The following is a 57,671-nucleotide window of genomic DNA, read 5'->3' as shown; positions in this document are numbered from 1 at the left end:
TAATTCCTAATCTATAGCGCTTTTTCGCCCTAATTTGTTTATCAAAATCAAATGAAGTTAATTTAATTGCATTGGGAATAATAATATAATCCTTATTACGAATTGTTTTCTTTGTAAACATCCATTTCGCTGCTTCCATTGAAACAGCAATCTTTTTTTCCAAAAAACGATTAATTAAATGCTTTCCAAAAATGTGCAAATATTCAAGCACCTTAAGCACTATTTTATTTCCGTTAGTTGCAAAATACGTATTATGTGAATTTAACACAATATGTTTTGCTCCAAAAAAGTGAGCAAATAAAACTGGCCAGAAGTTCCACATGGCTGTTTCATGAAAATGAATCACGTCATAATTTTTAGCGTTCTCTTTAAAAAATAAAAAGCTTTGAAAGAAATTTTTCAATGGATGTTTATTCACTGCCGATACTTTAAAAAATCCCCAGTTTTTTCCCCGTACGATTTTTTTACATTCATCGGAGCCAGATATGGCAAGTACATCAATATGCATTTCTGATCTATTGATTTGACCAATTACATTAAAAATATACTTTGTCATTCCGCTAGCTTTAAGAAAGTCACCAACCTCTAAAACTTGCATAGTAGCCTCCTAGATTTTAATATTACCACGGCTGCTACTATCCCTATCGGCATGTTTGTTTGTATACTGATCAACTCTCTTCTTCCTTAAGAAATATGCTATCAAGCAAATTAAATAAGTAAGAACGGCACCAATAATAGCACCATTTTTTATATCTTGACTATATGGAGCTTGTGTGACCGTCGTATTTAATTTTGTTGCTTTTGACAATTGTCGTACAACCAAACGCTTATCATTTTTTGCATACTTAATTTTATAGGCTTGAATTATAGAATTAACAGTGAGTACTGCTTTCTCAGAACTCGGAGATGTCATACTTACAGCCAAGATAGTGCTTGAGGGTTTAGTCAAAACAACAGCATGCTTTTGAATTGTTTTTGCGGGAACGCTGACATTGTATTGCTTTTGCATCAACTGATTAGCCTTCTCATATGTCCCAAAATCAGCAATTTCGCTTTGTACAGTGCCAATTCTATTCACATCTGTGTTATAACGATCCAGATTACTCTCTGTAATTCCTTTTTTTCGAGTAACCTCTACCGTCGACGAAGCAGTATATTGGGGTACAAAAGTCGACTTAGCGACAAAGAATCCAACAACCCCACCAATTATCGCAAACAACACTATCCATATTAATCGTTTCCATAATACTGTTACAAAAGGTAAAAAAGAATAATTTGATTTCATTTTATAACCATCCTATATTTTTTTAATTTGACCAAATGAAAGACGTCCAAGCCAAGTTTTATTTAAAATAATGTATCCAACTAAACAAGTTACTAACGCAATAATACTGATTATAATAGATAAGCCGAAAGTATTGCTTACCTTCAAAAACTTAATAGCTACTATTCGTGAACCTGCGATTGGAATTAAATGCATTACATAAATTGCCATTGAACATCTCCCTAAATAAGAAACTGCATTATTCAACCACCGACTTTTCACTATGAATTGTGATAAATAAATTGCAAACAAGATTCCCACGGATATCGTAAAAATTTTAAAATATGAACCAAATAGATAGTTGTCAAAGCTCAAGACTTTGACGTAAATAATATTAACAAATATAAATATTAGTATACTACAAAAGAATTTTACTTTACTAACAAGTAAAAATCTTTTCAAACTCTTTCTCTGCAATATTGCAGTTCCAACCATAAAAAATAAAAAATCTAGAGAAAAAGCATCGAAAATCCAAAAATGATAAATAAACGGTCTTAGAAAAAACAAAACAATCGCCAAAGAGAACAAACCAGATTTTCCGATTATTCGAATACCAAAGTAATAAATCACAAAGCTAAAAAATAAAACGTAAAGAAACCAATATTCAGAAAAGGGGGCAATTGGCGACCATAAAACATTTCTAAACCCTAGCCCTGAATTAGTAAAACGTTTACTTATTGCCATAACTGTCCCAGTTATAAATGTCCAAATGAAATATGGGATTACAAGGGTTAGAGCCTTTTGCTTAAAGGCTAAATGCCATTCTCTCTGAACCCATTTTGAAGCAAACAGTCCAGATAGGAAAAAGAAGAGAGGCATATGGAACCCATAGATAACATTATAAGTATCATATAAAGCTCTGGATATTTGTACACCGCTTGAATTCATTATGCCACCTATAGCGTGACCATAAATCACCAAAAGTATTCCCAAACCCTTAGCAACATCAACCCAATCAATTCTCTCATTCACGATTTAACTCCTTGTACCCTCTAAACTTTCGAAACAGAAATTTTCCGCCTTTCTTCAACCAATTTTGTTTCTCCATAAAAAGGCAATTTACTTCAGTATAAGAATAATTATGATTTAGAATCCAAACATCTAATAATAATTCGCTAACAAACCCCAATACTCGCGCTTCATATGCATCATATTTGCTAGTATCAATGACTTTATCTAACCTATTTAATACATCAAACATCCACTCACAATATTCATTGAAACACGATCTTTTCATAACAAAAATATTGAACATATGTGCTGACGTCCTTTGCATTACTTCATCAAATGCGTCTAAATAATTTGGATAGAACTTTTTAATTATTTCTCGGCATTTATCTAAGGGTTCTCGGTGATGAGCATGTACATAATGAGAGTAATTACTCTCAATATAATATTTCCTTTTTTTCGGTAAAATAATGTCAAATTTATTTAAAAGTTCTTCTGTTTCCTCATAATTTAATATATCCGAAAAGTTTTTTCTATGGTTAAGGCTTAAAAGTCGTCGATAATGAACTAAACCAATTGCATCAGCATCCAAATTTTTCCATGCCCAATAAATTGCCGTTAATTCATTATAGGAACTATTCTTTGAAGAAATATTTTCTCCATCATCATCTCTTTGATACGACAGCTTTAATTCCGGGTGCATGATACTTCCAACTTGCACAGGTAAATAGAGTTTTTTATCTTTTGGCATAGGCGCCTTTTTATGACTTGCTACTAGAATTTTTACCTTCAATTTTTTCTCCCCATGATCTATTAATTTCCTTTGATTCTACCAATAATCATCTTTTCTGCTTGAACCACTAAGATAGGCTGTATCAATAATAAACAACTTAAATAAATTAATCCACCCACCCCAATTTGAATCAATAAGCTCATAATTCCCATCTGCATTTTACTATTTAAATAGTAAACCACCACAAACATTACAAGACCCGAAGAAAAATATTTCCAAAAATCAGTAAAGAGGGACTTAAGTATCAATTGATTACGAACACATACTAATTGATATATTGTGACTGTTAATTCAGCAGCTAGCGTCGCTACTGGCGCCCCAATAACCCCGAACAACTCAATTAAGGGAATATTTAAAATAATGTTTACAATAGCTCCACAAACAATCGATTTAGTATAAGAGGGCACTTGTTTAGTCGGCATCATATATTGCTGGCCAATTACATTACTCCAACCAATAATAACAACAACTGGGGCCTCAATTATTAGTAATGTGCCAGAAACCATAAATTTAGAACCGAAATACAAAGGAGCCAATGTTTTTGCAATGCTAGCTATTCCAAAAGCTAGCGGTATAGCTATTAAATTGACAAATTGAAATGATTTATATAAGTATTTTTTTATTTTTTCAATCTTGTTTTGAACAAATAGATTTGCCATATGAGGTAACATTACTACACCGGTAGCTGTTACCACAGCCAAAACTGTCTTAATTAATTTATCTGCATAATCAAAATATGCAACGGAACTAACCGAGTCCAAATTACCAAGCATAGTTTTATTAACTTGCTGGTAAACTAAGTTTGCAGCTTGTGGGATAAATAACATTAAAGCTGGTAAGTAATGACGCCAAATCTTTAATTCTGTCAGCTTTACTTTGACAATATTTGCTTTTAAATACGGCCACAAGGTAAAGTTACCAAACAATTGAGAAGCCGCTAATATAAATATATAGAGTCCTAAATCGCTTTTATTTTTTATGAAAATAAAAATTAAAACCAGTGTACCTAATTTTACTAAAGTATTTCGAAAAACCGTTTTTTTAAAATCCTCAATACCCATAAAGAACCATGAAATATCAAAAGCTCCCGCTAACAATTGCAAAGACTGAAATATCATAAATAATCGGTACCGATGATCAATTAAGAGAAAAATACCAAAGAAAAAGAACACTGAAAATACATTTATAATTTGTAAGATTTCTATTTCCCAGAAAGTCTTTGACCGATCATACAACTCATCTCGATGATAAGCAATTTGTTGATTCCCATAAATCGTTATCCCAATAGTTCCAAGCAACACAAAATACGTAATTATAGAGTTTGTATAGGAATAAATTCCCACTCCACTTGGGCCTAAAACCCGAGCAACATACGGTACAGTAATTAACGGTGTTAATAAAATAAGAATTTGATAACTTGCATTGTATAAGTAATTGCGTATAAGTTTCATATTTATACTTAAATCCCTTTCTATAAAATGTCTAAGGCTCTCATAAGGGATTTTCCTGAATTTTCTAAAGTCAGTTTATCAGTAATTTCTACACCTTTTTTCGCTATCTTAATTCGTAAATGCTTGTCTGACAAAAGCATATCAATATGATTAAATAATGAGACTGGATCACTGACCGGAGAAATCAATGCCGACTTCCCATTAATTCCAAAATCATTAACTCCACCATTATCAGTCGAACACAGAGCCGCACCACAAGCCATAGCTTCTGTCGCGGTTAATCCCCAACCTTCTGAAAGACTTGGAAACAAATATATAGCTGACTCATTGTATATTTCATTTAATTGACGACGACTAGGATTTCGGTAATATGTAGCACCCACCGGTAAATCCTTAGGTTTTTCAAAAACCCCAAAAATTTCAATCTTCAAATCTGGATATTTTTCTTTTGCTAATTTCAATGCCTTAAATCCATCCGATGATCCCTTGACTTCATGTTCACTATAAAGCATTGATATAACTTGATTTCTTGGCTCTATCTTTTTTGTTACATAGAAATTTTTATGTTCCACAAAATTTGGCACTAAATACGCTTTTTCACCAAATCCAGTTGCTATATCTTTCAGCCAGGTCGCAATTACAATCTTTTTCAAAGGTAGTTTCCAGGTTTTGTCTACCCGCTTTTTCCCACCCCAAATTTCATAGTGTTGAATAAAGTAGTATTTAATTCCACATTTCTCTGGAAGCTTGTCCACAAATTCTGCAGTCTCCCATGCAGTCGCAATAACGCGATCTGCTTTGGGAATATCGTTAACTCTAATTTTTCCCTTGTTGATAACTTGAACTCGTCCGTCCAATTTAAACCAAGGTTTTATAATATTTAGACGCAACAAATTTTGCTTCAACTTGTATTTTGAAAAATCAATCAATTTTGGCGATGGTTGAGTTGGCAAAAACATTGCGTGTATTATTTGAACATCTTGCCCGTGGGCAACCAAATAATTTGCATACTCATAGACAATTTTAAATCCTCCAACTGGAAATCTTGAAAATCCTGGTAAAATAAAAGTGATTTTCATGTTTAATCCTCAACCTCGTATTTCTCCAAAATTTTATGATTAATCAATAAATCATAATTTGTGTTTTCCCATTTTTTTACATTAACATTAATTTTATAAGATAATTTAAAAAAAATCGTATTGCTCTCTAATATAGATTTAGTTTTCTTATCGGGAAACTTTGCAAATAGACAATTAACTAATTCTTCCTTGTTAGTATTGCTAATAGGAATATTATCAATGTCTTTTTTTATCTTAGATGACTTCTCCATGGCAAGCTCAATCGTATAATCAACCAACAAATAATCAATCAAACTCTTTTCACGACAATTATATTCGATTAAAACAGTTTTCATATAATTAAATAAGGGGTGATTAGCCACACCACCAAGCACATAAGTGGTCCATCTTAGATGTGCAACACTAATATAAAATAGAGCATCTTCTTTATTTGGATTGTTTTTAATTGTAAAGATATTTTTCCTAAAAATATCTTCTGGGATATCTTTCTTCACGAAAACTGTTGCATCTAACCATAACCCACCATAAGTAGATAACAAGGTAGCTCGGATTATATCACTGTACTGGGCAATCGAAATAGATCCCTCTTTAACCTTATTCTTCAAAAGTTCCGGAAAATGTGTATAAGTTTCAATATTATCTTTTGTTATCAGTATTACTTTATGCCCATTCGAATGCTTTTTTACACTTGAATAAGTTGCACGAACTAAATCTGGCATCTGCTTTTCACCTTGGTACCAAAATACCCAAATATTTGGAGATGACGTTTGAATACTAATTGAATCATCTACTTGAACTTCTCCATAATTTCTTTTTAGAAATTCGAGAACAATTTCATCTTTTCTTAAATATGCTTTAGGAGGCATTGTATACCAAGTATATCTTGACAATGTTTCCTTAAAATGAAGTATTGCTAACTCCAACGAAAAGTTTTTCGCATCATTATAAAACTTTTTTACAATTTTAAAAATCTTTTTCAATTTAAAATCCTCACACATTTGATAAACACAATATTTGAACTTTTCTACCGCAGATACCCAAATAAAAATCTTTTTTCCCGATTAAAGAGTAAATGAACCTATAAATCTAAAAAAGATTTGTCGACCGGACAAATCTTTTCTCAGTTTACTTAAAAAGTAATTAGTTCAGCAGGTATACAAATCAAACTAACTATAGCCAATATCACAAACAACTGTAACTAATGCAATATCTATTATTTAATCTTTAGTAAGCCTCATTTGGTTTAATCATAATCCAAACGGTTCTAATTAGAATCCCTAAATCAAATAAAAAATTCGATTTCTGAATATATTCAATATCTAATTCAACCATCTCGTGAAACCCAACACTATTTCGTTCAGTAACTTGCCATAATCCAGTACATCCTGGAACTACCATCAATCTTTGCATATCATAATCACTATACTCTTTAACTTCTCTAGCCAGAGGCGGACGTGGTCCAACTAACGCCATATCTCCCTTAACTACATTTACAAGTTGAGGTAATTCATCAATGCTATATTTACGAATAACTTTACCAACTTTTGTGACTCTTGGATCATTCTTCATCTTGAACATGGCACCATCAACTTCATTTAAATCGGCTATTTTAGCTACCTTTTTATCTGCATTCATAACCATAGATCTAAACTTATACATCTTAAATGGTTTCCCATTTTTTCCAATTCGTTGCTGTACATAAATAACTTTACCGCCATCTTCATTTTTTATTAAAATGGCAACAACAATAAATAGCGGGCTAAGAAGAATTATCCCCAACATACTTATCAACCTATCAAAAATATTTTTAACAACCCGATATAATATTCTTGAATCTATTTTATCTTGATTCAGAGTCACGTTGCTATCCCTACTTTGTGTAGATTCATATTTAATCTCACACTGTTGTCTATTCTGGCGATTTTGACTACCAACTTCCATTTCAATGAATCTTCCCTTCAGATTATCCATAATTTTCCCTAGAGCAATAAATCAGGCTTCATTACTAGCATCAAGTTATTTATATGCTCTCTACCTACCGGTATACTCCTTAGGCTTATTTCGATATGAACCATAGCACACTGTAATATAAAACTCTTCTCACCATGACAGTACAGAGGGATACCCCCGTTCCACAACTATTATTTATCACAGTCGCAAAAGCCTCGCCCTGGATAAAACGTACCTACCTCACTTAACAAATAGTTACAATCTGTTCAGTACTTGATATATAAATACCATATTTGCTTCACTTATGCAATTGAAAGTTAATATTCAAACAAATACCAACGCCCTTTAATAGCCAACCGAATTTAACCCTAGGCTGGTACGTAATTCATTGGAAATTCTAACTTTTTCTTTACTTGGCACAACTTCATAAGACTGTCCACCTTGCATCTCAGTTTTCCCTTGTGCATGATCTGAATTTGCATTCTTGCCAGCGGACCGATAATTTAATGCTAAGCCAAGCATATCACTACGCGTTAAATCCGTCTGCATCTCATCAGAAATAGAAACTAAAAAGCCATCATTTAAAACTGTTTTGTATGATATTGACTTTTTAAGTAAAGCAGAAAGTACTAAACGTTGACGTTCTTGGCGACCATAGTCACCTCTCGGGTCATCGTACCGCATTCTTGAGAATTTCAGAGCTTCACTACCGTTTAAATGGTATTTCTGACCCTTTTTAAACGTGGATCCTGAATAGTGAAACGATAGTGGAGAGATAACATCAACACCACCAACTTTATTGATAGCTTTTTTGAGACCACCCATATTAACCATAAGATAATAGTCAATTGGTACATTCAAATACTTCTGAACCGTTGAAATAGTCTCTTTTATGCCCCCATAAGTATATGCTGCATTAATCTTCGCTGGCGAGTACTTTGCATAACCTGGCAAATTCACCTTCATATCTCGTGGTAGACTAACCATAGTAGATTGGTTCGTCTTTGGATTTATAGTCATCACGATAATCGTATCAGTACGACCTTTATATGAACGTCCCGCAGCTCCTGTATCTGCACCAAGTAAAAGAATAGAAACAGGCTTTTTCTTTGATATTACTTGAGATGCATTACGTAATTTTGGAGCTCCGGATGGTTGATAAACCACTTTAGAAGTTTCTGAAAGTTTATGCCAAGCATATCCAACATACGCGCCTGCACCAACAACTATAATTGCAACTATTACAAGAATAAAATTGCGAACTCGATGATGACGAGGCCGCTGCTGTCTCTGATTATTTACTTGCTGTAAATCTTTATTGTCCTCACTCATTTTAACTTTTCTCCTAGTCTCAGTCTCATCTATAAAAGACGCTTCTTTAATAATAAGTATTCCTAAAGCCTACCTTGTTACATTTTCCACTTTATCACAACTGCGTCAAGTTTTTAAAAATAAATCAGTTATTAATTTAATACATTCTCTGTCTTAAATTGTTATGCTAATTATCGACAGCTTATATTCATATGATTTAAACTATAATTTCAATTTACTATTTGTTGACTTGCGTAAACACTTGCTCCAATCATACCAGCCCAAGGGCCAAGCTGAGCCGGCACAATATCGCAGACCTTTCGGGCAACCTTTAAGGCATGACCAACGATCACTGCTTTAGTTGGCCCTAACAGGCGTTCACCGGCTTCAGCCACGCCACCGCCGATGATGATCCGTTCGGGGTTAAACAGATTGATGGCTGAAGACAAGCCGTAGCCTAAGATCTCACCGGTCTCTTGCATAACCTTCTGAGCTAATTGGTCCTGCCGATCATAAGCATCCGAAACCATCTTCGCGGTGAGCTTGGTTTCATCGCCGTCAGTCCAATCCGTCATGATGCTAGTCTCACCAGCGGCTAAGTGCTCTTGCACGGTTTTAACCATTCCCCTGGCGGACACGTAGCGACCCAGGCAGCCAGAACTACCACAGGCGCATGGCCGTCCATGGCGGTACATATTCAAATGACCCAGCTCAACGGCACTGTTCGATTTACCGTACATCATCTGACCGTTAGAGATCATTGCGGCCCCCAGACCCGTACCTAACGTCACCATGAGGACGTCTTGTTTCCCCTTACCGGCGCCCATTTGCCACTCGCCGTAGAGATTGACCCGGACATCGTTATCCATATAAGTTGGAATATGAAACTCGGTTTCAAGCTGCTCAACCACTGGGACGTTTTCCCAGCTGGCAAAGTTGGGCGAAAAGATCGATAGTCCCTTCTTAATGTCCATCTGCCCTGGCACCCCGATGCCAATTGCTTTGATTTGCTCCGTAGGTATCTGTGCTTGAGCCAGTAGTCTTCTCACGCCAGTGATAAGGTTAGCCATTACCGTCTGACTATTTGTTTCCGATTCCGTTAACACTTTCATTTTTGTTTGAACAGATAACTTCTCATTTAGGAGTCCAATTTTGATATTGGTACCCCCTAGATCAATTCCAATGTACATTATTATTTCCACCTTCTTGTGAACGGCTTACAAAAAATAGAATTCTTCCAAGTAATGTTAACCCCGACAATAAAACAACTGCAAATTTTTACTATTAATAGTCATACATAGTACAATATATTTTAAAATAAAACATCAAAAAATGCTAAGTAACCACTGGAAAAGCATAATTAATTTAGACAAGTCCTTTGCTCCCTGTTTAATTCCAGAATCAATGCAAACACAGAGAACAAATTATTAGCAACTACTATAACTGCTTTAAAATAGATGGTATCCCAGCCAAGAGTATTAATAATTCGCACATCATATGAGCTACAGTAATCAAGCCAATTTTCCCCTGTTTGAACTCTTATTCTTTACAAAATATAGATAGTGATAAAATGCCAATTCTTATATCCTAATAGTAAATATTTTTATAGAAGGATCCCTATTCGTTATGTGTTTACGAATAATCCATTAATCTATTAGGAAGTCTAACAATTGGTACTGTCAGAAGAATTAAGCCCATTCATTTTAAAAATCTAAAAAGTGCTTTAACTAGTACTAGTTAATTCTCAAGAAAAAATTTAGTTATTAAGCTTAATCTTATGATATGTTTAAAAATGAAAAATTTATTTACGATAGTGGCCGAAATTGCTCTTTCAATATAGTATAATTATAACAATGGTTTTTAATTTATTGACAACGGGCTCTTAATAAGTGGTATTATCTTTGATTGAACACTATTTTAAACGCCTGTACCAAATTAATATAGGACATCAATACTAAACTTAAAAGATAATTTGGAGAGAAAAATATGATAAAACAAAGATTTTGTATCAAATGTGGAAAAATAATACCAACTGATTCTGTATTCTGCCCTTATTGTGGCACGAAGCAGCCAGAAGTTTCATCTAATCAGAAAATAATTAAGCCTACTGCTACAAACAAAAGAGCTGAGAAGCGCAATTCAAATGCACAATCAAATAAATTAAAAACTCCTCTTCATAAAAGAATTATATTTACTATTCTCCTATTTATAGTCGCTCTTGCTACTATCGGCGGTGGAGGTTATGTACTTCATCAACGTCAAGAAGCAGCGGATCAACAAGCTTTGCAAGCTAAAAACGACGATTTTAACATCTATGATTCAAAATTTAAAAATACAGCAAAAAGTTTAACGAAAGAATTAGTAATACTTGATAGCCAAACTAAAAGGGTTTGGTACGATGCTATTTATGCAGCTCCTGTGATAATCAATGGAAAATCATATGCTACCTATAGACAGGCCATTAATGCTCATTTTGACCAATGGAGAGCTAATGGGAAAATGAATAAAATTAACGCAAATAAAACTTCTTTGAAGAATAACTTCAAGCAGTTAAGTTCAAATGTAACATCGTCAAACCAAAAGCAATACACCAATGACACAAAGTTAAATGATGACCTTCAAAATTATTGGAAAATCGTAACCAGCCCCTCTGGTACGTACAAACATTATTCTGCAGAATCTAAGAAGGCTAAAAATAAGCTTAACTCCGATTTAACAAAGTAGTTCTCATTTCTTTGTTAAATCTAATATAATGCTTCTTCAACCAAATGATTAACGATCCTGTCTAATTTCTGGATACTAAGCTTCGCTTGTTTTTAAGAATAAGTTTACGCTAATTTTAAATAGCAATGACATTGATAATATCAAAATAATAGTAGAAAAGTAAAAAATTTAGGGTCATCGTCAAATCGTATTGAGGGTGCATCATAAGCGCAGTCACATTTTTGTGGCTGTGCTTTTTACTATTTCTGAATTAGTGAAATGCGGTTAAAGAAATTATTGAGATTACGAAAGCCATAATAGTTACGTTTTAATGTCTTAATTTTGCGATTAATACCTTCTAAGGGGCCATTGGAATTACGATAACAGCAGGCATTCAAGATAGCTTGGCGTTTTTTTTGAAGGTGTTCATGACCGTATCCATACTGGTTCGATTACGTTGATAATGGTCAATAAAGGTAGCTAACTGGCCTACGTTGCGCTGTTTAATCGCAGTTAAAATCGTTTGATAAGTCGCATAAACAGCAGCGAAGCGTGGAAAAGTTGATAAGATTGAATCGATAGCACTCTAGTTCGTCAAATATTCATTGATGCCACGTAAATAGACGGACTTAACATCATTGATCTGGTCTGATTCTGATGAAATAAACGCCAATAGAATTTCAATATTCGATGAAGACGCAAATGATTATCAAAGATGGTCTGAAAAGCTTGAATTCAGACCTGCTTAAGGGCTCGTCCCGCGAGTTGAATGATATGAAATCGATCAATAACAATCTCATCATTGGGAGAGATTCGCTTAATAAAATGATCATACTGAGCATTCAAATCAACAATACCCGTTGAACATATTGACGCCCAGTTAATTGATAAAGTAGTCCATGTTTTAATTGTTAACCTACACGGTAACTTGTCACCAAGTGATGGACAAGTGCAGCCACCAAATAAACGACATGCGATAGTTCACTGAACGAAACTAGTCAAAGTAAAGCTAAGTTGTTAACTCTTTCAGACGATAAGGACGCTAGACATGTTCATTAATAATACGAATCATATTGTCATTTAGCTACTTCAGTATCCGTTAATGAGTTTTCAGCTAGTCCCGTTACTGCTTGGTGAACTGCATAAATTAGTGTGGGTTTAAAAAGCAAGTTGGAACTTTGGCACTACAAGTAATGTCAAAGTTTTCATAGAGCTAACACTGTTTATGAAGCTTTAAACTGTATTTATCGTCATTAAACAGATGTCAATAGGGCCAATTTAAGGGATATAACTGCATTCAATAACTTCCGTAATGTGGGCATGTTGTTTAGTCACCGACTTTTTTCTCGAACATTAGGGCTTGTTTTTTTGAAGAGGTACTACATTGGTTATTCACCATTAACAGAATTTGTAGACCCAAAAATAAAAACCATTTTGCGCACTAGTGACTAGCTAAAAAAGGCTTCGCTGTGGACAACACCACAACAAAGCCAATTTATAATAAAAATTATATATCCAGATTTAAACTAATCAAACACTAGCCCATCTTAACAATAGACGTAATTAATTGGCAAAGTTTCCGAAACAATTCCATCCAATTATTTTTTATTAACGTGAGTTTCTTTACGCAGCTTGTCAGCTGTATCCAGAATGTACTGTCGTAACTCGTCCTTGATTTCAGGATGAGTCAAACCATATTCCACGTTGGTCTTCACGTAACCGAACTTATTACCAACATCAAACCGTTGGCCCTTAAATTCGTGGGCAAAAACCCGCTGCGTCTGGTTCAACTTATCAATGGCATCCGTTAACTGCACTTCGCCACCCTTGCCAGGCTTCTGCTTGTCCAAGACATCGAAAATTTCGGGTGTCAGCAGATAGCGGCCAATAATGGCGAGGTCACTTGGCGCATCATCAATAGCTGGCTTTTCAACAAAGCGATTGACGTTAAACAATTCCGAATCGACTTGGTCTTGCGGATCGATTACACCGTAAGCTGATACCTCATCGTGTGGAACCTTTTTGACAGCTAGGATTGAGGCATGGGTCTTCTCGTATTCGTCGATTAACTGCTTGGTCAATGGCACCTTGTCGTTCATCAAATCGTCACCCAGCATGACCACGAAGGGTTCCCCTGCGATAAATGACTTGGCGTAACGAATCGCATCACCTAAGCCATTCGGGTATGGCTGACGAATGTAATAAAGGTTCATTCCGGCTGCTGCCGTCGTTTCTTGAACCAGGTCAAGTAACTTGGTTTTACCTTTTTTCTTTAAGTTCTGTTCGAGCTCTGGAGCGGAATCAAAATGGTCTTCGATGGACCGCTTCCCCTTGCCTTCGATGATCAAGATATCTTCAATCCCACTTGCTTTAGCTTCTTCAACAATGAACTGAATCGTTGGTTTATCAACGATTGGCAACATTTCCTTTGCAAGCGCTTTAGTTGCTGGCAGGAAACGAGTCCCCAGGCCAGCCGCTGGAATCACGGCTTTACGTACTTTCATAGTATAAATCTCCTCTATTTCAACAGTATGATACTTATTTCGGTTATGTTTCATTTTACACTATGTAAGCCAAAATAGCGCTAAAATTTAGCAAATTCTCAGTATTATTCTATCAGATTGAGTGTGACTCAATACTCAATTAGTGATAGACTTCATCTAATTGCCGAAAGATCTCCCGCACCCACTGACTGTCACCGCCATTTTGATACTGCCGTTCCAACGTTGCGTAACGCAGTTTCGGAAATTCGTACCAGTCGTGGGCCTTTAGTTCCTGCAGCATTTCCGCCGAGCCCTTTGCCACCCCTTTGATAATCCGGTTGACGTGGTCTGGGCGCATGTAGCCCTGCCGCTTGGTGAAATTAAAAAAGGCGGTCAAGGTCGGCTTGATCAGATAGTAATCCTGTTTTTTGAACAGCATCCCCGGAAAAAGGTTCTGCAAGAGGCCGGCGACGTCGTTCATGCCGGTATTTTTGATTGTTTTACGCTGGCGGTTGTAAAGCGCATCCGCAAACAGCATGACGTACAGCTGCAGCTCACTGGCATCCGCCTGCTGCAGCAACGGTTCGCACTCCGGCGAGGCCACGAATGTTTCAAACCACTGGCTGACGTATTCACGCACGGAATTGCTGGTTGCCTGCTGCCACTCGGGTAACGAGTCCTCAGCACCGTATGGCAGCAAATACGCCGTCTTCACCGGCAGCATCAGCGTGGTCAGCTGATCATAGTCCATGTCGATCCGCTTGGACTTGGCTTCGTACACCAGGAAGGTCGTGATCGAATCATAGATTTGGGATGTTTGCAGCACGTCCATTTCTTCTTGATAGGCACTGCTCAAAAAGCGGTACAGTCCGCGGTGGACACTGCCTTCATTCCACTGGGCGAAAGGGATGCGGATTTGTTGGGCCATTAGCTTAAAGAACCCGCGAACCGCGATCTTGGAAATTTCCAAGTCAAAAAAGTCGGCCAGTTGATGCTTCTTCAAAAAGCCGACGCAGCTGCGCCATTCCCGTTTAAAATCATTTTCATACTTTACCATCTGCTCGCTCATCCGTTTCTCCATTCTATACTGTACATTTGTCCGATTTATTATAACAAATTCTTCCTGCCTTTATTCACCGCTAGCCCGCATTAGACGCAATTGTCATCAAAGCTTAATCCTGCGTCATGTCACCCTATCTGCCTTATAATGGAGGTAAAACATAGGGGATGAGTAAAATGCGTCGTAAGTTATTCGGGGACACCTTTTCAGCCACGGTGCAATACATGATGGCGACTCTCTTCGGGCCGATTCAAACCCGGTCGCATAGTTTAAAGCACAGTGTGACCATCGACGGTAAGCAGTACGCTTCTAAATACACCATCGACCAGATCCGCCAGCGCTACAACCTGCTTGAGGAAACCAAACGCATCAATCGTCAGCTGGTGTACGTAAACCGGGTCTGGCTATATGCCACTACCGCCCGCAGCGGGGTCTGGAACTACAAGAATCCTACTAGAAGCAGCCAGGTCACCCACAACGGCCGTTTCATCGTCTTTCGCACTTGGATGGGTGGCAGCACTAGTCGGCTGACCTACGTCAGTCTGGATACCGGGAAGAAGTATACGGCAAAGGTCGTTAACCTCAAATAAAAATGCTTACCAGTTCACTTTGACTGGTAAGCATTTTTGAGTTAATCACACTGTTCGCCGTTTGGCAGGCAGTCGCAAGCGACTTCTTCCGGTGCAGTTTTGGCCTTTTCATTTAAAGCGGCCTGCAGGTTTTGAATGTCCGTTTGCGTCAGGGTCACGTGTTCCACCAGATTCAGCAGCGTGGCACCTTTTTTCATGGCGCAGAGGTGGTCAAAGAGCTGTTCGGCTGAGCCGTTCATGGCTTCGGATTCACTGATGGTTGCAGTATAAAGGAAGCGCCGGTCCCGTTTTTCGGTCTTCAGCAGGCCCTTTTTCACTAACCGCCGCAGCAGCGTTTTGATGGTGGAGTCCGACCACGACCGCTTTTCCTGCAGCAGGTCGATCAGTTCCCGGGAATACAGCTGGCCCTTGGTCCAGACGATCCGCATGAGTTCCCACTCTGCTGGCGTGATCTCTTGAATTGAATCTTGTACCGATTCGCTCATTGGTATCCCTCCGTTTACAGTTGTACACGTTAAATTGAGTTTAGCATGTCCCCCAGTTAAGTCAATCAATTTATCTTATCATTCAACCCCATTATACAAGCATGCGGGACCCCGGTCTATACCTGAAGTCGCTTCAATTGTCATTGTCAATTAACCCCGTATAATAAGCATCAAAGTTGCCACGAGGCGACTGACTAAGGAGGATCAATCATGGTTAAAGTAGGGATTAATGGTTTTGGCCGGATCGGCCGTTTAGTATTACGCCGGGTGCTGGAGTTAAACGACCCGGATATTGAAGTCACTGCGATCAACGATTTGACGACGCCGTCCATGCTGGCATACCTGTTTAAGTATGATACCACCCACGGCACGGTGCCCTACGACGTCTCAGCCACCGATGACGCCCTGGTGATCGACGGCCGCACCTTCCGGGTATACGCGGAACGTGACGCCAAAAACATCCCCTGGGTGGCCGATAACGGCGTGGAACTGGTACTGGAATGCACCGGCTTTTACACGTCTCAGGAAAAGTCCCAGGCACACTTGGACGCCGGCGTGAAAAAGGTGCTGATCTCCGCTCCGGCTGGCCCGATCAAGACCATCGTCTACCACGTTAACGAAGACACCCTTAACGCGGACGATACCATCATCTCGGCCGGCTCCTGCACCACCAACGCGTTAGCACCCATGGCCTACGCGCTGAATAAGGAGTTCGGCCTGGAAGTCGGCACCATGACCGTCATCCACGCCTTCACCAGCTCACAAATGATCTTAGACGGACCTAAGGGCAGCAAGCTGCGTCCCAACCGGACCGCCTCCGCTAACACGATTCCGCACTCCACCGGCGCCGCGAAGGCTATCGGCCTGGTGATCCCCGAAATTGACGGTCATCTGCAGGGCCATGCCCAACGAGTAGCGGTCATCGACGGCTCCGTTTGCGAACTGGTTTCCGTTTTAGGCACCGAAAACGTCACCGCGGATCAAGTCAATAACGCCATCAAACCATATACCGAGGGTAATCCGTCCTTCGGCTGGAACGAAGACAGCATCGTCTCGTCTGACATTATCGGCGATACCCACGGCGGCGTCTTTGACCCCACCTTGACGGAAGTCACCACCAACGGCAACTACCAAGTGGTGAAGACGGCAACCTGGTTCGACAACGAATACGGCTTCGTTTCCAACATGGTCCGGACGGCGAAGGCGTTTGCTGAAGCTTAAAGGTTTAAATTAAAATAGGAACTCACTGGCACGGCTGCTTCGGTAGCCGTGTTTTCATTTGACCCCGTGGACGCTGGGCGTGTCGAAATTAGCTTCTGCTTTAGTGTTGGTCGTTTGAGTCACCAGGGCGTCCGGACTGCCGTAGTAACCAATGTACTTGGTGCCACTGACTGTTACCGGCTTAGCCATCAGGTTGCCCTCGCTTAGCTTCACGTTGCTGTGCTGCTTCACCTGCTTAACGGTACCGTTAGTGGCCGTGCCGTACTGCCACTTCTGCGCGGTCAGCTGAATAACTTCACTAGTGACTTGCTTACCGCTCTTATTCTTGCCGACTTTGGCGCTGACCGGGTAAGCTTGGGTGGCCGTGAAGTGCAGGTTCGCGGTGGATTTATTGAACTGATTATCCAGTTTTTGATCATGTCTAGCTTCCGAGTTAGCTTGCGCGATCCCCTTTTTATAGGTGTACTGCTTCGAGTTCTTTTGGTTAATTTTATCGGTTTTAAGATCACCGCGGTAGTTAGCCCTCTGACTAGTGAGTTCCCGGTTAAAGGCCCGTTCTTCGTTGTTTTCGGCCAGGGCGATCACTTGACCCGTGCTCTTATGGTTCAACTGGCTCAGCGAGATCCCCTTGACCTGATAATCGGTGACCTTGCCTTTTTGCTGGATCAGAATGTCGTTAACCTGACTATCAGCCTTTGGCGTGACTGTATTCAGCCGGTACCAGACCTGGCGCTTTGGGTTCTGAGCCACCGTGGCGAAGGCCACCTTGCTGGCTTTTGCGGCATCCGTGTCGCGGCCGCAACCGGCTAGACTGAGCAGCGTCACCCCGACCAGGCTGACAGCTGCTAATTTAAAAAGACGTACTTTCATCATTGATTCCCCCATATATAACCGTTTAACTTTACTTTAACGTTGCCCATTTCGGAATGCAATCCCCCGTGTTCTTGGTAACGGCAGTTTAAGACGGGCTAATTTACCAATATAACGGTTTCATCCAGATTGCTTCTTTCAATCGTCAAGCATTTCGTATAAGATAAATAAGTGGTTATGCTACTACTGAGAATGACTTATAGATACTTCATGCACCAAACACTATTGTATTGAAAGAAGGCTCTTCTGTGTCAAAACGGAACATCTTTATCGTCACCTGTGCGTTACTCCTGTCAAATACCATGAGTGGTCTCGATAACACCATTATCAACACTGCGTTACCCGCCATTATTTCCGACCTTCATGGGATCGAGCTGATGGGCTGGATCGTTGCCGTCTTCCTCTTGGGAACGGCGGTCAGCACGCCGCTTTGGAGTAAATTAGGCGAGCACATCGGCAACAAACAGGCTTATCAATTAGCCGCCATGTTTTTCGTGGTCGGTTCACTGCTTCAAGGACTTTCACCCAATATCGTTTTTCTGATCGTTTCGCGAACGATTGCCGGTATTGGTAACGGCGGGGTGGTTTCTCTGCCCTACATTATTTACGCCCACCTGTATGAGAACCCCCGGAAGCGAATGAAAGTCTTGGGATTCGTATCTGCCAGCTACTCCATGGCAACGATTGTCGGCCCCTTGGTCGGTGGCTACATCGTCGACGCCTTCAGCTGGCACTGGGTCTTCTTCTTAAACGTCCCAGTGGGCTTGATCTCCGCGATTCTAGTCCAGATCTACTACAAGTCCGACCCCAAGTACCGGGTGGACAGTGCCGTGGATTACGTGGGGGCCTGCCTGATGAGTGTGGGCTTGATCGCCCTATTAGCCGGTATTGAAATGATTGGCAGCGTTAATTCAATGATCGTCATCGCTGTGATTGGCTTTGCTGCCATCTGCTTAGGTGTCCTTTTCCACATTGAAGACCACGTAGAAGACCCGATCATTCCCCGGCGGTTATTCAAAAACCGGCCGCTGATGATCGACTTCGCGTTATTCATGATTATTTGGGCGGCTTTTCTGGGCTTCCTCATTTACAGCCCCATGTGGGCCCAAGCGCTGTTAGGGACGAGCGCCCTGATCGGTGGTGCTACGCAGATTCCCAGTTCCTTTACCGACATGGTCGGTTCGACTTCGGTTTCGCCTCTGCGTCAGTTCCTCAGACCGCAAAAAGTCGTCGCTTTGGGAATCTTAACGTTGATCATTGCCTTCCTATTAATGTGCGTAGCAGGCGTCAAAGCGCCTTACTGGCTGCTACTGATTGCCGGTGCCTTTGAAGGCTTCGGTAACGGTGCCTGCTTCAACGAACTGCAGGTCAAGGTCCAAGAAGACGCTGAGGCCCAAGACGTCCCCGTTGCCACTTCCTTTAGTTTCCTGGCCCGGATGCTCAGTCAAACCTTTATGGCATCGATCTTCGGCTTAATCATGAACAGTTCTCTCCGTCGTGGGGTGGCTGCTTCCGGCGGCCGCATCACCATGAAAATGATGAACAAGCTCAGCGACGCCCATAGCGTGGGTTCACTGCCCGCGCAGCTGATTCCGCAGATGCGGGTGATCCTGCATAACGGCCTGCACAACATTATGGTGGTGTCGTTAGTACTCATGCTGGTGGCTGGTGGGATCAATCTTTGGGCCCAGCAGTTAGAGAAAGTTAAGTACGCTAAGTTAGCTAAGAGTGGGTCTTAGGCAGCATGGCTGAAACGTGTTTCAGAAGGCATGCCCCTGCCATGTAAGATACAAAAACAGCAACCCGGTCAAAACCAACCGGATTGCTGTTTTTGTATCTTACACTCTGGGGCATAGACGCCTTCTTACACACTCTACCGACTTCTCTCAATCAACTCCCTCATCACCGTCTCCAAGGCCTTAGCAAACGGTGCCTCCGGACTCACGTGGCTGCGCTGAAAACGCTCCTGCCACCACTGATTGCGGATATCGACGATTTTGGGGACCACCTCTTTGCCCGCTGCCGTAATCCTGATCACGTTAGTGGTACGGTTATCCGTCGACTGGGTCTGCGACACGTAGCCCAGTTCGGACAGCCGCTTGATTTCTCGGGTAATCTGACCCTTATTGATCACCAAACGTTTAGCTAATTCGTTTTGGCTGTGTTCCCCCTGCTGTTCCAGCAAAAGTAATATGTAGGCGTTTGTCACGTTGAGGTTCAGTTTCTTATAGATCGGTTGCGTATCCCGTTGAAAAGCCCGGTGAATGATGGAAAAACTCTGAGCTAGATCTCCCGGAAAAGTTTGTAAAGTCAAAATCATCCCTCCTGATATGTCGTCGTTGTTTTTATTATACCGTTAGATAACACTGATTGAAAATTAAGTTTAAATGCAAATCAATTTCGTTGTACAACTAGGTAAAGGCGTTATACTCGAAGTGAAAACTTTGGGGGTAATCAAGATGAAAACACAAGAACGCTACTACCGTAACGTCATTTCCGCCGCTAAACAAATCACACGAATGGCAGTGGACGACGAAGCGGATGCTTATCAGCTCTATCAGGATTTAAAGGATGTGCGTGACTTATGCGACAAGCGCATGACCGAAATCAAGCAGAACGCCAAATAACTGCTGCACCCGTTTCGAACCCTTTCCAGGGATGAAAAGCGGGTGTTTTTCAGCTAAAAAAGTGCACAAAAAAACACCTTTTCCTCCACATGGAAAAGGTGTTTCAAACGCAATATAGCGAGTATATTAACGCTTTGAGAATTGAGCAGCCTTACGGGCCTTCTTGAGACCTGGCTTCTTACGTTCTTTCATACGTGCATCACGAGTTAACAGGCCGGCACGCTTGAGGGGACCACGAAAATCTGGGTCGACTTCGAGCAATGCACGGGCGATACCGTGACGAACAGCGCCAGCTTGACCTGAGAAGCCACCGCCATTAACGTTTGCTAAAACATCGTAGTTGCCTAGAGTTTCAGTAACGTTGAATGGTTGAACAACCACTTCACGTAAGTTAGCGAATGGAATGTATTCTTCAATTGCTTTATCGTTCATAACGATCTTACCAGTACCTGGTACTAAACGTACACGAGCGACTGAATCTTTACGACGGCCAGTGCCGCGATATTGTACTTGAGCCAATTTGATTTCCTCCTTAAATTAGGTTAGTGATGTCTAAAACTTCAGGCTTTTGAGCAGCATTGTCATGTTGGTCGCCAGCATAAACGTGAAGCTTCAAGCCGATCTTGTGACCTAATGAAGTATGAGGAAGCATACCCTGTACAGAAGTTTCAATCAGCTTTTCTGGGTCATTTGCACGAAAATCACCAGCAGTGCGTTGCTTTAAACCGCCTGGGTGGTTCGTATGGTGGTAATAGATCTTCCGTGTAGCCTTCTTACCCGTTAAAGCAACCTTAGAAGCATTGATCACGATAACGTGATCACCAGTATCTACATTTGGGGTGAACGTTGGCTTATTCTTTCCACGTAAGATGTTTGCGACAGCTGAAGCAAGACGTCCCAAAGGAACATCAGTTGCATCAACCACGTACCACTTGCGATCCACGTCACCTGGTTTAGCCATATATGTTGTACGCACGATTAATTTCCTCCAATTTCAGTGTTTGTTTGACATCCGTTAACAAGTTTCCGGGGCTTATCGTGGGGCAAACAATACCAATTAACATAGTACAAATTTCTGCCCCTTAAGTCAAGTGTTTTCCGGATTTGTTTTCGACATCATTCCTGAGCCCGTTAATTGGGCAGATACACTTCCTAACGTTGATGCTTAGGCAGCTTAGTGGGGTGATCCGGATCATCGCCTTCGTAATAGACGTGTTTCAGATACAGGCCGCTAGCGGGGACCGTTCGCCGGGCAGCCCTGCGATCAGCGATCCGGTAGAGATTTTGAATGTCATCCACCGGTCGGTAGCCCGAGCCAATCTCCACCAGCACGCCCACCATGATACGCACTTGGTTATACAGAAAGCCGTTGCCGTAAAATTCAAACACCAGCTCGTTGTTTGCCTGGTCCAACCGGCAGCCAGCCTCGTAGATGGTGCGAAAGTATGTCCGCGCTGACGACCCGGAAGCCACGAAGCTGGTGAAGTCGTGCTCACCGATGAGGTCTTTGGCGGCTTGATTGATCTGGTCCACGTCCACTGGAAACTTCCAGTGACCGGTGTAATTGCGCTTGAAGGGATTGCGGAACTCCCCCAGATCCATGCGGTACACGTACCGCTTGCCAGAAACGTCGTAGCGGGCGTGAAAGTCGTCACTGACGATGTCTACGTGCAGGACTTCCATATCGACAGGCAGCATGGAGTTCAAGCCCTTACGCATGTTTTCGGCCGTTAAATGATACGGCATATCAAAGTGGACCACTTGGCCTAAGGCGTGAACGCCGGCATCCGTTCGGCCGGAGCCGTAAACCACGATGCCCGGCGTGGGGTTCTTGGCCATTTTGTTGACCACCCGCGTCAGCTCGCTTTCAATCGTCCGCTTATTGGGCTGGCGCTGAAAGCCGGCAAAGTTGGTGCCGTCGTAGGCTAATGTAATTTTATATCTCAACAGAATTGTTCCTTTCAACTAAAGTAGCGTAAGCCAATGACCGCGCTTAAACTGATCACGTAGATCACAAGTGAGGCCGTATCCACGCGGTGCCATTTCAATTGGCGATACTTGGTCCGGTTTTCACCGTCCTGATAACCCCTGGCTTCCATGGCCGTGGAGATCTCGATGGCCCGGTTAAAGGCGTTGACGAACAGCGGGATCAAAATCGGCACAATGGTCCGCACCCGCTGCCGTAAGCCGCCCTCACCGAAGTCGACGCCGCGGGAACGCTGCGCATTCATGATCTTTTCGGCTTCATCCATTAAGGTTGGCACGAACCGCAAAGCTAACGACAGCATCAACGCCAGCGTGGCCACCGGAAAATGCAGTTTCTTCAGCGGACTCAGCAAGGATTCGATCCCATCCGCGATTTCCAGCGGTTCGGTGGTAAAGGTCAAAATGGTAGAAACCAAGATGATCAACACAAAGCGCATTAAAATTAACCCCGCGCTGTTCAGGCCATCCTGGCTGACCACTAACCAGCCCCACTGCCAATAAACGTGACCGCCGACCCCAAAGAAGACCTGGATCAAGACGGTAAAAATCATTAGCCAAAATAATGGCAGTAAGCCACGAATATAAACGCCCAGCGGAATCGCCGAAGCGACCACCGAGGCTAATAACAGCAACGTCATGATCAGGTAAGTCCAAAAGTCATTGGCAAAGAAGACCACGGCAATGTACAGGAAGCTTAACACTAGCTTAGCCCGCGGATCCATCCGGTGAACCCAGGAATGTCCGGGAATGAAGCGACCAAACATGACTTTATTCATGGGTGATTGCCCCCTTCGGTAACTGCGGTACGATTTGATCAGCCAGCTCAGCAATTTTCAGCGGCATCTGGTCAAAATGAAACCCGCCCTGCTGCAGCTCGTAAGCTAACTTGGTGGCTGACGGCAGCCCTAATTCATGGTCTTCCAGCCATGCCGGATCACTAAAAATAGCCCGCGGTGAGCCCTGCTTAAGCAGTTTTCCATGACCCATCACGATCACGTGATCCGCGTAGTTAGCCACGTCGTCCATTTGGTGGGTGATCAGCACAATGGTCAGCCCCTGCTCTTCACGCAAGCGGGTGACCAGCTGCATGATCTCTGAGCGGCCCCGGGGATCCAAGCCTGCCGTTGGCTCATCGAGCACCAGTACTTCCGGTTCCAGTGCCAGCACGCCGGCGATTGCTACTCGGCGCATCTGACCGCCGGAGAGGTCAAACGGCGACCGGCTCAGCAGGGACTCATCCAGTCCCACTTCGCCCGCCATCCGTTTGGCGAGGGCTTGCGCATCTGCTTCCGAAACGCCGAAGTTCTGCGGTCCGAAGGCAATGTCTTTAATGACGGTTTCCTCAAATAACTGATTTTCGGGAAACTGAAACACCATGCCGACCTTTTTTCGCAGCGGCTTGAGGTGCTTGTTTTTGGTTGCGTTGGTAATGACGCGATCACCGATCGTAACCGTCCCGGAGGTCGGCTTCAGTAACGCGTTAAAGTGCTGGATCAAAGTGGATTTCCCACTGCCAGTCTGACCGATCACCGCCGTAAACGAGCCCGGCTTAATTTTCAGATTAATGTCTTTGAGCGCATGAACAGCAAAGGGCGTCCCGGCTTGATACCAATAATTTACTTGTTCAAACGTGATGTCCGTAGCCAATCGACTAAGCCCCTTTCGTCTAAATAAGATCGCGGAACGGTAACGTGACGCGCCTGTAATGCATCTTTGAGCTTTTCGGGCAGCGGCACATCAAGCCCCATGTCGACCAGCTGTCTGCCGTGGGTAAATAGCTCACTGGGCGTCGCTTCTTCCACAAAATGACCGTCATCGATGACCACGATCCGGTCCGCGTTTGACGCTTCGTCAATATCATGGGTGATGGAAAGCACGGTTAGATTCAGATCCGCTTTCAGCTGCTGGATCACGGCTAAAATTTCCTGACGGCCGCGGGGATCCAGCATACTGGTTGCTTCGTCTAAAATCAGGATCTTGGGTGCAATCGCGATGATCCCAGCCAGTGCCACCCGCTGCTTTTGACCACCGGACAGATTGGCTGGCTCCCGGTCCTTATAGTCGTACATACCGACCTGCTTTAAAGCCTGTTCAACCTTAGTTGCCATGGTAGGCCGATCAACGGAACGGTTTTCCATGCCGAAAGCCACGTCATCAGCCACGGTTGCACCGACGAACTGGTTATCCGGGTTTTGAAACACCATGCCTACCTTTTCTCTGATTTGCCAGACCGTATCGGGTGTCAAAACTTGACCATCAATCGTTATTTTACCAGAATCAGCGGCCATCAGCCCGATCAAAAGCTTGGCCAGCGTACTCTTCCCGCTGCCGTTATGGCCAACGATTGCCACCCAGTCGCCCGCTTGAATCTCGAAACTAACGTCATCAATGGCTTTGGTGTCACTATTACTGTATTGATAATTTAAATTTTCAACTCGAATAATGGCCATTTTTGTATTCTCCAGATTTTAAAATTCACTCGTCATTATAACAAATCTTGCTGTCACTTTGATACTTTCACCACGTTTTTTTGAAGTTTATCATTTGGAATGCTCAAATATGTAGCTTATAATTGAATTAATAGGAGAACGCTTTCACTATTTATACCAAGGAGGTATTGCGATGACAAAAAATATTGTTGTCGTTGGTGCGGGCTTTGCTGGTGTCCTAACCACCAAAAAGCTTGCAAAACGATTTAAATCCAATTCAGATGTGACGATCACTTTGATCGACCGTCACTCCTATTTCACTTATTTGACCGAGTTGCACGAAGTGGCCACGGAACGGGTTGCGCCTGACGCTGTTCAATACGATTTACAGCACTTATTCAATCATGCCAAAAACGTCAAGCTCATCACTGATAACGTGACCCAGGTCGATAAGGAAAACAAAAAGGTGATTACCGAACACGGTGAGTATCCGTTTGACAGTTTAGTCATCAGTTTGGGTGGTGAACCAAACGACTTTGGCACGCCAGGGGTTAAGGAAAACGGCTACACCCTCTGGTCCATGGAAGACGCCATTCGGCTGCGGACTCACTTGGATGACGTTGTTCGTCGGGGAGCCAGCGAGCAGGATCCTAAAAAGCGTCAAACCATGCTGACCATCGTTGTCTGCGGTTCCGGTTTCACCGGCGCTGAAACTATCGGTGAGCTGATCGACTATAAAAAGGTCCTGGCAAAGCGCTACCGCATCGATGCTGATGAGATCAAGGTTATCCTGGTGGAAGCTGCACCGACGATCATTAACATGCTGGATCGTACCAACGCCGCTCATGCCGAAAACTACATTAAAAAGAACGGCATTGAGATTCGTGCTTCATCGGCCATCACCAAGGTTAACCCTGACTCAGTTGAAATTAAAGAACAAGACCCTATCGCGACGCAAACCTTGATCTGGACTGCCGGGGTCAAAACCAACCACACCGCTGATGAATTCGGTATTGAAGCGGGCCGTGGCGGTCGGTTGATCACCAACAAGTATCTCCAAGCCCAGGGCTTTGAAGATAAGAGCATTTACGTGGCCGGTGACAATGCCAACGCCACTGAGGAAGGTGCTGAACGGGCCGTTCCTCAAACTGCTCAAGAAGCCGAATTTGAGGCTTATGTCGTTGCTAACAACGTTGCCGAAGACATTAACGGTTCCCAAAACTACCAGGAATTCAAAGATAAGAATATGGGATTCATGGTGTCGTTCGGCTACCGTTACGGCATCGCCCAAGTCTTTGGCGGCAAACGGATCCGCGGCTGGTTCGCAACTGCCATGAAGCACGGCGGCAACCTGCTGTACTTCTGCCGGATCCGTTCGGGCTACGCCATTTGGAAATACCTGATGGATGAAATTTTCAAGACGCGAAATAAGCGCACGGTTCTGGGCAGCAACACCGCTACTAACACCAACGTGCTGTGGACGCTGCCATTGCGCCTGTTCTTCGGCCTCGGTCTCTTCTTGGACGGCCTGAGCAACATGTCTGGTACGGCAGGCTGGATGACGGCTTTGTCCCCAACCATGGGCATTATTGAATTAATACTAGGTGCCTTAATCTTCGTTGGGCTTGCAACCTGGTGTGCCAACTTCTTAGTGATCCTCGGGTTCTTATTCCTAGTTCACACCTGGCCGGCCAGCTGGATCTTATTCGTAGCCTTCGCCTTACTCAACGGCTCCGGTCGCACGTTTGGTTTGGACATCTGGTTCGTTCCGTGGTTACAGCGGACTTGGGGTAAATCCCGCTACGGGGCACCAAAATCAATTTACAAACAAAAGTAAACCCTTCAAGTAACCTAAATAAGCATCTCCCGTATTGGGAGATGCTTATTTAGTCTATTCGCGGAAATAAAGACACAAAAAAATCACTACCAAGTAAATGGCGCACGGACAAACCGCATTCAAGCTAGACTCGAATTCATCATCATCATAGCGCTTTATACCATAAACTTGGCGTGATTCTATTGCGATCAGCAATAGAGCTGATCACGATTACTGCTCTTAATACGACTTAATTAGTCAACAAGTTGTAGAATAACCATTTGTGCGCCATCGCCACGACGAGGCATGGTCTTCAAGATACGCGTATAACCACCATTACGGTCAGCATACTTAGGAGCAACTTCGCTGAATAGCTTTTGCAATGCTGTTGAGACTTGGATGTTATCGCCATCTTCTTTAACATCAGCAACTACATCACGAAGGAATGCTGCGGCTTGACGACGTGCGTGCAAGTCTCCGCGCTTACCTAAGCTGATCATTTTGTCAGTAGTAGAACGTACTTCTTTGGCACGTGCTTCAGTGGTCTTGATTTGGCCATGAATTAATAATTCAGTGGTAAGATCACGAAGTAACGCGCGACGTTGTGAACTTGTTCGTTGCAATTTACGGTAACTCATTACTGGATACCCTCCTTTTTATATTTATACTAGTCTTCTTTACGAAGTGATAACCCGAGGTCGTTAAGCTTTGCTTTGACTTCTTCCAATGACTTCCGGCCTAAGTTACGAACCTTCATCATATCGGCTTCAGTCTTGTTGGTCAGTTCTTGAACGGTGTTGATTCCCGCACGTTTGAGACAGTTGTATGAACGGACTGATAAGTCAAGCTCTTCAATCGTCATTTCAAGCATCTTTTCCTTGTGGGTCTCTTCCTTTTCAACCATGATTTCAGCGTTCTTAGCTTCGTCAGTTAAATCAACAAACATTGCCAAATGTTCCGTTAAAATCTTAGCAGCCAAACTGATAGATTCACTAGGCGTGATTGAACTATCGGTCCAAACATCCATCGTTAACTTATCATAGTCAGTTCTCTGACCAACCCGCGTGTTTTCAACCTGATAGTTAACACGTTCGATTGGGGTATAAATAGAGTCAATAGGCAAAACGCCAATTGGCATATCTTCCTTAGCCTTGTTTCGGTCAGCTGAAACGTAGCCACGACCTTTATTTGCAGTCATTCGCATGTGGAAGGTTGCCCCTTCAGCGACAGTCGCAATATAAAGATCAGGATTGAGAACTGTGACGTCACTGTCAGCAGCAATGTCACCAGCTGTTACTTGAGCAGGTCCCTTAACATCAATTTCCATTGATTCGATTTCATCGTCGGGTCCTTCAAGCTTAAGCGAAATCTTTTTAACGTTCAGAATAATCTGAGTAACATCTTCCACGACACCTTCAATAGTAGAAAATTCGTGTAAGACGCCGTCAATCTGAATACTTGTGACAGCAGCACCAGGCAGCGATGAAAGCAGAATTCGTCTCAAAGAATTCCCTAACGTAGTTCCGTAACCACGTTCGAGAGGTTCCACGACAAATTTGCCGTAATCGTCGCTTTCTTCAATTTTGTGAATGTTAGGCTTTTCGAATTCGATCATTCTTATCTTTTACCCCTTTCAAAACGCGTTGAGCCATATAAATAAGTCCCATCATATAGTAGTCGTGTGCCCACTAAAACGGGATACACTATACTCGACGGCGCTTCGGAGGACGAGAACCATTATGAGGAACTGGAGTAACGTCCCGAATGGCAGTTACTTCGAGACCAGTTGATTGTAAAGCACGGATAGCAGCTTCACGACCAGAACCTGGACCCTTAACAGCAACTTCAACGGTCTTCATACCATGTTCCATTGAGTTTTTAGCAGCAGCTTCAGCAGCCATTTGTGCAGCAAATGGTGTTGATTTACGACTACCCTTAAATCCTAATGAACCGGCAGAAGCCCAAGCAATTGCGTTACCTTGCATGTCAGTAATCATGACCAGAGTGTTGTTAAATGTTGAGTGAATGTGAGCAACACCAGACTCGATATTTTTCTTTACGCGGCGTTTGCGCGAAGTTTTTCTAGTTGCCATAAAATGTCATAACCTCCTTTTAGTAAATTATTTCTTTCTACCTGCAATCGAGGCTTTTTTACCTTTACGAGTGCGGGCATTGTTCTTCGTGTGTTGGCCACGAACTGGCAAACCACGACGGTGACGCATACCACGGTATGAACCGATTTCTTGAAGACGCTTGATGTTCAAGCTAACTTTACGACGTAAGTCACCTTCAACTTGGTAGTTGTCGACAGCTGCACGGATTTTGTCTTCGTCTTCAGGGGCTAGATCACGAACGCGAACGTCTGGTGATACACCGGTCTCTTCAACGATCTTTTGTGCAGTAGTGTTACCGATTCCGAAAATGTAAGTTAAGCCAATGACAATTCGCTTGTCACGTGGCAAGTCAACTCCAGCAATACGAGCCATTAAGTTGCACCTCCTATATTATTTTGAATTATTTACCTTGACGTTGTTTGTGCTTAGGGTTTGCAGAGCAAATAACCATTACTCGACCCTTACGCTTGATAATCTTACAATGATCGCACATTTTCTTAACAGATGGACGTACTTTCATGAGAATCAAAACCTCCTATTGTCCTAATGCAAACCAAAAAACCAACCTATTTAAACCGGTAAGTAATCCGGCCTTTGGTCAAATCATACGGCGACATTTCAACAGTAACACGGTCCCCAGGCAGAATACGGATGTAGTGCATCCGAATCTTACCGGAAACGTGTGCTAAAATTTCATGACCGTTTTCGAGTTCAACCCGAAACATTGCGTTTGGCAGTGTTTCAGTGACTTTACCTTCAACTTCGATGACGTCTTTTGCCACGAACGTACCCCCTTGAGTGTTTTATGACTATGAATAAATAGTGCCCGGACTTGCCCAATATTAAATTGAGGCTAACCTGAGTTAGTTTACCACACCATAACTTTTGAAGCAAGAACTTCTATACTGAGGGCATTTAGGCAAGTTGACTAAGAATCGCTTTGATATCTTTGTACACAACATCAATATCACGATCGCCGTCAACAGTGTGAAGTAAATTCTTCTTCTGGTAGAAATCTACCAGCGGTGTATTTGACTTCATGTTAACGTCTAAACGGTTCTTTACAGTTTCAGGCTTATCATCTTCTCGTTGATAGAAGTCATGACCGCCACAAACATCGCAAGTCCCCGGAACCTTCGTTGGGTTGTAAATCTTGTGATAAGTTGCGCCGCATGTCCGGCAAATGTAACGGCCAGATAGTCGTTCAATCAAAACATTAGGCTCGACGTGAATGTTGATCACAGCATCCACGTTCCGTCCAAGTTCAGCACCAAACTGATCAAGTGCTTCAGCTTGGTCAATTGTTCTTGGATAACCATCTAACATGTAGCCATTTGCGACATCGTCTTGAGCTAAACGCTCTTTAACGATTCCGTTTGTGACTTCATCGGGAACTAACTCACCCTTGTCGATAAACTTCTTTGCAGCAAGTCCCATCTCAGTTTCATTTTTCATGGCTTCACGGAAAATGTCACCGGTTGAAATATGCTGAATGTCGAAGTCTTCAACGATCTTTTGGGCTTGGGTTCCCTTACCGGCACCAGGCAGACCCATTAAAATTAAATTCATTGACATGTTTGTTTCCTCCTAGCAGTTCAAGTTAATGACAAGAAGGTGTGCTGAACCAGGTCATCACACCATTACTCGTCTCATTCAGCTGGACGGGGATCTTGAATGAAGCCAACATAAGTTCGTTTCATCATGAGCCCTTCGACCTGTTGGATCGTTTGGATAGCAACACCGACTACGATAAGTAGACTAGTACCGCCAAGTCCAATCGATTCATTCAGATTCCAAACGTTTTGAGCAACTAGTGGAATCAAAGCAACCAACCCTAAGAACAAAGACCCAACTGTACTCAAGCGCATCAGTAAGTTAGAGACGTAAACTTGAGTTTCATGACCAGGCCAGACACCAGGAATATAACTTCCTTGTTTCTGTAAGTTCTCAGATAATTTTTCAGGGTTAACCTGAACGAATGCATAGAAGAACGTGAACAGAATAATCAAAATCGTATATAAGATTGTTCCGCTCGTCGTCTGCATGTTAAAAACATCGGTCAATACTTGATACCATGTATCCTCGGAGTGGTTATTCGCAAATGCCATCAAAACGGTTTGTGGCGTTGCGATAAACGAACTAGCGAAGATAACTGGAATAACACCAGCGACATTCACCTTTAAAGGTAAGTAACTGCTATCCGGATCACCGGAAACACGCCTCGTATATTGAATTGGGATCTTACGATCAGCTTGTTGTACCCAGGTTACAAAAGTAACGATGACTAAAACAGCAATCACAACAGCCAAAACAATCAAGGCGCCCTTCCACCAATCAGAAGCAGATAGGTTTTGAAGGTAGGTTTGATATAACTGATAAACACCGGTAGGGAACCGGGCAACGATACCCGCAAAGATAATCATTGAAACACCGTTTCCTAAACCGTGATCAGTAATCATATCACCCATCCAAGTGGTTAACATAGTTCCACCGGTCAGGATCAAACCAATCATCGCATACGTTTTAACGCCGGGGTTTTGCACCAAATTCAAACTACTTAAAGTGTTGAAACCGGCAGTAATCCCAATTGATTGCACAAACGCTAGGATAATCGTTAAATAACGCGTGTGTTGGTTCAACTTACGTCGACCAACTTCCCCTTGCTTACTCCATTCTACATAACGGGGCACAATGTCCATTTGTAGAAGTTGGATCACAATTTGTGCGGTAATGTATGGCGAAACCCCCATCGCAAAGATGGAATAATTGGTTAAACCACCACCACTGAACATGTTTAAAATGCTAACCAATCCTGAAGACGCAACGCTTTGTAATGCCTTCGCATTAACTCCTGGCACAGTAATGTAGGAACCAAGACGAAAGACGACCAAAACCATCAGTGTAAAGAGTATCTTATTCCGAATGTCTTTAACCTTAAACGCGTTTTTCATGGTCGACAGCATTAAATCACCTCAGTTTTACCGCCTGCAGCTTCAATTGCGGCACTTGCACTTGCGGAAAACTTGTGTGCTTTAACCGTAATCTTCTTTGAGATTTCTCCGTTACCTAATACTTTGATACCATCTTTTTCGTTTTTAACAAGACCTGCTTCAACCAATGCTGCAGGTGTTACTTTTGCACCATCTTCGAAGTGATCGTTAAGCGTTGAAAGGTTAACTAAAGCATATTCCTTACGGTTCATGTTAGTGAATCCACGCTTTGGAATACGACGATACAGTGGCATTTGACCACCTTCGAAACCAAGACGGGTCTTGCCACGAGCCTTTTGACCCTTTTGGCCACGACCTGATGTCTTACCGTTACCAGCAGAACGGCCACGGCCTTTACGTGAACGCGTAAAACGTGATCCTTCAGATGGTTGTAATTCGTTCAACTTCATGAATGAAGGCACCTCCTTATTTATAAATTTACTTTACTTCTTCAACTTTGATTAAGTGCGCGATTTGGAACAATGCACCACGGGTAGCTGCGTTGTCCGGACGAACAACAGAGCTGTTTACCTTCTTTAAGCCAAGGGCTTCAACGATCTTACGTTGTTTAGGAAGACGGTGGGCAGCACTGCGAATCAAAGTTACTTTTAAATCAGCCATGTTGAGATCCTCCTATTCAGCTAAGTGTTGAACTGAAACACCACGTAAGTCAGCAACCTCTTCAGCACGCTTGAGTTGTTTCAAACCTTCAAACGTAGCACGGATGGCGTTGATTGGTGTATCAGAGCCAAGTCGCTTACTTGTAACGTCAGCGACACCAGCTAATTCCATGACGGCACGAACAGCACCACCAGCAGTAACTCCAGAACCTTCAGCGGCTGGCTTTAACATGATCCGGCCACCATCATAAGTTCCGATAACTTCATGCGGAATGGTAGTACCAACGATTGGGACTTGGATTAAGTTCTTGCGGGCTGCTTCAACAGCCTTACGAATAGCTTCTGGGACTTCTTGAGCTTTACCAGTACCAAAGCCAACGTGACCGTTGTGATCACCGACAACAACTAAAGCAGCGAAACGTAGACGACGTCCACCTTTTACAACTTTAGTGATTCGGTTGATTGATACAACGTTGTCTTCAAGATCCAACTTTTCAGGATCAATAAACTTTGCCATTAGTGGTTATTCCTCCTTTTTAGAAATGTAAGCCGTTTTCACGAGCTGCTTCAGCTAATGCTTCAACACGTCCGTGGTATAAGTAACCGCCACGATCGAAAACAACTTCGGAAATCTTCTTAGCAGCAGCACGTTCTGCAACAAGCTTACCAACTGCTTGGGCTTGTTCCGTCTTGTTACCTGCAGCTATTTCACTATCTAAAGTCGAGGCACTGACCAGCGTCACACCCGCTACGTCATCAATTACTTGAGCGTAGATGTTCTTGTTTGAACGGAAAACATTTAAGCGTGGGCGCTCTGCAGTACCAGAAATCTTGTTCCGGACACGCATATGACGCTTTTGACGTGTCTTGTTCTTATCTGGTTTCGAAATCAAAATAGTCACCTCTTTAAATTATTTGTAGCATGCTTATGCAGCATTACTTACCAGTTTTACCTTCTTTAAGCATAATGTGTTCGTTTTCGTAACGAATACCTTTACCCTTGTAAGGTTCTGGTGAACGAACGGCACGGATCTCAGCAGCAAAGTCACCGACTTCTTGCTTGCTAATACCGCTAATGTTAATGGTGTTGTTGTCAGGAACTTCAACTTTTAAGGTTGAAGGAACTTCCATTTCAACTGGGTTGGAATAACCAACACTTAAGATCAACTTACCCTTTAATTGGGCACGGTAACCAACACCGACAAGCTTCAAGGTCTTACCGAATCCCTTAGTAACCCCTTCAACCATGTTGTTGAAGTTGGCACGAGTGGTTCCGTGTAAGGCACGGGTCTTGTTGTTGTTATCTGGACGGTCGAAGTTAACTTCGCCATCAGCAACTTTCATGGTGATGATTGGTGAGAATGTACGAGTAATGGTACCCTTAGGGCCTTTTACTGTCACATCGTTACCGTCACGTTTAACGTCAACACCATCTGGAATAGTAACTGTCTTATAACCAATACGACTCATTGAGTAGACACCTCCCTGCTTTTTTAAATATTACCAAACGTAGGCGAGTACTTCGCCACCGATTTTCTTTGCTCGTGCTTCTTTATCAGTCACAACACCTTCAGATGTTGAGATGATTGCGATACCTAAGCCGTTTAAGACCTTAGGGACAGCATCAGATTTAACGTAAGTACGTAAACCTGGCTTTGAAATACGCTTCAAGCCTGAAATAACGCGTTGCTTGTCGCGACCGTATTTAAGGAATACACGGATGATACCTTGTTTGTTATCATCGATATATTCGACGTCGCGTACAAAACCTTCGCGCTTCAAAATTTCAGCAATGTCGCGCTTCATCTTTGATGCAGGAACTTCTAATGATTCGTGATATACCATGTTGGCATTACGGATCCGAGTTAAGAAGTCTGCAATTGGGTCAGTCATTGACATTAACGTTTATCCTCCTTTGTAATGAAATCTTACCAGCTAGATTTTCTCATGCCAGGAATTTGACCCTTGTGGGCAAGTTCCCGTAAGCAAAGTCGGCATAAGTGGAATTTGCGATAAACTGAATGTGGACGGCCACAACGTTCGCAACGTGTATATGCTTGTGTCGAGTACTTAGCTGGACGCTGACTCTTAACAATTAATGATTTTTTAGCCACAATAATACCCTCCTTACTTAGTAAATGGCATGCCAAGCTGTGTTAACAACTCGCGTGATTCTTCATCTGTGTTTGCAGTTGTGACAATGACAATGTCAAGACCACGAACGCGGTTAACTTTATCATAATCGATTTCTGGGAAAATCAATTGTTCGCGTACACCGAGCGTATAGTTACCACGACCATCAAAGGCGCGAGAACTAATACCATGGAAGTCACGAACACGTGGTAATGAAACGTTAACTAACTTATCCAGGAAATCATACATGCGTTCGCCACGTAATGTAACTTTAGCACCGATAGCGTTGCCTTCACGCAAACGGAAACCGGCGATTGACTTTCTAGCTTTAGTAATCAAAGGCTTTTGACCTGCGATCAAGCCGAGTTCTTCAACTGCTTCATCTAAGTTCTTAGCGTTTGTCGTGGCATCACCAACACCCATGTTTAAGACGATTTTGTCCAACTTAGGTGCTTGCATGATTGATGAGTAGTTAAACTTTTCAATCATTGATGGAACGATTTCTTTATTGTACTTTTCTTGTAAACGATTAGCCATTAGTTAATTTGTCCTCCTTTCTTTGATTATTTGTCGATGGTTTCGCCGCTCTTTTTAGCGAAGCGAACCTTCTTACCGTCTTCTACGCGGAAACCAACACGGGTTGGTTTGTTAGTAGAAGGGTCAAGGAGCATCACGTTAGATACTTGAATAGGAGCTTCAGTATCGATGATGCCACCTTTAGGATTGCTTTGAGAAGCTTTTTGATGCTTCTTGATCATGTTGATACCCTCAACGATGACACGGTTTTGAGCATTCAAGGTCTTAGTAACAGTTCCTTCTTTACCCTTATCCTTACCGCTGATCACGCGAACTTTATCACCAGTTTTAATGAACATCCTGTTTGGCACCTCCTTATTTTCGAACGATTAGAGCACTTCTGGTGCAAGAGAGACAATCTTCATATAATCATTGTCACGTAATTCACGCGCAACTGGTCCGAAAATACGAGTACCTTGTGGACTCTTGTCATCACGGATTAATACCGCAGCATTTTCATCAAATTTGATGTATGAGCCATCGGCACGGCGTACACGGGAAGTAGTACGAACGACAACTGCTTTGACGACGTCACCCTTTTTGACAACGCCACCTGGTGTTGCTTGTTTAACAGTTGCAACGATAACGTCACCAATGCTTGCATAACGTCGCTTTGAACCACCCAGAACTTTAATAGTTAAAATTTCCCGGGCACCAGAGTTATCAGCGACTTTTAAACGAGATTCTTGTTGGATCACGTTAGTGTCCTCCTTTCACTTCTAAGTAAAATAGAATACGATAAATGTCGAAACTAGATGATAACTGCCTTTTCAACAACTTTAAGAAGTCGGAAACGAACAGTCTTTGATAACGGACGTGTTTCCATGATTTCAACATAGTCGCCAATCTTGGCTTCATTGTTTTCATCACGAACTTTGTACTTCTTAGTGTACTTGATCCGCTTACCATATACTGGATGCATCTTGGTAGTTTCAACGGCTACAGTGATCGTCTTTTCCATTTTGTCGGAAACGACACGGCCACGGTAAGTCTTACGAGCGTTACGTTCTTCAGCCATTAATTATTCCTCCTTTATCGTATTCTTTACTTATTCAACTCTTGTTGACGAAGCACAGTTTTAATCCGTGCAATGTCTTTACGAACCTGCTTCAAACGAGCAGTGTTTTCAAGTTGGCCAGTAGCCAATTGGAAACGAAGGTTGAATAATTCATCCTTGTAGCTCTTTTCTTTTTCGAGCATTTCAGCAGTGGTTAATTCTTTAATATCTTTAGCCTTCATTTGATTCGCCACCTACTTCCTCGCGAGGAATGATCTTCGTACGAACTGGCAGTTTCATAGCTGCTAAGCGCAATGCTTCATGTGCAACTTCTTCAGAAACGCCACCGACTTCGAACATTACCTTTTCACGTTTAACCGGTGCAACCCATCCTGCAGGAGCACCCTTACCATTACCCATACGAACACCAACACCCTTTTCGGTGTAGGATTTGTGAGGGAAAATCTTGATCCAAACTTTACCGCCACGCTTCATGTAACGTGTCATGGCAACACGAGCTGCTTCAATCTGACGGTTTGAAATCCAGCTTGAATCGAGTGCTTGTAAACCGTAATCACCGAAAGCAACTGACTTGCCGCCTTTGGCAGCGCCACGTAACTTTCCACGATGTTCACGACGGTGCTTTACTCGCTTTGGTACTAGCATGTTTATTTCCCTCCTTGCTCGTTATTTTTATTAGCATCAGGCTTGTCTGGCAAAATTTCACCACGGTAGATCCAAGTCTTAACACCTAATGAACCATAGGTCGTGTGTGCTTCAACCCAGGCGTAATCGATGTCTGCACGCAATGTATGCAGCGGCACAGTTCCATCTGAGTATGATTCAACACGAGACATATCTGCACCGTTCAAACGACCGGCAACCTGGGTCTTAATACCCTTGGCACCAGAACGCATAGTCCGTTGCATTGATTGACGCATAGCACGACGGAAAGCAACACGGCCTTCAAGTTGACGTGCAATGTTTTCACCAACTAATTTAGCATCTAAATCAGGCTTCTTGATTTCGATGATGTTGATGTGTACTCGTTTGCCAGTTAAGTTGTTCAATTCCTTACGGAGATTTTCAACTTCTGATCCACCTTTGCCGATTACCATACCAGGTTTAGCAGTGTGAATTGAAATGTTGACGCGGTTAGCGGCACGTTCAATTTCTACTGTTGACACTGAGGCATCTGCAAGGCGTTTTTCGATATATTTACGGATTTTAAGGTCTTCACCGAGGTAAGCAGCAAAGTCTTTTTCAGCATACCACTTTGCTTCCCAGTCGCGAATGATACCGACACGTAATCCGGTTGGATTTATCTTTTGACCCACGCGTTATCCCTCCTATTTTTCAGATACGACGATTGTGATGTGACTTGTACGCTTGTTAATTGGTGAAGCAGAACCCTTTGCACGAGGACGGAACCGCTTGAGAGTTGGTCCTTCGTCAACAAAGGCTTCGCTGACAACCAAATCAGCACGGTCTAAGTCAAAATTATTTTCAGCGTTTGCAACTGCTGACATTAACACTTTTTCAACGATTGGTGAAGCACCACGAGGGGTGAACTTCAAGATAGCAATCGCTTCAGCCACGCTTTTGCCTCTGATAAGATCAATGACAAGGCGGACCTTACGTGAGGCAACACGAACCGTTTTGGCAGTTGCCTTTGCTGATGTAACTTGTTCAGCCATTAGCTAATCCTCCTTATTATTTAGTGGCAGCTGAAGCTGTCTTCTTATCGTCGCCAGAGTGGCCACGGAAAGTACGGGTTGGTACGAATTCACCTAACTTGTGACCAACCATGTCTTCTTGAATGTAAACTGGAACGTTCTTACGACCATCATAAACGGCGATCGTGTAGCCGATAAAGCTAGGGAAAATCGTTGAACGACGTGACCAAGTCTTAATAACGCTCTTCTTGTCTTGATCCTTTTGTGCATCGATCTTCTTTAAAAGATGTTCATCAGCAAATGGTCCCTTTTTTAAACTACGACCCATTAGATTACCCTCCTTACGAGTGAGATTACTTATGCAATGAGCTTATTACTTCTTGTGTTTACGACGAATGATAAGCTTGTTGGAACGTGCTTTGGTAGAACGAGTCTTCTTACCAATAGTCTTCTTGCCCCATGGAGATAATGGTGATGGACGACCAATTGGTGCTTTACCTTCACCACCACCATGAGGGTGATCGTTAGGGTTCATAACAGAACCACGAGATTGTGGCCGCTTGCCGACCCAACGGTTACGTCCGGCTTTACCAACGTTAATCAATTCGTGTTCTTCGTTACCAAGGATACCAATTGTGGCACGGCAAACGCCTAAGACCATCCGAACTTCACCAGAAGCTAAACGAACCATCACGTATTTGTCTTCCTTACCAAGCAATTGTGCACCGGCACCAGCAGCACGAACTAATTGACCGCCCTTACCAGGCTTTAATTCGATGTTGTGAATGGTAGTACCAACAGGAATGTTCTTTAATGGTAATGCATTACCAACCTTGATATCTGCATCAGGACCTGATTGAACTTGATCGCCAACCTTAAGACCTTTAGGTGCTAAGATGTAAGATTTAGTTCCGTCAGTATAAACTAACAAAGCAATGTTAGCAGTCCGGTTAGGATCGTATTCGATACCCTTAACCGTAGCTGAGACATTGTCTTTTGTACGCTTAAAGTCGATGATACGATATTGAGTCTTGTTACCGCCGCCACGGTGACGAACCGTTTTGTGACCGTAGTTGTTACGGCCGGCAGTGTGACTCTTTGATTCTAGTAATGACTTTTCAGGCTTTGACTTCGTAATCACTTGACTGTAGTCAAGGCTAGTCATATTACGCCGACCATTACTGGTTGGTTTATATATTTTAATCGCCACGTTGTTTCCCTCCTATATTATTATTTGTTATTCTTCGCCGAATAACTTAATTTCTTCTGAATCTGCTGATAAAGTGACAATCGCCTTACGACGCTTCTTAGTGTAGCCTTCGTAACGACCTTGACGCTTTAACTTACCCTTGACGTTCATGATGTTGACTTTAACAACCTTAACGTCAAAGATTTCTTCAACAGCTTTTTTAACTTGGGTCTTCGTAGCACGTACGTCTACGTCGAATGTATAACGCTTGTCATCAAACAAAGCAGTAGATGCTTCTGTAATGACAGGACGCAAAATGATATCACGAGCTTCCATTATGCGAGCACCTCCTCGATCTGAGAAAGAGCAGCTTGAGTTAACACAAGTTTGTCACTGTTGATGACATCCAATACGTTAATCCCCTTGGCGTCGATAACCTTGACGTTTGCCAAGTTACGAGCTGCCAATTCTGCATTCTTATTGTCTTCCTCAAGAACCACTAAAGTCTTTGTTGAAACGTTTAAACTAGATAATGATTGTGCAAATGCCTTAGTCTTAGGTTGGTCAAAGCTGAATGCATCAACAACAACTAAAGAGCCATCGATTACCTTTTGTGAAAGAACTGACTTCAAAGCTAAGCGAGTTACTTTCTTTGGTAAGTGATAGGCATATGAACGAGGTGTAGGACCAAAGATGGTACCACCGCCTACCCATATTGGGGAACGTGTCGAACCAGCACGGGCACGACCTGTACCCTTTTGACGCCATGGCTTCTTACCACCACCGCTAACTGCACTACGGTTCTTAACCGCATGAGTTCCTTGGCGTTGTGAAGCACGTTGCATCAAAACAGTATCAAACACGACATTTTCGTTTGGTTCGATGCCGAAAATAGCATCGTTTAAATCAACGTTACCATTTTGGCTACCGTCTTGCTTAAATAATGTAACACTAGTCATTTACGTTTCCTCCTTTCTTATTTCTTAGGTGCGCGAACGGCACTCTTAATTTCTACGAACGACTTGTTGGCGCCAGGTACATTACCCTTGATCAACAAAACGTTGTTTTCAACATCTGCACGAACGATCTTTAAGTTCTGGATAGTCCGAGTGTTGTTACCCATCCGGCCAGGTAATTTCATACCCTTGAAGACACGGTTGATAATAGCACCCAAAGAACCTGGACGACGGTGATAACGAGAACCGTGGGTTTCTGGTCCACGTGATTGGCCATCCTTGTGAACGTTACCTTGGTAACCATGACCCTTTGTTGTACCGGTGACATCAACGTATTCACCAGCATCAAAGATGTCTGCCTTAACTTCATCTGCTACCTTGTAATCTCCTAGCTCAACATCTCTGATTTCATGAATGAAGCGCTTAGGAGTCGTGTTTGCTTTTGCTACATGACCTTTTTCGGGCTTGTTGCTCAACACATCGCGTTTGTCTTCGTAGCCTAATTGAATTGCATCGTAACCATCGTTTTCAACTGTCTTAACTTGTAATACAACGTTAGGAGTCGTTTCAACAACAGTAACTGGGATCAATTCGCCATTATCAGTGAAGACTTGCGTCATCCCTACTTTTTTACCTAAGATTCCTTTTCTGGTCATGAGTACACCTCCGATATAATGTAATTTTTAGTTCTGAAACTGAATTATAATTTGATTTCGATATCCACACCTGAAGGCAAGTCTAACTTCATCAATGAGTCGACTGTCTTTGGCGTTGGGTTAACAATATCGATTAACCGTTTGTGAGTGCGCATTTCAAATTGTTCACGCGACTTCTTAAACTTATGTGGTGAACGAAGCACCGTGTAAACAGTCCGGTCTGTTGGTAATGGAATAGGACCAGAAATTTCAGCACCTGTACGCTTTGCAGTTTCAACGATCTTTTCTGCAGATTGGTCCAGAATGCGGTGCTCGTAAGCCTTCAAACGGATACGAATTTTTTGTTTTGCCATTGGATTCCCTCCTTACGTCTATTTTAAAAATAAGACTAACTCCGTGAAAATTACCGACACACCCCGTGGCAAAGCGGCCGGGTGTGCCGCAACCTTTCACATCATCGCTTTGCTATGCAGATTCAAGGGCATAGTTGCCCCCGAAATACAGCACCTATATATAATACTAAATAAATACCGGTTTGACAAGGATTATTGGGATGTTTTTTGAATTGATGCGATTATCGCCTTAAGGAATTCTTTTAATTCTGCATAAAACATTCTTTTTACGTTTCTTCTATATAATATGTATAAAAAAAGACGCTGCAAACATGCAACGTCTTTTTCGAAGAAATTAATCTTCGGCAGGAGTCCCGCCGTTCTTCTTGATAATTTCTGCTTGAATCGACTTTGGTACGGCTTCGTAGTGATCAAAGGTCATCGTGAAAGTACCACGGCCTTGTGATGCTGAACGAAGTGTAGTGGCGTAACCGAACATTTCGGCCAGTGGCACAAATGAGTGAATCAATTGTGCGTTCCCACGTGCTTCCATACCATCAACACTACCACGACGTGCAGTAACTTGGCCCATGATGTCACCCATGTATTCTTCAGGGACAACAATTTCAACCTTCATAATTGGTTCCAAGATAACTGGTGCAGCCGTCTTAGCAGCGTTACGTAAAGCCATAGATGCGGCAACCTTAAAGGCAGCTTCACTAGAATCGACTTCATGATAACTACCATCGTATAACTTGGCTTTCAAGTCAACCAATGGGTAACCGGCAAGCACACCGTTTTGCATTGATTCCTTGATCCCTTGTTCAACTGATGGAATGTATTCACGAGGAACAACACCACCAACAATGGCATCTTCGAATTCGAATCCTTTACCCTCTTCATTAGGGGTAAATTCAACCCAAACATCACCATATTGACCTTTACCACCAGATTGACGAACAAACTTACCTTGTGCCTTAGTTGGCTTAGTAAAGGCTTCACGGTAAGAAACTTGAGGGGCACCAACAGTTGCTTCAACGTGGAATTCACGCTTCATACGGTCGATGATGATGTCCAAGTGAAGTTCACCCATCCCAGCGATCAAAGTTTCACCAGTTTCAGGGTTAGTTTCAGCCTTGAAAGTAGGATCTTCTTCTGAAAGCTTTTGTAAGGCGGTGTTCATCTTATCTTGGTCAGCCTTAGTCTTAGGTTCAACGGCAACCTGAATAACTGGGTCAGGGAATTCCATTGATTCCAAGTGCAATGGGTGATCAACATCGGTCAAAGAGTCACCAGTAGTGGTGTTCTTTAAACCAATGGCTGCGGCAATATCACCAGAGAAGACTTCTGGAATTTCTTGACGGTGATTTGAGTGCATTTGCAGCAAACGACCAACACGTTCACGCTTGCCCTTGGTAGCGTTCAAGACATATGAACCAGATTCCAGAGTACCTGAATAAACCCGGATATAAGTCAAACGGCCAACGTATGGGTCAGTAGCGATCTTAAAGGCTAAAGCGGCGAAATTAGCGTCATCGTTAGCTTTCAGTTCAATCTTGTCACCAGTATCAGGGTCAGTCGCGTTGTAAGGCTTAACGTCCAATGGTGAAGGCAAGTAGTCCACTGTAGCATCCATCAGCATTTGAACACCCTTGTTCTTGAAAGCTGAACCAGCAAGTACTGGGAAGATTTCAAGGTTCAAGGTTGCTTTACGGATAGCAGCTTTTAATTCGGCAACAGGAATATCAACACCATCAAGGTATTTTTCCATAATGTCGTCATCAACGTCGGCGATTTCTTCAATCATCTTTTCACGACGCTTAGCAGCTTCTTCCTTGTATTCATCAGGAATATCAACAGTATCCCATTCTGAACCAAGTTCGTCTTCATCGTAGATGTCGGCTTTCATATCAAGTAAGTCAATAACACCTTCGAAGTTGTCTTCAGCACCAATTGGCATCTGAACAGCTAAAGCGTTAGCTTGAAGACGGTCCTTGATCGTTTGTACTGAGTAATCGAAGTCAGCACCGATCTTATCCATCTTGTTAACGAACACGATACGGGGAACATCATAGTCGGAAGCTTGACGCCAAACAGTTTCAGTTTGGGGTTCAACACCGGCTTGGGCATCCAAGACCGCAATCGCACCATCAAGCACACGAAGTGAACGTTCAACTTCAACGGTGAAGTCCACGTGTCCTGGGGTATCGATAATGTTGATCCGGTGACCCTTCCATTCGGCAGTGGTGGCAGCTGAAGTGATCGTGATCCCACGTTCTTGTTCTTGTGCCATCCAGTCCATTTGTGAAGCACCATCATGGGTTTCACCAATCTTATGGATTTTACCAGTATAGTACAGGATCCGTTCAGTGGTGGTAGTTTTACCAGCATCGATATGTGCCATGATCCCGATGTTACGGGTCTTTTCTAGTGGAAAAGCTCGTGTATTAGCCATGTTAAATCTGTAACTCCTCTCAGTTAAATACAATTACATTTATAAAAAGGATGGCTAAATTAAAAAATAATTCCAGCCATCCCAACAATTTTCACTATCAACATTTAGCTAGCTTGCGCGTAGCCCACCGTAGTGGTGCTGACAGCAAACAAATTTGCAAATTACCAACGGTAGTGAGCAAATGCACGGTTGGCGTCGGCCATCTTATGAGTATCTTCACGCTTCTTAACAGATGCACCAGTGTTGTTGGCGGCATCCATAATTTCACGAGCTAACCGTTCAGTCATCGTGTGTTCGCCACGTGAACGTGAATAGTTAACGATCCAACGAAGACCTAATGTTGAACGACGTTCTGGACGAACTTCGATCGGAACTTGGTAGTTAGAACCACCGACACGGCGAGCCTTAACTTCCAAGACCGGCATAACATTCTTCATTGCTTCGTCAAATACTTCAACGGGGTCGTTGCCAGTTTCTTTCTTAATTAAATCAAATGCACCATAAAGAATTTGTGATGCAGTGCCTCGCTTACCATCTAACATCAAGTGGTTGATCAAACGGGTAACCATCTTTGAGTTGTAGATTGGGTCAGGAAGGACTTCACGTTTTTGGACGTTTCCTTTTCTTGGCATTACTTAATATCCTCCTTGTTGGAACTTAGTGTTTAAGTTTTTATTCCTTAGGCTTCTTAGTACCGTATTTAGAACGTGATTGACGACGATCTTCAACACCGGCAGTATCCAAAGCACCACGGATAACATGGTAACGAACACCAGGTAAATCCTTAACACGGCCACCACGAATTAAAACAACACTATGTTCCTGAAGGTTATGACCGATACCAGGAATGTATGCTGTCACTTCGATTAAGTTAGACAAACGAACACGTGCGTACTTCCGCAAAGCTGAGTTAGGCTTCTTTGGCGTCATCGTACCAACACGAGTTGCAACGCCACGCTTTTGTGGTGCTGGGTTGCTCACTTGCTTCTTCTTGTAACTGTTATACCCATAGTTTAAAGCTGGGGCATTTGATTTAGAACTTCTAGATTTACGACCTTTACGAACCAATTGGTTGATTGTAGGCATCTAAGAGTCCTCCTTCCTTAGTCTAGTTATTTTAAGTCCACACATCCAGGTGATTCATTTTTGGGCAAAAATAAAAGCGGATGCTGATCCTTTATCGTGCCATGTTTTCCGTCAGCATGTCTGCAAAGCAGAAACCGGTCTACAAAAAGCACCTTTAAAAGAATACCACGCTTCGTCGTTTAATGTCAACGCAAAGTACAAAACATCCGCAAAAACTCGCCGCATTCCCGAGACTTTTTCCGCTTTTAAAATCCGTAGTTAGGTTTGAGGTGATGACATGTTAGTAATCCAATTCATAATCGGCGCTGTCTTGGGGTCGTTTTTATTCGCCAGTTATTTTCGACTAAGTACCGGCGGCAACCTTTTTCGTCCCAGCCGTTCGCACTGCGACAGCTGTTTAGTCACCATTGACTGGTTTGATTTAATCCCCATCTTTTCCTATCTAATGTTACGCGGTCGTTGCCGCCAATGCGGCCAGACTATTCCCAAGGCGGCACTGGCTAGCGAACTATTTTTTGCCAGCCTGCTGCTTTACTGGCGGCCAACGCTTATCAGTACCCTTTACCTACTGGCTGGCAGTCTATTGTTCTTCATGGCCGTGAGTGATGCGCGGTCTTTGACGTTCCCAGTTAGTTTTGACTACGGTTTAATGCTTTGCGCCATCACAGAATACACCTTTTTTAGCCGCCATTATCTGATGGTCTTTGTAATCGTTTTGCTGTGGTTAGGACTGCAGTTATTCGAACCCCACTTTGCTTGGATCGGATCAGGTGATTTAGACGTTTTTTTGAGCTTGCTGGTTTTACTTGGCTTGACCCCCTTTGCCTGGTTGCTGTTACTCAGCAGTCTGTTGGCGCTGATCACCAGTCAAATCAATAAGCAGCGTCGTCTGCCTTTTATCCCCTTTGTTGCGGCGGCTTATTTGATCGTGCTTCTCTTTACCTGATAGCTGGAAAGGATGCCCTACAAGACAAAAAGCCCCGTGCCGATAACCTCGACACGGGACTTTTTAACTTCTAGAAGCTACCAAATTACTTAGCGTCTTCTTCTTTCATCCGGCGTTCTAACTCATTAATTGAGTAGACACCATCAGTTGAAGAGCCGCCAACTTCCTTTGGCTTGATCTTACGGTAATCAGGCATCCCAGTACCAGCTGGAATGATCTTACCAATAATAACGTTCTCTTTAAGACCGACCAATGGATCGTTCTTACCACGAATAGCAGCATCGGTCAATACACGAGTTGTTTCCTGGAATGACGCAGCTGACAAGAAACTGTTCGTTTCAAGGGCAGCCTTAGTAATACCAAGGATAACTGGACGTGCAGTGGCTGGTGTGCCACCGGTAATCAACGTCTTGTAGTTATGCTGACGGAAATCATCGATATCCATCAGGGTACCAGGCAAGACATCAGTGTCACCTGGATCCATGATCCGAACCTTCCGCAGCATTTGACGAACCATGATCTCAACGTGCTTATCCAAGACAGCCACACCTTGCATCCGGTAAGTCTTTTGAACTTCACTTAGCAGGTAGTTTTCAGTAGAAAGCACATCGCGAACCCGAATCAGTTCCTTAGGATCAACTGACCCTTCATTCAGAGCTGCACCACGGTGAATAAAGTCGCCTTCAGTCACCTTCAGTTGAGCTGTAATTGGAAGTGTGTAACTTCTCGTATCAGCTTCACCTTTAATGGTAATTTCCTTAGTTCGTTCAGCTGGGTTTTCTTCAATGGATTCAACCGTACCAGTAACTTCTGAAATCTCAGCTTTACCTTTAGGGTTCCGAGATTCAAAGATTTCTTGAACACGTGGCAGCCCTTGAGTAATATCTTCGTTTCCAGCAACACCACCGGTATGGAAGTTCCGCATGGTCAATTGCGTACCAGGTTCACCGATTGATTGAGCAGCAACAGTACCAACTGCTTCACCAACTTCAACCTGATCCCCAGTAGCCATGTTACGGCCGTAACAACGTTCACAAACCCCATGAGAAGTGTTGCAAGTGAAGACGGAACGAATCGTCACTGATTCGATACCGGCATCCACAATCCGTTGAGCAGTCGTTTCATCGATCATCTTGTTAGCACCGATGATGACTTCACCAGTCTTAGGATCATTAACGGTCTTCATGGTGTAACGGCCTAGCATCCGGTCATACAGTGGTTCGATCATTTCGTTACCATTCTTGATAGCGCTGATAGTCAAACCACGATCAGTACCACAGTCTTCTTCACGGACGATAACGTCTTGAGCCACATCAACTAGACGACGAGTTAAGTAACCTGAGTTGGCGGTCTTCAAGGCAGTATCGGTCATCCCTTTACGGGCACCGTGGGTAGAAATAAACATTTCCAAAACAGAGAGGCCTTCACGGAAGTTTGCGGTGATCGGCAATTCCATGATTTCACCGTTAGGAGCGGCCATCAAGCCACGCATACCGGCAAGTTGCGTAAAGTTAGAAATGTTACCACGGGCACCGGAGTCACTCATCATGTAAATTGGGTTTTGCGGATCGAAGTTATGGATCAGCTTATCTTGTAAGGTATCCTTAGCGTCGTTCCAAATTCCAATAACACGTTCGTAACGTTCGTGGTCGGTAATCAAACCACGACGGAACTGCTTAGTAACAGTTGCCACTTGTTTATGGGCAGCATCAATAATTTCTGGTTTATCAGGAACTTCGGTAACATCAACGATTCCGACAGTTAAGCCAGATTGCGTTGATTCGTCATAACCTAAGTCCTTCATTCGGTCAAGCAGTAAGGACGTTTCAGTCACCTTATACTGCTTGTAAACTTCAGCAATGATGTCACTCAGGAAGCCCTTGTTGAATGGTTTAACCAGTTCAGCATCCTTCAGATAATCGTGAATATCTTCACCCTTATCCAAGAAGTACTTATCCGGCACGTAACCGTTCAAGTTGGTATCCGTCGGTTCATTCAAGTAAGGGAATGATTTTGGCAAAATACTGTTGAAGATCAGCTTACCAACACTGGTAACCATGATCTTGCCCTTTTGTTCATCAGTGAATGGCTTGCCCTTCAAAGAACTCGTTTGAACCCCAACACGAGAGTGCCAGTGAACTAACCCGTTACGGTATGCAAGTACCGCTTCGTTAGTATCTTTAAAGATCATGCCTTCGCCTTCACGACCGGATTCTTCCAAAGTCAGGTAGTAGTTACCGATAACCATATCTTGTGATGGCGTCACAACGGGTTTCCCATCCTTAGGTGCCAGGATATGGTGAGCAGCAAGCATCAGCAAACGAGCTTCAGCTTGTGCTTCATCAGACAGCGGCACGTGAATGGCCATTTGGTCACCATCGAAATCGGCGTTGTAAGCTTCACAGGCCAACGGGTGTAAACGCATTGACTTACCACTTACCAGCACTGGTTCGAAAGCTTGAATCCCCAAACGGTGAAGCGTAGGTGCCCGGTTCAGTAAAACTGGATGTTCTTTAATCACATCTTCCAGAACACTGTAGACATCTTCGTCTTCACGGTCGATCTTACGCTTGGCGTTCTTAATGTTAGAAGCTAACCCGCGGCTAACTAATTCCTTCATGATGAACGGCTTGAAGAGTTCCATTGCCATTGGCACTGGCAGCCCCATTTGGTTCATCCGTAATGAAGGACCCACATCAATAACAGAACGGCCTGAGTAGTCAACACGCTTACCCAGTAAGTTTTGACGGAACCGGCCTTGCTTCCCCTTCAACATGTGTGAAAGAGATTTCAACGGACGGTTACCAGGACCAGCAACTGGACGGCCACGACGACCGTTATCGATCAAAGCATCAACGGCTTCTTGCAGCATCCGCTTTTCGTTTTGAACGATGATGCCAGGTGCATGAAGGTCTAACAAACGCTTAAGACGGTTGTTACGGTTGATCACTCGACGGTACAAATCGTTCAAGTCAGAAGTGGCAAAACGGCCACCTTCCAACTGAACCATTGGCCGTAAGTCAGGTGGAATAACGGGAATGGCATCCATTACCATCCACTCCGGCTTGTTACCAGAAGTAACGAAGGCTTCCAAAATGTCCAAACGACGAACGGCACGCGTCCGCTTTTGACCAGTGGCTTCCTTCAAAGCTTCCTTTAATTCTGAAACTTCTTTTTCTACATCGACATCGCGGAGTAATTTCTTAATGGCTTCAGCACCCATTTCGGCAGTGAATCCATTTCCATACTCAGCTTTCTTTTCACGGTATTCACGTTCGGAAAGCAACTGCTTCTTTTCAAGCGGTGTGTTACCAGGTTCGAGCACAACGTATGAAGCAAAGTAGATAATTTCTTCCAGTGAGCGCGGGCTCATGTCCAGTACTAGCCCCATCCGGCTTGGAATCCCCTTGAAATACCAAATGTGAGTGACTGGAGCAGCTAATTCAATGTGTCCCATACGTTCACGACGAACCTTTGAACGGGTAACTTCAACGCCGCAACGGTCACAAACAACACCCTTGTAACGAATCCGTTTGTACTTACCGCAAGCACATTCCCAATCTTTGGTTGGGCCAAAGATACGTTCATCGAATAGTCCGTCTTTTTCTGGCTTTAGAGTTCGGTAGTTAATGGTTTCTGGCTTCTTAACTTCGCCATATGACCAGCTCCGAATCTTGTCAGGCGATGCAAGTCCAATTTGCATGCTTTCGAACTTATTGACATCGACCAATGGATCGACCTCCCTTTAATTAATCCTTAGCGTTAGTGTCAGCTTCATCTTTGTTAGCTGCTGCTTCTTTAGCTGCAGTAGCCTTCTTTTGTTCTTCTTGCTGCTGTGCGAACTTACTCAAAGCGTCAACGTTAACAACGTCATCGTCTTCATCGTCCATATCACGCAGCTCGATTTCTTTGTTATCAGCGCCAAGAACTTTCATGTCCAAACCTAGTGATTGTAATTCCTTAACCAACACACGGAAGGATTCAGGAACACCTGGCTTAGGAATTGGTTCGCCCTTAACGATGGCTTCGTAAGTTTTAACACGACCAACAACGTCATCTGACTTGTAAGTCAAGATTTCTTGCAGCGTGTAAGCAGCACCATAAGCTTCAAGTGCCCAAACTTCCATTTCACCAAATCGTTGGCCACCGAATTGTGCTTTACCACCAAGTGGTTGTTGGGTAACTAATGAGTATGGTCCGATTGAACGTGCATGGATCTTATCGTCAACCATGTGGGCCAGCTTCATGTAGTGCATCACACCAACGGCAATTCGTTTGTCAAATGGTTCACCGGTACGGCCATCATACAAAACAGTCTTGGCATCACCAGACATACCAGCTTCCTTAACGGCAGCCCAGATATCTTCATCACGGGCACCATCAAAGACTGGTGTTGAAATGTGAATGCCAAGTTTACGTGCGGCCATTCCCAAATGCAGTTCGAGCACTTGCCCGATGTTCATACGGGAAGGCACACCCATTGGACTCAGCATAATATCGATTGGCGTTCCATCTGGCATGTATGGCATATCTTCTTGAGGGATAACAACGGAAACAGTCCCCTTGTTACCATGACGGCCAGACATCTTGTCACCAACTTGCAGCTTACGCTTTTGAGCAATGTAGACACGTACCATCTTGTTAACACCTGGTGATAATTCATCACCGTTTTCACGGGTGAAGATGCGGACGTTTTGAATGATACCGCCGCCGCCATGAGGCACCTTAAGTGACGTATCACGTACTTCACGGGCCTTTTCACCAAAGATCGCGTGAAGCAAACGTTCCTCAGCTGATAATTCAGTGACACCCTTAGGCGTTACTTTACCAACTAGAATGTCGCCGTCATGCACTTCGGCACCGATCCGGATAATCCCTTCTTCGTCAAGGTTCTTAAGTGCATCTTCCCCAACGTTAGGAATTTCACGGGTAATTTCTTCAGGTCCAAGCTTCGTATCACGGGCTTCGGATTCATACTCTTCAATATGAATTGAAGTGTAGACATCGTCAGTCACAAGCCGTTCGCTAATGGCGATGGCATCTTCGAAGTTGTAACCTTGCCAAGTCATGAAAGCAACTAATGGGTTTTGACCTAAAGCTAATTCGCCGTCTTCCATTGATGGTCCGTCAGCCAATACTTCGTCTGGATCAACTTTATCGCCGACCTTAACGATTGGACGTTGGTTGTAGTTTTTACCACCGTTTGAACGTTGGAACTTCATTAACTTGTAGCTATCTAATGCACCGTCTTCGCGACGAACACGAATTTCGCGGGCATCGACGTATTCAACTGTCCCGGCCTGCTTGCAAAGTAAGGCAACACCAGAGTCATGGGCAGCTTTGTATTCAATCCCAGTACCAATCAGCGGTGCATGAGGATCAAGCAACGGTACGGCTTGACGCATCATGTTGGCACCCATCAACGCACGGTTAGAGTCATCGTTTTCCAAGAAAGGAATGCAGGCCGTAGCGACCGACACAACTTGCTTAGGCGAAACGTCCATGTAATCGACGTTGTTGATGCTGGTTTCAATATTTTCTGATTTTGCACGGGCCATAACCACATCATTAACGAATGAACCATCATCGTTCAATGGTGAGTTGGCTTGTGCAACAACGTAGTTATCTTCTTCATCGGCGGTCAGGTAATCAATCTTGTTGGTAACCTTATGCGTCGTCCATGAAACACGACGGTATGGCGTTTCGATAAAGCCATACTTGTTGATCCGGGCGTAACTGGACAAACTGTTGATCAGTCCAATGTTAGGGCCTTCGGGTGTTTCAATTGGGCACATACGGCCGTAATGGGTATAGTGCACATCACGAACTTCATAACCGGCACGGTCACGAGTCAAACCACCAGGTCCAAGGGCTGAAAGACGACGCTTATGCGTTAATTCACCCAAGGGGTTAGTTTGATCCATGAATTGTGACAGTTGTGAAGAACCGAAGAATTCTTTGATTGAAGCCACAACTGGTCGAATGTTGATCAGTTGTTGCGGCGTAACGGTCGAAGCATCCTGAATTGACATCCGTTCGCGAACGACCCGTTCCATCCGTGATAAACCGATCCGGAACTGGTTCTGCAGTAATTCACCAACAGAACGAATCCGACGGTTACCCAAGTGATCGATATCGTCAGTTGAGCCAATACCTTCTTGTAAGTCAAAGAAGTAGTTAACTGCAGCCAAAATATCAGCGGGTTTAATGTGCTTCCACTTCAAATCAATATGACCATTACCAATCACTGGAATAGCCCGTTCTGGGTCATCTGGCGATTGAACCATAATGGTTTGAAGAACAACTGGTTCAGTGACCACCGCTTCGTCTGAAGGCGTGTAAGTCACCGTCTTAAAGTCGTCACGGTCAAGGTATGGTGTCAAGGTCTTCAACAGATCTTTATCCACAACGTCGCCCTTTGAAGCCAAAACTTCACCAGTATCAGGATCTGCTAAGGTTTCAGCCAACGTCAAACCAAGCAAGCGGTTCTTTAGAACTAACTTCTTGTTTGTCTTGTAACGACCGACAGGCGCCATATCATAACGCTTTGGATCGAAGAACCGAGCCGTTAACAGACTCCGTGATGAATCAGCCGTCTTAGGTTCACCTGGACGCAAACGCTCGTAAACATCCTTTAAGGCTTCTTCAACACGTGAATCTTCGCTGTTTTTGTGAACATCCTTTTCCAAGGTTGCCATTAAGCTGTCGTTATCACCATACATCTTGATGATCTCGTCATCTGAACCGAAGCCTAAGGCCCGAACTAATTCGGTCATTGGAATCTTACGAGTCCGGTCGATCCGAACGTAAGACAGCCCTTTAGCATCCGTTTCAAATTCCAGCCAAGCACCCCGGTTAGGAATGACAGTGGCACCGTAAACTGTACGGCCGTTTTTGTCAGTATCTTTAGTGTAATAAACGCCAGGGGAACGGACTAATTGAGAAACGATAACCCGTTCGGCACCGTTAATAATAAACGTTCCTTGTTCCGTCATCAGTGGAAAATCGCCGAAGAAAACATCTTGGGATTTAATTTCACCAGTCTCGTGATTGGTTAACCGTAAAGTGACATGTAATGGTGCCGAATAGTTGGCATCGTGCTCTCTTGCTTCGTCAACGGTATATTTTGGTTCCAGTAACTGGTAATCAACGAACTCTAATGAAAGATTTCCTTGGAAATCTTCGATTGGCATAATGTCATCGAACATATCCTTCAAGCCTTCATCTAAAAACCACTGGTACGAATTCTTTTGGATCTCAATCAAGTTAGGAAGATCCAAAACTTCCTTAATTCGTGCGTAGCTTCGTCGGGTCCGGTGCTTGCCATATTTAACCAAGTGTCCTGCCAAGTTGTTCACCTCTCCATTTTATTCAGCGAACCAAAACCAATGTTACAGTTCGATTACATTTTCAATGAAAACGTATTCTCACCGGTTTTTTGGCAAAAAAAATCCAAAAATAAGAATCGAATTCTTACTTTTGGTTTTTATGAGAACCGTTACGGACAATAGATCGCAACGACTCATTTCAGTTCACAGTTACATACTGCAATTAGTATACCTGCTGCTAATTAAGTTGTCAAATCATTATGTCTCTGAGGACACTAACCCGTGCAAAATCAAATCTAGTAGTAACCGAATGTGTTCCTCTTGCGTCAGGTCAGCACCGCCAATGCGATGAAACTTGCTAAAAAGCGGGCTTAAACTCGTAATGTAAAATTCTGCTGCTGCCTCAGGCTGGATGTCTCGGCGCAACTCAACGTCTTTACTCTTAAAGTAGTTTTCAATTGGTCTCACGTAGTCCGTTTGAAAGATCATTCCCAGTTGACGCATATTAGCGGGTTTGAGTTCCCCGAAACTGGAATGGATAATGGTAAAGATATCTCGCGGATGAGCGTCCGTCAGCACTTGTGTGATTTTCACCAACCGTTCCTCAGCTGATAAAGCCGCTGAAGACTGGTTCACAGCATCAATGCCGGCTTTGATCTCACTGCCAACCGTTTTAATGACTTGCAGATAAATCACTTCTTTATCATCGAAATGGTGGTAAAGCGCCGGTTGGGTGATGCCCACAGCCTTAGCAATATCCCGGGTAGACGTACCCTGGTAGCCGCGAGACAAAAAGAGCGTGCGTGCGGCGTCTAAAATGGCTTGATGCGTTTTCTCTAGTTGCGCTTCTCGTTTCAAATTAACTCCCATTCCTTTCGTAGCGGCTGCCTATGGTCTGAGTACTAGTTTAACACGAATCCCCAGTTTGCGGTAAGGAGACTCCTTGCAAAAAAAGCAGCCTGGTCGCTAGTCAACAGGGACTAGTAATCAAGCTGCTCTATTGGAATTTAAATCTGATTACTTACTGCCAACCGTTTCACTGGCAGTCTTTTTCTCAGTTTTTTCTGCTTGCTTAACGTTCAGGGTAATCTTACCATGACTGGCCCCTAAGGTGACGGTGTTGCCCGCTTGAATTTCGCCGGACAGCATTGCTTCGCTTAAGCGGTCTTCCACCTTGGTCTGCAGTGCCCGCCGGATTGGCCGTGCACCGTATTCCGGATCAAACCCGGCATCGGCGATAACATCGATTGCAGCCGGTGTCACTTTGATATCAATATCTTGAGCCTTCACACGATCGATAACGGTCTTCGCCATTAACTTCACAATTTGATGAAGTTCCTTCTTTTGAAGACTGTGGAAAATAACCACTTCATCGATCCGGTTCAAGAACTCTGGCCGGAAGCTTTGCTTCAACGTTTGCCGGATGGTATCCGCCATCGCGCTGTAGTCACTGCTCTTATCCTTAGCGGCAAAGCCAACGGTCTTTTCATCCCGCAGCCTCGTTGCCCCTAAGTTAGAGGTCATGATCAAAATGGTGTTCCGGAAATCAACCTTCCGCCCCTTAGAATCAGTCAGATACCCATCATCAAGAACCTGCAGCAACAGGTTAAAGACGTCTGGATGGGCCTTTTCAACTTCATCAAAGAGCACCACTGAATACGGTTTTTGACGAACTTTTTCGGTTAACTGCCCGCCTTCGTCATAACCCACGTAACCCGGCGCTGAACCAATCAGACGGCTGGTTGAATACTTCTCCATGTATTCACTCATATCTACCCGGATCATGTTGTCTTCTGAACCGAACATTGCTTCAGCTAACGCCTTCGCAAGTTCCGTCTTACCAACACCAGTAGGGCCTAAGAACATGAATGAACCAATTGGCCGGTTGGGATCTTTCAATCCTGAACGGGCCCGCCGGATAGCTCTGGAAACGGCTGAAACCGCTTCTTCTTGGCCAACCACTCGTTTGTGCAAAATGCTTTCCAAGTTAACCAACCGTTCTTGTTCAGTTCGGTTAAGCTGCGTGGTTGGCACGCCAGTCCATTCAGAGACCACTTGGGCAACGTCTTCGCCCCTTACGTTCAAACCGTACTTTTCATCAGAATCAGCACGCTTTTCGGCCTTTTTGTCGAGTTTTTCCTTCAAGGCAATTTCCTGCTCACGAATCTTAGCCGCCTCTTCAAAGCGCTGGTCAAGGATCGCAGCTTCACGTTGATCAGACAGATCTGATAATTTAACTTCCTGTTTAGTCTGGTTATTAGGCTTATCCATCTGGCTGACACGTACCTTAGCAGCAGCCTCATCCATTAAGTCGATGGCCTTATCAGGCAAGTAACGTTCCGTAATGTAGCGAGTGGAAAGCTTAACCGCCTGTTCCAATGCTTCATCAGTAATGTTAGCTTTGTGGTGTGCCTCATAACGAGGACGCAGCCCTTTAAGGATCTCAATGGTTTCTTTTTCTGTAGGTTCATTCACTTGAACCGTCGCAAACCGACGTTCCAAGGCCGCATCGGATTCGATGTATTTTTGATATTCGTCAAGCGTGGTGGCCCCGATGGTTTGAAGTTCACCCCGAGCTAACGCCGGCTTCAGAATGTTTGATGCATCGATGGCACCTTCAGCACCACCGGCACCAATCAAGGTGTGCAGTTCGTCAATGAACAGGATAACTTCCCCGTCATTATAAATTTCTTCGATCACCTTTTTGAGACGGTCTTCAAATTCGCCACGATACTTAGTCCCCGCAACCAGTGACCCCATATCCAAGGCCATTAGCCGCTTGTTTTGCATATCTTCAGGAACGTCACCCTTAACGATCCGCTGGGCTAAGCCTTCAGCAATCGCCGTTTTACCAACACCAGGCTCGCCAATCAGCACGGGGTTGTTCTTCGTCCGACGACTCAAAACTTGAATGACCCGCCGTACTTCATTGTTCCGGCCAACGGTTGGATCCATCCGGTCGTCACGGGCCAACTGCGTCAGGTCACGTGCCAGTGAGTCCAAGGTCGGGGTGCCGCCCTGTTGCTTGCGGCCATGCTGATTACGCCGTTTATCCTGGGTCTCACTCACGCCTAACTTACGTAAAATGACCTTACGGGCTTGAGCTAAATCAATATTTAAGTTCATCAGAATTCGTGAGGAAAGGATCGTTTCGTCACTCAGCAGAGCAAGCAGCAAGTGCTCAGTCCCAATTTTAGTGGCACCAATTCGCTTAGCTTCCTCACCGGCAACGGACAGAATGTCCTTCGCCTTGGGTGAATATGGCAGATAAGTATCCTTATCAACGTTTGTTAAAGTACCGTACCCGGTGAAGCGCTCAATCTCTTCACGTACGTCATCTTCACTAATGGAAAACTGCTGCAAAACTTTGTTAGCAATCCCATTCTTCTCAATTGTGAGTGCTAAAAGTAAGTGCTCTGTGCCAACAGCTTGGTGCTTAAAGTACTTCGCCTGTTCCTGGGCTAATGCCAAGACGCTCTTTGCACTGGGGGTAAATAAATTATCCATTTTAATTCCTCACTTTCCTAGCTCTCATAGCGTAGATGTTTCAAAATACTGACTAAAATTCGCGCCCTCAAGCCGTTTTCTTCCGCACGGTTGTCCATCTTCAGGGTGTCCTTACTCATAATCGTTAAAATGATGTTGGCCTCTCTGCGACCAATAACACCACTTTCATAGAGTCCCTGAACAACGGCATAGCCATCACGTTGCCCAATCGAATCACCGATGGTTTCAATCAACGAATCTAAAACATCTGTGTCATCTAATAAGTTCACCTTTTCGATTCGAATATAGCCGCCACCGCCCCGCTTGCTTTCTACCAAGTAACCATTGGATAAAGTAAACCGGGTTTTAATCACATAGTTAATTTGTGACGGTACCACATTGAACAAATTCGCAACTTCAGATCGGCGAATTTCCACGTGCTCTGTATCCGACAGAATTTCTTTCAGGTACTGCTCAATAATATCTGAGATATTTTGATTTTGCACGCTGCTCCCTCCATTCACCAACTTAGCAATCCTGTTTGACTAATGTTGACTTTCATTATACGAATGTTTGGTGAAAATGCAAAGGTTTATACTTTAATTTATCGTCTGAAATGCTAAATTCGGTTGAACCGAAAAAGTTTCTTCCTATAATAAAGTTTTAACAACTAACAACCAATCTTTCGGATTATTAAATGTCCAACTCCATTATAAGGCATTCGTCAATAAAACTCCCGTTTAGTGTTAAAGAACCACGTAGAAAATGAGGCAGTCAAGATTCGGCAAAAGGGCGCTTCCTGTTTAACTACGACTTTAATTGCTTTTCTGCTTGCTGGGCCATTGCATCTTGTCTCAAACAGCTGCTTCACATTAGCGGGTGTCCGTTCCGTTCAAAAAATGGGGTCTACAATTTCTGGTATTGGTGAATAACCAATGCCAGTTTTTTGATTGGTTTTAGGAAATTATAAAAGGACACGAGGTCCTCACATGTTACGATTAAATC

Annotated in this window: 66 protein-coding genes and 1 pseudogene (1 of these 67 running past the window's edge); 7 read left to right on the top strand and 60 right to left on the bottom strand. The window is 43.4% G+C overall.

The genetic code is table 11. The annotated features are described in order from the left end of the window. The 10 genes from CES81_RS02230 to CES81_RS02185 form a co-directional block, all read right to left on the bottom strand. Window positions 1-598 carry the 5' portion of a glycosyltransferase gene (locus CES81_RS02230; protein ID WP_089120501.1) on the bottom strand. The gene continues 536 nt to the left of window position 1, outside the view, so the window shows 598 of its 1,134 coding nt (coding positions 1-598); its start codon is at window positions 596-598; the stop codon falls past the left edge of the window. 9 nt (window positions 599-607) lie between these two features. Beyond that, window positions 608-1,285 (bottom strand): Wzz/FepE/Etk N-terminal domain-containing protein, encoded by a 678-nt coding sequence (locus CES81_RS02225; RefSeq protein ID WP_089120500.1) that lies wholly within the window; start codon window positions 1,283-1,285, stop codon window positions 608-610. A 12-nt stretch (window positions 1,286-1,297) separates the two neighbouring features. Beyond that, window positions 1,298-2,296: an acyltransferase family protein gene (locus tag CES81_RS02220; RefSeq protein WP_089120499.1), complete on the bottom strand. Its 999-nt coding sequence runs from the start codon at window positions 2,294-2,296 to the stop codon at window positions 1,298-1,300. After that, window positions 2,289-3,065 carry a DUF4422 domain-containing protein gene (locus CES81_RS02215; RefSeq protein WP_089120498.1) on the bottom strand — a complete coding sequence of 259 codons (777 nt, stop codon included), beginning with the start codon at window positions 3,063-3,065 and terminating at the stop codon, window positions 2,289-2,291. The genes CES81_RS02220 and CES81_RS02215 overlap by 8 nt, the downstream gene beginning before the upstream one ends. A gap of 20 nt (window positions 3,066-3,085) precedes the next feature. Further along, window positions 3,086-4,516 (bottom strand): oligosaccharide flippase family protein, encoded by a 1,431-nt coding sequence (locus tag CES81_RS02210; protein ID WP_089120497.1) that lies wholly within the window; start codon window positions 4,514-4,516, stop codon window positions 3,086-3,088. A gap of 20 nt (window positions 4,517-4,536) precedes the next feature. After that, window positions 4,537-5,595 (bottom strand): glycosyltransferase family 4 protein, encoded by a 1,059-nt coding sequence (locus tag CES81_RS02205; RefSeq protein WP_089120496.1) that lies wholly within the window; start codon window positions 5,593-5,595, stop codon window positions 4,537-4,539. Between the two features lie 2 nt (window positions 5,596-5,597). Next, on the bottom strand, window positions 5,598-6,575 hold the full coding sequence (locus tag CES81_RS02200; protein WP_180949692.1) for a capsular polysaccharide synthesis protein: 978 nt from the start codon (window positions 6,573-6,575) through the stop codon (window positions 5,598-5,600). A gap of 244 nt (window positions 6,576-6,819) precedes the next feature. Continuing rightward, window positions 6,820-7,536 carry a sugar transferase gene (locus CES81_RS02195; RefSeq protein ID WP_089120570.1) on the bottom strand — a complete coding sequence of 239 codons (717 nt, stop codon included), beginning with the start codon at window positions 7,534-7,536 and terminating at the stop codon, window positions 6,820-6,822. A 354-nt stretch (window positions 7,537-7,890) separates the two neighbouring features. After that, window positions 7,891-8,877, bottom strand: a complete 987-nt coding sequence (locus CES81_RS02190) for an LCP family protein (protein ID WP_089120494.1) — start codon at window positions 8,875-8,877, stop codon at window positions 7,891-7,893. A gap of 209 nt (window positions 8,878-9,086) precedes the next feature. Then, window positions 9,087-10,046 (bottom strand): ROK family protein, encoded by a 960-nt coding sequence (locus tag CES81_RS02185; RefSeq protein ID WP_089120493.1) that lies wholly within the window; start codon window positions 10,044-10,046, stop codon window positions 9,087-9,089. 796 nt (window positions 10,047-10,842) lie between these two features. Between CES81_RS02185 and CES81_RS02180 the strand changes: the two genes are divergently transcribed. Then, window positions 10,843-11,580 carry a zinc ribbon domain-containing protein gene (locus tag CES81_RS02180; protein ID WP_089120492.1) on the top strand — a complete coding sequence of 246 codons (738 nt, stop codon included), beginning with the start codon at window positions 10,843-10,845 and terminating at the stop codon, window positions 11,578-11,580. Between the two features lie 239 nt (window positions 11,581-11,819). Here the strand turns inward: CES81_RS02180 and CES81_RS02175 are convergent. The 4 genes and pseudogenes from CES81_RS02175 to CES81_RS02160 all read right to left on the bottom strand — a co-directional run. After that, window positions 11,820-11,972 (bottom strand): annotated as a pseudogene (locus tag CES81_RS02175) (transposase); the annotation flags it as partial. Window positions 11,973-12,294: 322 nt separating this feature from the next. Next, window positions 12,295-12,429: a transposase gene (locus CES81_RS13770; RefSeq protein ID WP_439951269.1), complete on the bottom strand. Its 135-nt coding sequence runs from the start codon at window positions 12,427-12,429 to the stop codon at window positions 12,295-12,297. Between the two features lie 728 nt (window positions 12,430-13,157). Continuing rightward, entirely contained in the window at window positions 13,158-14,063 is a 906-nt protein-coding gene (gene galU / locus CES81_RS02165; RefSeq protein ID WP_089120490.1) for a UTP--glucose-1-phosphate uridylyltransferase GalU, read from the bottom strand. 139 nt (window positions 14,064-14,202) lie between these two features. Beyond that, window positions 14,203-15,111 (bottom strand): hypothetical protein, encoded by a 909-nt coding sequence (locus tag CES81_RS02160; protein ID WP_089120489.1) that lies wholly within the window; start codon window positions 15,109-15,111, stop codon window positions 14,203-14,205. Window positions 15,112-15,278: 167 nt separating this feature from the next. Between CES81_RS02160 and CES81_RS02155 the strand changes: the two genes are divergently transcribed. Continuing rightward, window positions 15,279-15,692: a hypothetical protein gene (locus CES81_RS02155; RefSeq protein WP_180949691.1), complete on the top strand. Its 414-nt coding sequence runs from the start codon at window positions 15,279-15,281 to the stop codon at window positions 15,690-15,692. 41 nt (window positions 15,693-15,733) lie between these two features. Here the strand turns inward: CES81_RS02155 and CES81_RS02150 are convergent, their stop codons facing one another. Further along, window positions 15,734-16,177 carry a CopY/TcrY family copper transport repressor gene (locus CES81_RS02150; RefSeq protein ID WP_089120487.1) on the bottom strand — a complete coding sequence of 148 codons (444 nt, stop codon included), beginning with the start codon at window positions 16,175-16,177 and terminating at the stop codon, window positions 15,734-15,736. 207 nt (window positions 16,178-16,384) lie between these two features. Between CES81_RS02150 and gap the strand changes: the two genes are divergently transcribed. Then, on the top strand, window positions 16,385-17,398 hold the full coding sequence (gene gap / locus CES81_RS02145) for a type I glyceraldehyde-3-phosphate dehydrogenase (protein ID WP_180949699.1): 1,014 nt from the start codon (window positions 16,385-16,387) through the stop codon (window positions 17,396-17,398). A 54-nt stretch (window positions 17,399-17,452) separates the two neighbouring features. Here gap and CES81_RS02140 read toward each other — a convergent pair whose 3' ends face one another. Continuing rightward, window positions 17,453-18,271: a hypothetical protein gene (locus tag CES81_RS02140; RefSeq protein WP_145993316.1), complete on the bottom strand. Its 819-nt coding sequence runs from the start codon at window positions 18,269-18,271 to the stop codon at window positions 17,453-17,455. Between the two features lie 245 nt (window positions 18,272-18,516). Between CES81_RS02140 and CES81_RS02135 the strand changes: the two genes are divergently transcribed. After that, window positions 18,517-20,007, top strand: a complete 1,491-nt coding sequence (locus CES81_RS02135; protein WP_089120484.1) for an MFS transporter — start codon at window positions 18,517-18,519, stop codon at window positions 20,005-20,007. A 134-nt stretch (window positions 20,008-20,141) separates the two neighbouring features. On the opposite strand, the gene CES81_RS02130 is transcribed toward CES81_RS02135, so the two are convergent. After that, window positions 20,142-20,588 carry a MarR family winged helix-turn-helix transcriptional regulator gene (locus CES81_RS02130; RefSeq protein WP_225356322.1) on the bottom strand — a complete coding sequence of 149 codons (447 nt, stop codon included), beginning with the start codon at window positions 20,586-20,588 and terminating at the stop codon, window positions 20,142-20,144. 139 nt (window positions 20,589-20,727) lie between these two features. Here CES81_RS02130 and CES81_RS13440 point away from each other — a divergent pair, with 139 nt between their 5' ends. Beyond that, complete coding sequence (locus tag CES81_RS13440) at window positions 20,728-20,895, top strand: hypothetical protein (protein WP_180949690.1); 168 nt, start codon at window positions 20,728-20,730, stop codon at window positions 20,893-20,895. Window positions 20,896-21,021: 126 nt separating this feature from the next. On the opposite strand, the gene rpsI is transcribed toward CES81_RS13440, so the two are convergent. From rpsI to CES81_RS02100, 6 genes are all read right to left on the bottom strand, one after another. Beyond that, the gene (gene rpsI / locus CES81_RS02125) at window positions 21,022-21,414 is read right to left on the bottom strand and encodes a 30S ribosomal protein S9 (protein ID WP_089088808.1); all 393 of its coding nucleotides are present in this window, start codon (window positions 21,412-21,414) and stop codon (window positions 21,022-21,024) included. 13 nt (window positions 21,415-21,427) lie between these two features. Further along, window positions 21,428-21,871: a 50S ribosomal protein L13 gene (gene rplM, locus CES81_RS02120; protein ID WP_089088809.1), complete on the bottom strand. Its 444-nt coding sequence runs from the start codon at window positions 21,869-21,871 to the stop codon at window positions 21,428-21,430. A 176-nt stretch (window positions 21,872-22,047) separates the two neighbouring features. Then, a complete protein-coding gene (gene truA, locus CES81_RS02115) occupies window positions 22,048-22,845 on the bottom strand; it encodes a tRNA pseudouridine(38-40) synthase TruA (protein ID WP_089120569.1) in 798 nt (265 codons plus the stop codon). An 11-nt stretch (window positions 22,846-22,856) separates the two neighbouring features. Beyond that, window positions 22,857-23,657 (bottom strand): energy-coupling factor transporter transmembrane component T family protein, encoded by an 801-nt coding sequence (locus tag CES81_RS02110; RefSeq protein ID WP_089120482.1) that lies wholly within the window; start codon window positions 23,655-23,657, stop codon window positions 22,857-22,859. Continuing rightward, window positions 23,650-24,528 carry an energy-coupling factor ABC transporter ATP-binding protein gene (locus CES81_RS02105; protein ID WP_089120481.1) on the bottom strand — a complete coding sequence of 293 codons (879 nt, stop codon included), beginning with the start codon at window positions 24,526-24,528 and terminating at the stop codon, window positions 23,650-23,652. Before CES81_RS02105 ends, CES81_RS02110 begins: the two co-directional genes overlap by 8 nt. After that, window positions 24,498-25,331 carry an energy-coupling factor ABC transporter ATP-binding protein gene (locus CES81_RS02100; protein ID WP_089120480.1) on the bottom strand — a complete coding sequence of 278 codons (834 nt, stop codon included), beginning with the start codon at window positions 25,329-25,331 and terminating at the stop codon, window positions 24,498-24,500. Before CES81_RS02100 ends, CES81_RS02105 begins: the two co-directional genes overlap by 31 nt. Before the next feature lie 172 nt (window positions 25,332-25,503). Here CES81_RS02100 and CES81_RS02095 point away from each other — a divergent pair, with 172 nt between their 5' ends. Beyond that, entirely contained in the window at window positions 25,504-27,147 is a 1,644-nt protein-coding gene (locus CES81_RS02095) for an FAD-dependent oxidoreductase (RefSeq protein WP_089120479.1), read from the top strand. A 233-nt stretch (window positions 27,148-27,380) separates the two neighbouring features. On the opposite strand, the gene rplQ is transcribed toward CES81_RS02095, so the two are convergent. From rplQ to rpsL, 32 genes are all read right to left on the bottom strand, one after another. Next, window positions 27,381-27,764, bottom strand: coding sequence for a 50S ribosomal protein L17 (rplQ, locus tag CES81_RS02090; protein ID WP_089088814.1), 384 nt, complete (start codon window positions 27,762-27,764; stop codon window positions 27,381-27,383). A 29-nt stretch (window positions 27,765-27,793) separates the two neighbouring features. Then, window positions 27,794-28,741, bottom strand: a complete 948-nt coding sequence (locus CES81_RS02085; RefSeq protein ID WP_054653970.1) for a DNA-directed RNA polymerase subunit alpha — start codon at window positions 28,739-28,741, stop codon at window positions 27,794-27,796. A gap of 88 nt (window positions 28,742-28,829) precedes the next feature. Then, window positions 28,830-29,219: a 30S ribosomal protein S11 gene (rpsK, locus tag CES81_RS02080; RefSeq protein ID WP_089088815.1), complete on the bottom strand. Its 390-nt coding sequence runs from the start codon at window positions 29,217-29,219 to the stop codon at window positions 28,830-28,832. A 27-nt stretch (window positions 29,220-29,246) separates the two neighbouring features. Then, window positions 29,247-29,612 carry a 30S ribosomal protein S13 gene (rpsM, locus tag CES81_RS02075; RefSeq protein WP_089088816.1) on the bottom strand — a complete coding sequence of 122 codons (366 nt, stop codon included), beginning with the start codon at window positions 29,610-29,612 and terminating at the stop codon, window positions 29,247-29,249. Window positions 29,613-29,640: 28 nt separating this feature from the next. Further along, a complete protein-coding gene (gene rpmJ / locus CES81_RS02070) occupies window positions 29,641-29,760 on the bottom strand; it encodes a 50S ribosomal protein L36 (protein ID WP_089088817.1) in 120 nt (39 codons plus the stop codon). A gap of 46 nt (window positions 29,761-29,806) precedes the next feature. Further along, window positions 29,807-30,022: a translation initiation factor IF-1 gene (gene infA, locus CES81_RS02065; protein WP_010619611.1), complete on the bottom strand. Its 216-nt coding sequence runs from the start codon at window positions 30,020-30,022 to the stop codon at window positions 29,807-29,809. Window positions 30,023-30,155: 133 nt separating this feature from the next. Then, the gene (locus tag CES81_RS02060; RefSeq protein ID WP_089088818.1) at window positions 30,156-30,815 is read right to left on the bottom strand and encodes an adenylate kinase; all 660 of its coding nucleotides are present in this window, start codon (window positions 30,813-30,815) and stop codon (window positions 30,156-30,158) included. A gap of 74 nt (window positions 30,816-30,889) precedes the next feature. Then, entirely contained in the window at window positions 30,890-32,203 is a 1,314-nt protein-coding gene (gene secY, locus CES81_RS02055) for a preprotein translocase subunit SecY (protein WP_089088819.1), read from the bottom strand. Further along, on the bottom strand, window positions 32,203-32,640 hold the full coding sequence (gene rplO / locus CES81_RS02050; protein WP_089120478.1) for a 50S ribosomal protein L15: 438 nt from the start codon (window positions 32,638-32,640) through the stop codon (window positions 32,203-32,205). Before rplO ends, secY begins: the two co-directional genes overlap by 1 nt. Window positions 32,641-32,668: 28 nt before the next feature. Beyond that, window positions 32,669-32,851 (bottom strand): 50S ribosomal protein L30, encoded by a 183-nt coding sequence (rpmD, locus tag CES81_RS02045; protein ID WP_089088821.1) that lies wholly within the window; start codon window positions 32,849-32,851, stop codon window positions 32,669-32,671. 12 nt (window positions 32,852-32,863) lie between these two features. Continuing rightward, complete coding sequence (rpsE, locus tag CES81_RS02040; RefSeq protein ID WP_089088822.1) at window positions 32,864-33,367, bottom strand: 30S ribosomal protein S5; 504 nt, start codon at window positions 33,365-33,367, stop codon at window positions 32,864-32,866. A 19-nt stretch (window positions 33,368-33,386) separates the two neighbouring features. Next, window positions 33,387-33,752 carry a 50S ribosomal protein L18 gene (gene rplR, locus CES81_RS02035; RefSeq protein WP_305792632.1) on the bottom strand — a complete coding sequence of 122 codons (366 nt, stop codon included), beginning with the start codon at window positions 33,750-33,752 and terminating at the stop codon, window positions 33,387-33,389. A 34-nt stretch (window positions 33,753-33,786) separates the two neighbouring features. Then, entirely contained in the window at window positions 33,787-34,320 is a 534-nt protein-coding gene (gene rplF, locus CES81_RS02030) for a 50S ribosomal protein L6 (RefSeq protein ID WP_089120477.1), read from the bottom strand. A 30-nt stretch (window positions 34,321-34,350) separates the two neighbouring features. Beyond that, a complete protein-coding gene (gene rpsH, locus CES81_RS02025) occupies window positions 34,351-34,749 on the bottom strand; it encodes a 30S ribosomal protein S8 (RefSeq protein WP_089109055.1) in 399 nt (132 codons plus the stop codon). A gap of 29 nt (window positions 34,750-34,778) precedes the next feature. Beyond that, window positions 34,779-34,964, bottom strand: coding sequence for a type Z 30S ribosomal protein S14 (locus CES81_RS02020; protein ID WP_089088826.1), 186 nt, complete (start codon window positions 34,962-34,964; stop codon window positions 34,779-34,781). A gap of 13 nt (window positions 34,965-34,977) precedes the next feature. Further along, on the bottom strand, window positions 34,978-35,520 hold the full coding sequence (rplE, locus tag CES81_RS02015; protein ID WP_089088827.1) for a 50S ribosomal protein L5: 543 nt from the start codon (window positions 35,518-35,520) through the stop codon (window positions 34,978-34,980). A 26-nt stretch (window positions 35,521-35,546) separates the two neighbouring features. Next, on the bottom strand, window positions 35,547-35,858 hold the full coding sequence (gene rplX, locus CES81_RS02010) for a 50S ribosomal protein L24 (RefSeq protein ID WP_089088828.1): 312 nt from the start codon (window positions 35,856-35,858) through the stop codon (window positions 35,547-35,549). 30 nt (window positions 35,859-35,888) lie between these two features. Beyond that, window positions 35,889-36,257, bottom strand: coding sequence for a 50S ribosomal protein L14 (rplN, locus tag CES81_RS02005; RefSeq protein WP_054653945.1), 369 nt, complete (start codon window positions 36,255-36,257; stop codon window positions 35,889-35,891). Between the two features lie 53 nt (window positions 36,258-36,310). Next, complete coding sequence (gene rpsQ / locus CES81_RS02000) at window positions 36,311-36,577, bottom strand: 30S ribosomal protein S17 (RefSeq protein WP_089088829.1); 267 nt, start codon at window positions 36,575-36,577, stop codon at window positions 36,311-36,313. 26 nt (window positions 36,578-36,603) lie between these two features. Then, complete coding sequence (gene rpmC, locus CES81_RS01995; protein WP_054653941.1) at window positions 36,604-36,798, bottom strand: 50S ribosomal protein L29; 195 nt, start codon at window positions 36,796-36,798, stop codon at window positions 36,604-36,606. Then, complete coding sequence (rplP, locus tag CES81_RS01990; protein ID WP_089088830.1) at window positions 36,788-37,222, bottom strand: 50S ribosomal protein L16; 435 nt, start codon at window positions 37,220-37,222, stop codon at window positions 36,788-36,790. The genes rpmC and rplP overlap by 11 nt, the downstream gene beginning before the upstream one ends. 2 nt (window positions 37,223-37,224) lie before the next feature. Then, a complete protein-coding gene (gene rpsC, locus CES81_RS01985; protein ID WP_054653937.1) occupies window positions 37,225-37,893 on the bottom strand; it encodes a 30S ribosomal protein S3 in 669 nt (222 codons plus the stop codon). A 12-nt stretch (window positions 37,894-37,905) separates the two neighbouring features. Beyond that, entirely contained in the window at window positions 37,906-38,253 is a 348-nt protein-coding gene (rplV, locus tag CES81_RS01980) for a 50S ribosomal protein L22 (protein WP_089088831.1), read from the bottom strand. 16 nt (window positions 38,254-38,269) lie between these two features. Next, on the bottom strand, window positions 38,270-38,560 hold the full coding sequence (rpsS, locus tag CES81_RS01975; protein WP_089120476.1) for a 30S ribosomal protein S19: 291 nt from the start codon (window positions 38,558-38,560) through the stop codon (window positions 38,270-38,272). 45 nt (window positions 38,561-38,605) lie between these two features. Beyond that, a complete protein-coding gene (gene rplB, locus CES81_RS01970) occupies window positions 38,606-39,442 on the bottom strand; it encodes a 50S ribosomal protein L2 (protein WP_089088833.1) in 837 nt (278 codons plus the stop codon). 27 nt (window positions 39,443-39,469) lie between these two features. Beyond that, window positions 39,470-39,757, bottom strand: a complete 288-nt coding sequence (gene rplW, locus CES81_RS01965) for a 50S ribosomal protein L23 (protein WP_089088834.1) — start codon at window positions 39,755-39,757, stop codon at window positions 39,470-39,472. Continuing rightward, window positions 39,757-40,380, bottom strand: coding sequence for a 50S ribosomal protein L4 (gene rplD, locus CES81_RS01960; RefSeq protein WP_089120475.1), 624 nt, complete (start codon window positions 40,378-40,380; stop codon window positions 39,757-39,759). The genes rplW and rplD overlap by 1 nt, the downstream gene beginning before the upstream one ends. 17 nt (window positions 40,381-40,397) lie before the next feature. Beyond that, window positions 40,398-41,033 carry a 50S ribosomal protein L3 gene (gene rplC, locus CES81_RS01955; protein WP_089088836.1) on the bottom strand — a complete coding sequence of 212 codons (636 nt, stop codon included), beginning with the start codon at window positions 41,031-41,033 and terminating at the stop codon, window positions 40,398-40,400. A 44-nt stretch (window positions 41,034-41,077) separates the two neighbouring features. Next, on the bottom strand, window positions 41,078-41,386 hold the full coding sequence (gene rpsJ / locus CES81_RS01950) for a 30S ribosomal protein S10 (protein WP_089088837.1): 309 nt from the start codon (window positions 41,384-41,386) through the stop codon (window positions 41,078-41,080). Window positions 41,387-41,720: 334 nt separating this feature from the next. Then, a complete protein-coding gene (gene fusA, locus CES81_RS01945) occupies window positions 41,721-43,820 on the bottom strand; it encodes an elongation factor G (protein WP_089120474.1) in 2,100 nt (699 codons plus the stop codon). Window positions 43,821-43,981: 161 nt separating this feature from the next. Continuing rightward, window positions 43,982-44,452: a 30S ribosomal protein S7 gene (rpsG, locus tag CES81_RS01940; RefSeq protein ID WP_089088839.1), complete on the bottom strand. Its 471-nt coding sequence runs from the start codon at window positions 44,450-44,452 to the stop codon at window positions 43,982-43,984. A 40-nt stretch (window positions 44,453-44,492) separates the two neighbouring features. Beyond that, window positions 44,493-44,906 carry a 30S ribosomal protein S12 gene (rpsL, locus tag CES81_RS01935; protein ID WP_089088840.1) on the bottom strand — a complete coding sequence of 138 codons (414 nt, stop codon included), beginning with the start codon at window positions 44,904-44,906 and terminating at the stop codon, window positions 44,493-44,495. Between the two features lie 277 nt (window positions 44,907-45,183). On the opposite strand from rpsL, the gene CES81_RS01930 reads away from it, so the two are divergent. After that, entirely contained in the window at window positions 45,184-45,852 is a 669-nt protein-coding gene (locus CES81_RS01930; RefSeq protein ID WP_089120473.1) for a prepilin peptidase, read from the top strand. Between the two features lie 85 nt (window positions 45,853-45,937). On the opposite strand, the gene rpoC is transcribed toward CES81_RS01930, so the two are convergent. The 5 genes from rpoC to CES81_RS01905 form a co-directional block, all read right to left on the bottom strand. Then, complete coding sequence (gene rpoC / locus CES81_RS01925) at window positions 45,938-49,582, bottom strand: DNA-directed RNA polymerase subunit beta' (RefSeq protein WP_089120472.1); 3,645 nt, start codon at window positions 49,580-49,582, stop codon at window positions 45,938-45,940. Between the two features lie 19 nt (window positions 49,583-49,601). Further along, entirely contained in the window at window positions 49,602-53,210 is a 3,609-nt protein-coding gene (gene rpoB, locus CES81_RS01920; RefSeq protein ID WP_179211655.1) for a DNA-directed RNA polymerase subunit beta, read from the bottom strand. Between the two features lie 228 nt (window positions 53,211-53,438). Next, on the bottom strand, window positions 53,439-54,038 hold the full coding sequence (locus tag CES81_RS01915) for a TetR/AcrR family transcriptional regulator (protein WP_225356321.1): 600 nt from the start codon (window positions 54,036-54,038) through the stop codon (window positions 53,439-53,441). Between the two features lie 159 nt (window positions 54,039-54,197). Continuing rightward, a complete protein-coding gene (locus tag CES81_RS01910; RefSeq protein ID WP_089120470.1) occupies window positions 54,198-56,687 on the bottom strand; it encodes an ATP-dependent Clp protease ATP-binding subunit in 2,490 nt (829 codons plus the stop codon). Window positions 56,688-56,704: 17 nt separating this feature from the next. Beyond that, the gene (locus CES81_RS01905; protein WP_089088846.1) at window positions 56,705-57,172 is read right to left on the bottom strand and encodes a CtsR family transcriptional regulator; all 468 of its coding nucleotides are present in this window, start codon (window positions 57,170-57,172) and stop codon (window positions 56,705-56,707) included. Window positions 57,173-57,671 lie beyond the last annotated feature (499 nt).

Origin of the sequence: Secundilactobacillus pentosiphilus (genome assembly GCF_002217985.1) — a bacterium.
Taxonomy (GTDB): domain Bacteria; phylum Bacillota; class Bacilli; order Lactobacillales; family Lactobacillaceae; genus Secundilactobacillus; species Secundilactobacillus pentosiphilus.
The sequence above is the reverse complement of the archived record's forward strand: the minus strand, read 5'-3'. Positions and strand labels throughout refer to the sequence as shown.

Coding starts and splice junctions, on each gene's coding strand:
- rpsE (WP_089088822.1), bottom strand. CDS start 33,367: ATGGCAAAGTTTATTGATCCTGAAAAGTTGGATCTTGAAGACAACGTT.
- CES81_RS02225 (WP_089120500.1), bottom strand. CDS start 1,285: ATGAAATCAAATTATTCTTTTTTACCTTTTGTAACAGTATTATGGAAA.
- rpsQ (WP_089088829.1), bottom strand. CDS start 36,577: ATGGCTGAAGAACGTAACGCTCGTAAGACTTACCGTGGCCGTGTCGTT.
- rplV (WP_089088831.1), bottom strand. CDS start 38,253: ATGGCTGAACAAGTTACATCAGCAAAGGCAACTGCCAAAACGGTTCGT.
- secY (WP_089088819.1), bottom strand. CDS start 32,203: ATGCTGTCGACCATGAAAAACGCGTTTAAGGTTAAAGACATTCGGAAT.
- rplF (WP_089120477.1), bottom strand. CDS start 34,320: ATGAGTCGTATTGGTTATAAGACAGTTACTATTCCAGATGGTGTTGAC.
- CES81_RS02060 (WP_089088818.1), bottom strand. CDS start 30,815: ATGTCAATGAATTTAATTTTAATGGGTCTGCCTGGTGCCGGTAAGGGA.
- rpsL (WP_089088840.1), bottom strand. CDS start 44,906: ATGCCTACAATCAACCAATTGGTTCGTAAAGGTCGTAAATCTAGAAGT.
- CES81_RS02110 (WP_089120482.1), bottom strand. CDS start 23,657: ATGAATAAAGTCATGTTTGGTCGCTTCATTCCCGGACATTCCTGGGTT.
- rplX (WP_089088828.1), bottom strand. CDS start 35,858: ATGTTCATTAAAACTGGTGATAAAGTTCGCGTGATCAGCGGTAAGGAT.
- CES81_RS02160 (WP_089120489.1), bottom strand. CDS start 15,111: ATGAGCGAGCAGATGGTAAAGTATGAAAATGATTTTAAACGGGAATGG.
- fusA (WP_089120474.1), bottom strand. CDS start 43,820: ATGGCTAATACACGAGCTTTTCCACTAGAAAAGACCCGTAACATCGGG.
- CES81_RS02210 (WP_089120497.1), bottom strand. CDS start 4,516: ATGAAACTTATACGCAATTACTTATACAATGCAAGTTATCAAATTCTT.
- CES81_RS02155 (WP_180949691.1), top strand. CDS start 15,279: ATGCGTCGTAAGTTATTCGGGGACACCTTTTCAGCCACGGTGCAATAC.
- rpsG (WP_089088839.1), bottom strand. CDS start 44,452: ATGCCAAGAAAAGGAAACGTCCAAAAACGTGAAGTCCTTCCTGACCCA.
- CES81_RS02150 (WP_089120487.1), bottom strand. CDS start 16,177: ATGAGCGAATCGGTACAAGATTCAATTCAAGAGATCACGCCAGCAGAG.
- CES81_RS02140 (WP_145993316.1), bottom strand. CDS start 18,271: ATGATGAAAGTACGTCTTTTTAAATTAGCAGCTGTCAGCCTGGTCGGG.
- rpsK (WP_089088815.1), bottom strand. CDS start 29,219: ATGGCAACTAGAAAAACTTCGCGCAAACGCCGCGTAAAGAAAAATATC.
- rplO (WP_089120478.1), bottom strand. CDS start 32,640: ATGAAGTTGAACGAATTACAACCATCTGAAGGATCACGTTTTACGCGT.
- CES81_RS02130 (WP_225356322.1), bottom strand. CDS start 20,588: ATGATTTTGACTTTACAAACTTTTCCGGGAGATCTAGCTCAGAGTTTT.
- CES81_RS02085 (WP_054653970.1), bottom strand. CDS start 28,741: ATGATCGAATTCGAAAAGCCTAACATTCACAAAATTGAAGAAAGCGAC.
- CES81_RS02190 (WP_089120494.1), bottom strand. CDS start 8,877: ATGAGTGAGGACAATAAAGATTTACAGCAAGTAAATAATCAGAGACAG.
- rplD (WP_089120475.1), bottom strand. CDS start 40,380: ATGACTAGTGTTACATTATTTAAGCAAGACGGTAGCCAAAATGGTAAC.
- CES81_RS02205 (WP_089120496.1), bottom strand. CDS start 5,595: ATGAAAATCACTTTTATTTTACCAGGATTTTCAAGATTTCCAGTTGGA.
- rplW (WP_089088834.1), bottom strand. CDS start 39,757: ATGGAAGCTCGTGATATCATTTTGCGTCCTGTCATTACAGAAGCATCT.
- CES81_RS13440 (WP_180949690.1), top strand. CDS start 20,728: ATGAAAACACAAGAACGCTACTACCGTAACGTCATTTCCGCCGCTAAA.
- CES81_RS01910 (WP_089120470.1), bottom strand. CDS start 56,687: ATGGATAATTTATTTACCCCCAGTGCAAAGAGCGTCTTGGCATTAGCC.
- CES81_RS02100 (WP_089120480.1), bottom strand. CDS start 25,331: ATGGCCATTATTCGAGTTGAAAATTTAAATTATCAATACAGTAATAGT.
- rplC (WP_089088836.1), bottom strand. CDS start 41,033: ATGACCAGAAAAGGAATCTTAGGTAAAAAAGTAGGGATGACGCAAGTC.
- rpsM (WP_089088816.1), bottom strand. CDS start 29,612: ATGGCTCGTATTGCTGGAGTTGACTTGCCACGTGACAAGCGAATTGTC.
- rpsS (WP_089120476.1), bottom strand. CDS start 38,560: ATGGGTCGTAGTTTAAAAAAGGGACCATTTGCTGATGAACATCTTTTA.
- rpsH (WP_089109055.1), bottom strand. CDS start 34,749: ATGTCAATGACTGACCCAATTGCAGACTTCTTAACTCGGATCCGTAAT.
- CES81_RS02185 (WP_089120493.1), bottom strand. CDS start 10,046: ATGTACATTGGAATTGATCTAGGGGGTACCAATATCAAAATTGGACTC.
- galU (WP_089120490.1), bottom strand. CDS start 14,063: ATGAAAGTACGTAAAGCCGTGATTCCAGCGGCTGGCCTGGGGACTCGT.
- rpmC (WP_054653941.1), bottom strand. CDS start 36,798: ATGAAGGCTAAAGATATTAAAGAATTAACCACTGCTGAAATGCTCGAA.
- rplE (WP_089088827.1), bottom strand. CDS start 35,520: ATGGCTAATCGTTTACAAGAAAAGTACAATAAAGAAATCGTTCCATCA.
- CES81_RS02095 (WP_089120479.1), top strand. CDS start 25,504: ATGACAAAAAATATTGTTGTCGTTGGTGCGGGCTTTGCTGGTGTCCTA.
- CES81_RS02180 (WP_089120492.1), top strand. CDS start 10,843: ATGATAAAACAAAGATTTTGTATCAAATGTGGAAAAATAATACCAACT.
- CES81_RS02195 (WP_089120570.1), bottom strand. CDS start 7,536: ATGGAAGTTGGTAGTCAAAATCGCCAGAATAGACAACAGTGTGAGATT.
- rplQ (WP_089088814.1), bottom strand. CDS start 27,764: ATGAGTTACCGTAAATTGCAACGAACAAGTTCACAACGTCGCGCGTTA.
- rpsJ (WP_089088837.1), bottom strand. CDS start 41,386: ATGGCAAAACAAAAAATTCGTATCCGTTTGAAGGCTTACGAGCACCGC.
- CES81_RS01930 (WP_089120473.1), top strand. CDS start 45,184: ATGTTAGTAATCCAATTCATAATCGGCGCTGTCTTGGGGTCGTTTTTA.
- rpmJ (WP_089088817.1), bottom strand. CDS start 29,760: ATGAAAGTACGTCCATCTGTTAAGAAAATGTGCGATCATTGTAAGATT.
- rplP (WP_089088830.1), bottom strand. CDS start 37,222: ATGCTAGTACCAAAGCGAGTAAAGCACCGTCGTGAACATCGTGGAAAG.
- rpmD (WP_089088821.1), bottom strand. CDS start 32,851: ATGGCTGATTTAAAAGTAACTTTGATTCGCAGTGCTGCCCACCGTCTT.